The organism is Kitasatospora sp. NPDC094016 (assembly GCF_040304045.1).
Taxonomy (GTDB): Bacteria; Actinomycetota; Actinomycetes; order Streptomycetales; family Streptomycetaceae; genus Kitasatospora.
The window spans coordinates 170,126-224,491 of record NZ_JBEOUK010000008.1 but is presented as its reverse complement, the minus strand read 5'-3'; the positions used below and the strand labels follow the sequence as shown (position 1 = coordinate 224,491).

The window sequence follows — 54,366 nt, the reverse complement described above, 5'->3', positions numbered from 1 at the left end:
GGGGGGGGGGGGGGGGGGCCCGGGGGGGGGGGGGGGGGGGCCCCCCCCCCCGGGGGGCCCCCCCCCGGCGGCCGGGGCGGGGGGGGGGGGGGGGGGCCCCCCCCCCCCCCCGCCGCGCCGCTTCAGCGCGCCGGGACGGCCGTGCCGTAGAAGGCGTCCAGCGCGTACACGCAGCGGTCCTTGGAGCCGACGAAGACCCGGCCGCCGACCGCGACCGGCGAGCCGGTCAGCTCACCCTTGGTGCCGAGCTCCCAGCGCAGCTGACCGCTCGCCAGGTCCAGGGTGTGCAGCGAGTGGTCCCGGCTGCCCAGGTGCACCAGGCCGTCGGCCACCGCCGGGGAGCCGACGATCTCGCCGCGCGCCGTGTAGCGCCAGCGCTCCCGGCCGCTCGCCGCCTCGAAGGCGTACAGCACCCCGCCGCTGCCGACCAGCACCATGCCGTCCCCGACCACCACCGGCTCGGCGCCCTGGCGGTTGCCGGTGACCCCGCGCCAGCGGTCCCGGCCGGTGGCCGCGTCCAGCGCGTACACCGTCCCGAGGTAGTCGGCCACGTAGACCGCGTCGGCGTCCAGCGCGGGCGGGGTGAACAGCACCACCGGGGCCTCGAAGCGCCAGCGCTCGGCCCCGCTGGCCGCGTCCAGCGCGTACACCCGGGAGCCGGCCGTCACGTACAGCACGCCGCCGCGCTCGACCGGGTGCGAGGGCACGTCCTCGCCGACCGGGAAGGACCAGCGCAGGCCGGCGCCGTGCGGGTCGATGCAGCGCAGCCGCCCGGCCCCGTAGTAGTAGGCCGCGCCGGCCACCAGGACCGGCCCGGACTGCGGGTTCTCGTAGTCCTGCTGGGCGTCGTCGGCCCGCCACAGCTCGGCGCCGTTGGCGGCCGAGCGCAGCTGGACGCCGCCGCCGCGGACGCCGCAGCACAGCACCCCGTCGGCGGCGGAGAGCGAGTAGACCCAGCCGTCCAGCGAGGTGCGCCAGCGCTCGGTGCCGTCCGCGACGTCCACGGTGTACAGGTGCGGGCCGTCGGCCGCGTGCACCCGGCCGGCGTCCACCGCGAGCGCCCAGGCGACGTCCCGGGTCTTGTAGCGCCGCTCGCCGGAGGCGATGTCCAGCGCGTGCACCTCGAAGCTGGAGACGAAGAGCGTGCCGTCGGCGACCACGGGGGTGCCCCAGACGTCGTTGGACATCCGGAACCGCCAGGGGCGCCAGCGGGCGGCCGGCACCGGCGGCGGGGTGACCCGGCGGACCCAGTCGGTCTCGGCCGGGGCGGTGCCCGGGCCGGGCTGCTCGTGCTCGGCCCGCGGCCCGGGGCCTATCCGCACCGAGGCGCCGGACAGCCGCACCTCGACGGCCCCGCCGCCGCCCGGCGCGCGGTGCTTGTTGGGGGAGGCGATCTTCGCGGTCGGGATCTCGCCGTCGGACACCGGGCCCCGCCGCGGCCCCGTGTGCACCGGCCCGGACGGTGGCGGCGCGTGCCCCCCGCCCGGGTGGGTGCGCGGGTCGTCCAGGCCGGGGCGCTGCACCGGGACCGGCTGGTGGGGCTGCGGCGGCTGGTGGGGCTGGAGCGGGCCGGCCTGCGGCGGCCCGGCCGGGGGCGGCGGCGCGCCGCCCGGCAGCTGGACGGCCCGCGGCGGCGCGCTCGGGCGGCGGCCGCGCTTGCGCTCGATCAGCTCCAGCGCGTTCACCGGGAGCCAGTCGCCGACCTCGCCGGCGGCGTCGTCCCGGGAGAACAGGTGCGGGGCCAGTTCGGCCTGGATCTGCGCCGGGGTGGGCCGGTGCTCGGGCGAGGGCCGCATGCAGGCGCGGACCAGGTCCATCAGCTCGCGCGGCATCCCGGACAGGTCCGGCTCCTCGCGCAGCAGCTGGAACACCGTCTCGACCGGGTTGGAGCCACCGAAGGGCGGGTGCCCGGTCGCGCAGAACACCATCAGCGAGCCGAGCGAGAAGACGTCGCTGGCGCCCCGGACGTTACGGCTGTCCTTGGCCTGTTCGGGGGACATGTAGGCGGGGGTGCCGACCGCGACGTTGGTCATGGTGAGCCGGGTGCTGGAGACGCCGGAGGCGATGCCGAAGTCGATCACCTTCGGGCCGTCCTCGACCACCAGCACGTTGGAGGGCTTGAGGTCCCGGTGGATCAGCCCGGCCGCGTGGATGGACTGCAGCGCCTCGGCGATGCCCGCGATCAGCCAGCGGGTGGCGTCCACCGGCAGCGGACCGCACTCCTCGACCAGGTCCTCCAGCGAGGGGGCCGGGATGTACGCGGTGGCCAGCCAGGGCACCCGGGCGTCCGCGTCGGCGTCCACCACGGCCGCGGTGTAGAAACCGCCGACCGTCTTGGCCGCCTCGATCTCGCGGGCGAAGCGGACGCGGAACAGCTCGTCCTCGGCCAGTTCCGCCCGGACGGTCTTGATGGCCACCCGCCGGCCGGAGGCGGAGCGCGCCAGGTAGACCAGCCCCATCCCACCCGCGCCGAGCCGCCCCAGCACCTCGAAGGGCCCGATCCGCCTCGGATCGTGCGCCGTCAGCTGGTCCACTCCGCTGCCACCTCCCCGTTTTCCGCACCCGCCGCGTGGTGCCGGACCCGATTCTCCAATGCCGCCCCGCCCATCTCCAACCTCCCCCTCCCGGAGCCGATGGCCGCCCCGGGAGCGCCGCCGTCCGGCCGGTGATGACGGAACGGCCGGATTCTGACGCCCGTTCCGGCCGCGGTTTGCGTCCGGACGCCCGGACTCTCCACTTCGGCGTCGATCTTTCGGCGCCGCCCGTCGTCACGCTCTGTCACTCGATCACCCCTCAGCGGACTCGCCGTCACGCTGTGGGGTCAAAAGCACACGGGGGGGCTTCAACAGCGCTCGCGGAGCGCGGTGAATATCCGTCCGAAGTGGTTCATGCCCCTATAGCAACCCCCCGTGCGGAGTAATAGTCGCATCACCGAATCGCGCCAAGATCGTGCCACGGTAAGCTGACGGCATGACAGGACAAGTTCGCACCGTCGACGGTCGCGTCGCCGGGCGACGCGGACAGGAAACGCGGCAGAAGCTGCTCGACTGCCTCCGCGAGATGCTCAGCACGTCGCCGTACCGGGACGTCAAGGTCATCGACGTCGCCCGTATGGCGGGTACCTCCCCCGCGACCTTCTACCAGTACTTCCCGGATGTCGAGGGCGCTGTCCTCGAAATCGCCGAGGAAATGGCCAAGGACGCCGACACCCTCAAAGAGCTGGTGGCCGGAAAGTCCTGGGCAGGGAAGTCCGGTCCGACCACTTCGGAAGAACTGGTCGACGGATTCCTCGCCTTCTGGCGCAAGAACGACGCCATTCTCCGAGTGGTCACGCTCGGTGCCGCCGAAGGGGACAAGCGGTTCTTCAAGATCCGCATGACGGTCCTCAACGCGGTCGCCAAGCCGCTCGCGGAGGCCGTCAAGGAACTCCAGGCGAAGGGCCAGGCCGACAAATCGCTCGACCCGAACGCCGTCGCCGGGGCCCTGGTCTCGCTGCTCGCCTCGGCGGCCGAGCACCAGAAGGCCTTCACCTCCTGGGGCGTCAAGGTCAAGGACCTCAAGCCCAACCTCGCTCCCCTGGTGTACCTGGGCGTCACCGGCAAGAAGCCGCCCAAGTAGACCGTCCGCTCAACCGACCATCCGCTCCGCGCGCAGCCCCGGCCTCCTGTCCGGGGTACGACGGACGGCGGCCGTGTCCTCGGGGGAGGTCCGCCGACGTACCGCACGCGCGCCAGACATGCCGGTGGGCGGGCACCCCTCACACAGGGTGCCCGCCCACCGGCATGTTCGCGTTCCGGCCCCTCAGGGGCCCGCGGAAGCCCGGCTCCGCGCCGTCAGGGGCAGCGGACCACCTGGCCGGCGTAGGCGAGCCCGCCGCCGAAGCCGAAGAGCAGGACCGGGTCACCCGGGGACAGCTCGCCGCGTTCGACCAGCTTGGAGAAGGCCAGCGGGATCGAGGCGGCCGAGGTGTTGCCGGAGTCGACCACGTCCCGGGCCACCACCGCGTCGGTGAGGCCCAGCTTGGCGGCGATCGAGTCGATGATCCGCAGGTTGGCCTGGTGCGGCACGAAGCCCTTCAGCTCCGACGGGTCGATCCCGGCCTGCTCGCAGGCCCGGCGGGCCAGCGGGGCGAGCTGGGTGGTGGCCCAGCGGAACACCGACTGGCCCTGCTGGCTGATCACCGGGTCCCAGCCGGTGATCACCACGGCGTCGCCCTTCTCCGGCTCGGAGCCCCAGACCACCGGGCCGATGCCGGGCTCGGCACCGTCCTCCTGGGCCTCGACCACCGCGGCGCCGGCGCCGTCGCCGAAGATCACGCAGGTGGTGCGGTCGGTCCAGTCCAGCGTGTCGGACATCCGCTCGGCGCCGATCACCAGCGCGCGGCGGGCCGCGCCGGCCCGGATCGCGTGGTCGGCGGTGGCCAGGGCGTACGAGAAGCCGGAGCAGACCGTGTTGATGTCGTACGCGGCGGGCGCCCGGACGCCGAGCCGGGCGGCCACGGCGGCGGCGGTGTTGGGGCTGCGCTCGACCGCGGTGCAGGTGGCGACCACGACCAGGTCGATCTCGTCGGCCGTCCGGCCGCTCTTGGCGAGCGCCTTCTGCGCGGCCTCGGTGGCGAGGTCGACCAGGGTCTCGCCCTCGGCGATGTGCCGGGTTCTGACGCCCACCCGGCTACGGATCCACTCGTCGTTGGTGTCGACGAGCGCCTCCAGGTCGTCGTTGGAGAGGACCTTGGGGGGCTGGTAGTGGCCGAGTGCCACAATGCGCGAACCGCTCATAGTGCCATGGAACCGGGTTACCCACTGGTCAGCGGGGCGCGCCCGGCTACAGGATCCGCCCCCGTGATCTGTAGGAGCCCGACAAGGGGCGTTGCGGCGACTGGCCTCCGGGCGCGCCGGGATCGACGCCGAGGCGGACGAGGGGCCGGGCACCGCCGCCGGTGACGGGCCCGGCACCGCCCGGAACGCCGTACGGGCGCCGCCGGAACGCCCGTGTCGGGCCGGTGTCGGACCGGGGGCGGGCCAGGGTGGGGGCCGGGGTGGGGCCGGGGCCGGAACGCCGGGGTCAGGCGGACAGCGAGGTGGCGTCGCCCATCACGATCACCGGGTGGGCCGCCGGATCCAGGGTGCGGATCAGCTCGGCCATCTTGTCCTCGGGGATCGAGACGCAGCCGTGGGTGGGGCCGTCGTGGTCGACGTGGATCCAGATCCCGCCGCCCTTCTTCGCGCCCATCGGGCGGCGCGGGTCCAGCGGGGAGTTTCCGGGCACCCGGTTGTAGTCGATCGCGACCACGTAGTCGAAGGAGCCGGCCAGCTGGTCGCCGAAGAAGCCCGTCCCGGAGACCACGAAGCTCGGGTCCTTGTCGTACGGGAGCTTGCTGCCCGGGTCGGCCTTGCGGCCGCCCGCGTCGGTGAGCGAGAAGACGCCGATCGGGCTGCGCAGGTCGCCCTCGTTGTGGTCGGCGGTCCAGCCGTTGTTGCCGTTGTGGCCCTGCCAGGTCTCACCGGCCAGCCAGCGGCCCTCGGGGGTGCGGGTCCAGAGGGTGACGGTGTTCTTGTTGCCGTTCTTGTCCTGGCCGGAGGCGAGCACCACCTGGGTGGTCTCGGCGGGTATCTTCGCGACGAAGTCGGCGCCGAGGCCGGGTATCGCGGCGACCGAGCCGTCCGAGCGGGCCTGGCTGCGGTCTGCGGCCGGGGTCCGGGCCTGCCGGTCGGCGGCGGCCCGGGCGGCGGGAGCCGGCTGGTCGGGCGTGCTGACGCCCTCCGGGCCGGGGCCGTCGGCGGCCGCGGCGACGGGCTTGGCGTCGTCCTGGCCGACGGTGTACCAGCCGGTGGCGGCCGCGACCAGCAGCGCGGTGCCGGCCATCACCGCCTTGCCGTGGCGCTTCTTCTTCGCCTTCCGGCGGTGCCCCCGGGCGGCCGTCCTGGCGCCCACGGGGACCGCGGCGGGCGGGGGCGTGGGCTGCCGGACGGGCTCCGGCTCGAACGCGTACACCGGTTCGGCGTCGTACACCGGCTCAGGGGCGTACGACGGCTCGGGGGCGTACACCGGCTCCGCGTCGTACCCCGGCCCGGGGGCGTACCCCGGCTCGGGGGCGACGAGCGGGTCGGGCCCGGCGGCGTACGGCTGGGACGGCCGGAACGGCTGCTCGTACGCCTCGAAGTACCCGTCAGGGGCCTGCGGGAGCTGCCCGTACTCGCCGTAGTGGTCCTGCCGGACGGGCTGCCGGTACGGCTCACCCGCCCCGTACGGCTGCTGCGGCACCCCGTACACCGGCTCCGCTATCGGCTCGTACGACGGGTACGTGGTGGCGCGATGAGAACCGGACATACCGCCGATCCTGCCAAAAGGTGTACCGGTTGGTAAACCCGGGGCAGGTGCGGGGGCGGTGAAGAAACGACGCCGCCCGGGCCGGGGCCCGGGCGGCGGGGAGGTCGACGGTCAGAGGCGCATCGCCTGCGGGGCCTCGCGGCGCCCCAGGTCCGGGCCCTCGTACTCGCGGATGATCTCGTAGCGGGTGTTGCGCTCGACCGGGCGGAAGCCGGCGTCGCGGATCAGGTCGAGCAGGTCGTCGCGGCCCAGCTTGTTCGGGGTGCCGAAGTTGTCCGCGTCGTGGGTGATCTTGTACTCGACCACCGAGCCGTCCATGTCGTCCGCGCCGTGGCTGAGCGCCAGCTGGGCGGTGGTGACGCCGTGCATCACCCAGAAGACCTTGACGTGCGGGACGTTGTCGAGGAGCAGCCGGGAGACCGCGAAAGTCTTCAGCGCCTCGGCGCCGGTGGCCATCTCGGTGCGGGCCATCAGCTTGTTGCGCACGACGCCGTCCTTGGAGTCGTGGAAGTCGTGCTGGTAGCGCAGCGGGATGAAGACCTGGAAGCCGCCGGTCTCGTCCTGCAGCTCGCGCAGCCGCAGCACGTGGTCCACCCGGTGGCGGGGCTCCTCGATGTGGCCGTACAGCATGGTGGCCGGCGTCTTGAGGCCCTTGCTGTGGGCGAGGCGGTGGATCCGCGACCAGTCCTCCCAGTGGGTGTCGTGGTCGACGATGTGCTGGCGGACCTCCCAGTCGAAGATCTCCGCGCCGCCGCCGGTCAGCGACTCCAGGCCGGCGTCGATCAGCTCGTCCAGGATCTCGTCGGCGGGCAGGCCGCTGATCTTCTCGAACCAGTGGATCTCGGTGGCGGTGAAGGCCTTCAGCGAGACGTTCGGCAGGGCCGCCTTCAGCTCCCGCAGCGAGCGCGGGTAGTAGCGCCAGGGCAGGGTCGGGTGCAGGCCGTTGACGATGTGCAGCTCGGTGAGGGACTCGACCTCCATCGCCTTGGCGAGCCGGACGGCCTCCTCGATGCGCATCGTGTAGGCGTCCTTCTCGCCCGGCTTGCGCTGGAACGAGCAGTACGCGCAGGACGCGCTGCACACGTTGGTCATGTTGAGGTGGCGGTTGACGTTGAAGTGGACGACGTCGCCGTTCTTCCGCGTCCGCACGTGGTGGGCCAGACCGCCCAGCCAGGCCAGGTCGTCGCTCTCGTAGAGCGCGATCCCGTCCTCGCGGGTCAGCCGCTCACCCGCGTAGACCTTCGCCTCCAGCTCGCGCTTCAGCCCTGCGTCCATGCGGTGCCCCGCCTCCTCCGACTTCGATTCCTTGCCGGACCGAGACTACGTCACTCGTCCGCTCGCCTCCGGGCCGCTCCGACCCGGTGCCGACGCTCCTCGCTCCGGCGCTCCTGCGTCGCTAGTCGCTCGTCGCTTTCGGCACCGGCGCGCCCTTCGGCTCGGGACGGTCCGACAGCAGCTCAGCGAGCAGTGCGGGGTCGATGTTGCCACCACTGACCACGGCCGCGACCGTCCGGCCCCCGGTCTCGGCGGCGCGGTGGAAGTAGGCCGCCGGGGCGACCGCGCCGGAGGGCTCGGCGACCAGCCGGCCGCGACGGGCCAGCAGGGCGACGGTGGCGCGGATCTCGTCCTCGGTGACGGTGACGATGTCGTCCACGTACGCGGTCAGGTGCTCGAAGGGCAGCTCGCCGACCGACGGGGTGCGCAGGCCGTCCGCGATGGTCCGGTAGGTGTCGGCGACCGGCCAGGCCAGCCGGCGGCCGGCCCGGAAGCTGGCCTGCGCGTCGGCGGCCAGCTCCGGTTCCACGCCGATCACCCGGATGCCCGGGCAGGTGAGCTTGAGCGCGGCCGCCGTCCCGGAGATCAGGCCGCCGCCGCTGACCGGCACCAGGACGGTGTCCAGCCCGGCCGGGGCGTCCTCGGCGATCTCCAGGCCGACCGTGCCCTGGCCCGCGATGATGAACGGGTCGTCGTACGGCGGTACCCAGACGTAGCCGTGCCGCTCGGCCAGCTCGGCGGGCAGGGTGTCCCGCTCCTCCGGCGACACCAGGACCACCTCGGCGCCGAACCCCCGGGTGGACTCCACCTTCACCGCCGGAGAGGTGCCCGGCATCACGATGACGGCCTTGATGCCGAGCAGCGCCGCCGCGTACGCCACCGCCTGCGCGTGGTTGCCGCTCGACTGGGCGACCACGCCGCGGGCCCGCTCGGCCTCGGTGAGCGCGGCCAGCCGGTTGTACGCGCCGCGGGTCTTGAAGGCCCCGGTCGGCTGGAGGTTCTCGGGCTTCAGCCAGAGCCGGCGCTCCCCCTCGTCCGCCCACGGGGCGGGAACCAGCGGGGTGCGCACGGCCACCCCAGCGATCCGCTGCCGAGCGGCGCGCAGCTCCTCCAGACCGACCAGTGCCATCCGTCACTCTCCTTCGGGAGGGAGTTCGCTCACCCGGTTCTCCCACTTCGTGGAGAGTACGACGGTGGTACGGGTGCGGGCCACGCCTTTCGTGCCCGAGATCCGCTTGACCACCGACTCCAGGCCCGCCACGTCGGCCACCCGGACCTTGAGCATGTAGGAGTCGTCACCCGCGATGAACCAGCAGTCCTCGACCTCGTTGAGGTCCTTGAGCCGGTGCGCGACGTCCTCGTGATCGGCGGCGTCGGTCAGCTGAAGGCCGATCAGGGCCGTGACGCCGAAGCCGAGCGAGGCCGGATTGACCGTCGCGCGGTAACCGGTGATGACGCCGGCCTGCTCCAGTCGGTTGATCCGGTCCGTGACGCTCGGGCCGGAGAGTCCGACCAGCCGGCCCAGCTCGGCGTAGGACGCGCGGCCGTTCTCCCGGAGCGCCTGGATGAGCTGTCTGTCCACCGTGTCCATATACCGTCCGCGTCCTTCCGAACCTCACCAGACCCACAGATCATTATCCGGATTCCAAGGCGCCATGCGCGGAACAACCCGGATATCGCAGAGAAGATACTCTCCCGCCCACGGCCTCCTCACTCCCCCTCAGTCGACACGCTGCCGTTCTCGTCGGCCCGGCGGGCCGCCGCCCCCAACTCCCCTTCCCAGCGCAGGTACAGGGAATGCGGGACGCCGACCGCGTCCAGCACCCGGCCGGCCACGAAGTCGACGAGTTCCCGCACGGTCGAGCCGCCGGCGTAGAAACCGGGCGAGGCGGGGAGGACGACGGCGCCCTGCGCGTCGAGCTCCACCAGGTGCTTCAACGTCACCCCGTTGAGTGGCGTCTCACGCACGCACACGACCAGCGGGCGGCGCTCCTTGAGGGTGACGCTGGCCACCCGCTGCAGCAGGTCCTTGCTCAGACCGAGCGCGATCCCGGCGACCGCGCCGGTGGTCGCGGGCACCACCAGCATGCCCTTGGCCGGGTACGAGCCGCTGGACGGGCCGGCCGCGAAGTCCCCGGCGGGCCAGTAGCGGACGTCGTCCAGGCCCTCGTCGGAGCCCAGCCAGGCGGCCAGGTCGGCGCGCCAGTGGGCGTCCCGGAAGGAGATGCCGGTCTCGTCGAGGATGGTGAGCCGGGCGGCTCGGCTGACGATCAGGTCCACCGGCTCCCCGGCGGCGAGCAGCGCCCGGATCACCGAGGCGGCGTACGGCGTCCCCGACGCACCGGAGACTCCGACCACCCACGGCTGACGCTTGACTGTTCCCATGTCCCCATTTCTATCCGGACTCACCCGGCCGGGCCTCATCCGCGGGCTCCCCTGGAAGGATGGGGGGCATGGCAGCGACCCTCGTCGACCTCACCCATCAGGTGACCACCGCGATGCCGGTCTACCCCGGCGATCCGGCCGTCCTGTTGGAGCCCGCGCTCACCACCGCCACCGCCGGGGTGAACGTGCTGGCCCTGCACCTCGGCTCGCAGTCCGGGACGCACGTGGACGCGCCGTACCACGTGGACGTCACCTGGCCGACCCTGGACGGGCTGCCGCTGGAGCGGTTCACCGGCCCCGCGGTGCTCGCCGACCTGCGCGGGCTGGAGCCCCGGGCCGCCGTCACCCCCGAGCTGCTCGCACCCGCCCTGGAGCGCGTCGGCGAGGGGTCCGTCCTGCTGCTCGCCACCGGCTGGGCCCGGCACTGGGGCACCGACGCCTACCTCGCGCACCCCAGCCTGACCGCGGCCGCAGCCGAGGCGATCGTCGCCGCCGGGGTGCGGACCGTCGGGGTGGACGCGCTGAGCGTCGACCCCACCCCCGACCCGGGCCCGGGAGACCCGGCGGTCGCCGCGCTGCTCGCGGACCTCACCGACGAGCACGACCGGCCCGGCGCCGACGAGCCGACCCTCGCCGCGCACCGGGTGCTGCTGGGGGCGCCCGGCGGCGGGGTGATCGCGGAGAACCTGACCGATCTGCGGGCGCTGCTGGACGCCCAGGCGGCCGGACTGCCGGTCGAGGTGTCGCTGTTCCCGCTGCGGCTGGCGGCGGCGGACGGTGCGCCGGTCAGGGCGGTGGCTCGGCTGGGCTGAGGCGTGTCGTCGGCGTGCAGGCGGGCGTTCGAAGACACGCCCCGGGACGTTCCGGCCAGTCGCGGCACGGGACTTGGTCTAGACCATCCCCCGGCGCCGCCGCTACGCTGTCCGCCCATGGCAGAGATCATCGGAGTGATCGAGCGACTCTGGCGCTACCCCGTGAAGTCCACCGGCGGCGAGCGGCTCGACTCCGTCGAGGTGGACGAGCGCGGCCTGGCCGGCGACCGCCTCTACGCCGTCCGCGACGCGGACGGCAAGCTCGGCTCGGGCAAGAACACCCGCCGCTTCCGCCGGATGGACGGCCTGCTCCGCCTCTCCGCCCGCCTCGGCCACCGGATCGACGGCCCCGAACTGTTCGACCCGCTCGGCCGCCCGGTCGCCGCCCCGGCCGCGTTCCTGCGCGCCTACCTCCAGCGCGAGGACGTCGAACTCGCCCGCGAGGACGCCGTCTCCCACTTCGACCAGCTGCCGGTCAGCGTGCTCACCACCGCCACCCTGGACTGGGTCCGCGAGGCCGCCCCCTTCACGGTGGTCGACGAGCGCCGGTTCCGCCCCAACATCCTGCTGCGGACGCCCCCGGGCACCCCGCCCTTCGTCGAGGACGGCTGGTTCGGCCGGGAGGGCCACGGCGGCACCGGCGTCCGCCTCGCCTTCGTACGCTCCAGCGAGCGCTGCGCGATGACCGGCGCCCCGCAGCCGGGGCTGCCGCACGCCCCCGAGATCCTCAAGGCGATCGTGCACGCCCACGACGGCCGGCTCGACGCCCTCGCCGAGGTCGCCGCCCCGGGGCGACTGAGCGTGGGCGACGAGCTCGCGCTGTCCTGAGCCCGGCGGGAGCTGGGGAGAAGAACCGCAGGTCAGGGCGGTCTCGGAGATTTTCGAAAAAACTTCTGGATCAGCTGCAACCCCGGCGGCCGCCGCACGTCTATGTCAGTGAGAGGCGGGGAAGCCCGCCGAACCCGGACCGCGAGAGGCGCTGGGGGCGACGCCCTCGAACTTCGGGTCCGACATCAACCACCTGTACCGGCCGGCGGCTGAAATGCCGACGGTAGAACACCCTGGGGGGTATTTCCATGCCTGTTGTCCGCACCCGTCGTTCCCGCTCCACCGTCCTCACCGCCGCCACCCTCGGCGTGCTGCTCGCCACCGGCGCGGTGCTGTCCTCCCCGGCCGCGTACGCCGCCCAGGCCCCGGCCGCCGCCACCGCCCCGGCAGAGGGCACCGCGAAGGCCGCCGAGGCCACGGCCGACAAGCCGTCGCTGAAGGTCAACGCGCCGGCGACGGTCGGCCGCGGCGGACAGCCGGTCGAGTTCACCGAGACCATCACGAACCCCGGCACCACCGAGGCCTCGTTCACGCTGAGGATCGGCACGAGCGGCGCGGGCCCCATCTCGACCAACGCCATCAAGGTCGACTACCGCGACGCGGACGGCACCTGGAAGCCCGTCGCCGACAAGGTCCCCGGCCTGACCGTCGCCGCTGGTGCCACCAGGACCGTCCAGCTGCGCCTCACCACCGAGCTCGCCGCCTACTGGTCCAACCGGGACTCGACCGTCACGCTCAGCTCCGCCGTCCTCGATGCCGCCGGCGCCACCGTCCTCGCCGAGAGCACCGACCAGGTCGCGGCCAAGGCCATCAGCCTGCAGATCAAGAACGCTCCGACCACCGCCGTCGTCGGCGGCGCCCCGGTCGAGTTCGACGTCACCATCAACAACTCCAGCGCCTCCCGCTACACCAACGTCGACAAGATCGTGGAGGCGGACCAGCACAGCACGCTCCAGGTGCAGAGGGCCGACGGCAGCTGGGAGAACATCACCGGCACCCCCGGCACCCGGACGACCGCCGACCGGGTCACCTACCACCTCTCGGGCGACCAGAACATGGCGCCCAACGAGACCTTCACCAGGCACATCCGCCTCACCTACACCGCCGACGCCCCGATCCGCATGGACTACCTCCACGTGTGGGCGGTGCTCGACCTGGGCAGCCGGTACGTGCCCGAGACCGTCGGCCCCCAGTACGTCGAGATCAACCTCACCGCGGCCCCGGCCACCGCCAAGCCGGCCCTGACCATCCAGGAGCCGTCCCCGATCGGGTACGGCGGCGAGCCCGTCGAGTTCTCCGAGACCGTCACCAACCCGGGCACCGCCGAGGCGCCGTTCACCCTGAAGCTCAACGTGAGCAACGGGCACGCCCGGGTGCGCGACGCGTTCGCCATCGACTACCGCGACGCCGACGGCACCTGGAAGCCGGTCGAGCTGACCTTCAAGCAGAGCTACAGGACCTTCGACTTCAGTGGCAAGGTGACCGGCCTGACCGTCCCCGCCGGCGCCACCAAGACCGTCCAGCTGCGGCTCGCCGCCGTGGGCAACAACGACACGAGCGGCTACAACGAGCCGGCCAAGCTCTACTCCGCCGTCGTCGACCCGGCGGCCGAGGACACCGTGCTCGCCGAGGCCGCCAAGGACGTCGCGGTGAAGTCGCTGGCCGTCCAGCTCAAGAACGCGCCGACCACCGCCGTCGTCGGCGGCGCCCCGGTCGAGTTCGACGTCACCGTCGACAACCCCAGCACCTCCCGGTTCGGCAAGCTCGCCACCATCCTGTGGATCGACCCGCACAGCGTCCTGGAGGTGCAGAAGGCCGATGGCGCCTGGGAGACCGTGCCCGGCACCCCGGGGCCCCAGTCCGGCGGCTACGTCCGCTACCTCCTCAGCGGCGACGGCCTCGCGGCAGGCGCGACCATCACCAAGCACGTCCGCCTCGCCTACACCGCCGAGGCCAAGGTCGGCCAGACCTTCGTCATCCCGTCCGCCCTCATCAACGAGGGCACCGCCCACGTCTCCAGCGCGGGCCCGCAGGGCAGCGCGATCCAGCTCACCGCCGCGACCGCCGACACCTCCGGCGTCGACACCGGCCCCGTCATCCGGACCACCTACACCACCGGCACCGCCGACGAGACCGACACCGCCGGCACCACCGGCACCACCGGCACCGCCGCCCAGCTGGCGGGCGGCCAGCTCGCCCACACCGGGTCGGACGGCGTCATCAAGACCGCGGCGGGCGCCGCCGCCCTGCTCGTCAGCGGCATCGGCGCGCTCTTCGTCGCGCGCCGCCGCCGCAGCGCCTGACCACCCCCGTCCGAGCCCCGGCTCCCCGGCTCCGCCCGGCGAGCCGGGGCTCGGCGCTTTCCGGGAGACACGTCCCAGGCCCTGTCCGGGGAACGGATCAGGCAGTCTCCCGGCGCCGCTACGGCAGGGCGACCGCCCGCAGGTAGGCCTCGGCGAAGAGGTCGATGGACTCCTCCAGCGAGGGCAGTCCGGCGCCGAGCACCGGTTCGTGGACCGGCCGCAGCAGGATGTGGTTGATCAGCGGGCCGAACAGCAGCTGGCCCAGCACCGGGAGCGGCAGCGGCCGCAGCCGTCCGGCCTCGACGTGCGGCAGCAGCAGCCGGCCGAGGCCGTCGAACAGTCGCGGCAGGTGGGCCGCCATCATCCGGGAGGCGGGGCCGTCCGGCCGGGCGAACAGGTCGGCGAAGACCGCCGGCATGACCCGGGGCCGGCGGTCGAAGGCCGCGGCGAAGGCGCGGTGAAGCGCCCGGACGGTGTCCTCCAGGCACTCCGGCGGGTTCGCGGCGAGCGCTTCCAGGTCCGGCAGCGGGCCGTACTGGAGGAAGACGGCGGTGAGCAGGCCGTCCCGGCCCTCGAAGACGGTGTGCAGGCTGGGCAGCGAGCACTCGGCGCGGTCCGCCACGGCGTCCAGGGTGACCCCGCCCAGGCCGCGTTCGGCCACCAGCCCGGCCGCCGCCGCGATCGCGCGCTCCCGTACCGGCGGCCGTCCGCCCGGGTCGACGCCCGCCTGCCGGACCGCCTCGTCCAGCGGTGCCCGGCAGCCGCCGAGCCGGCGCAGCAGGGTACTGCGGGAGATTCCGGCCGTCGCGGCGATCGCCGTCAGCGGGACGTCCGCGACGTCCTGACCCCGGTCCTTCGCCGCCGCGAGGGCGGCCGCCACCAGATCCTTCATGTGAAGCAGCATACTACTTGACACCTGAGACGGTTCCAGAGACTCTATCAATGCAAGTTCCACACGGAAGGTGATCAACCGAGCACAGCAAGGGAGAGAGCCATGAGCGTCGTGATCTCCGGGGGCGGACCGGCCGGAATGATGTTGGGCCTGCTGCTGGCCCGGGCGGGTGTCGAGGTGACCGTGCTGGAGAAGCACGGGGACTTCCTGCGGGACTTCCGCGGCGACACCGTCCACGCCTCCACCGTGCGACTGATGGACGAACTCGGCCTCGGCCGGAAGTTCGCCGCGCTGCCGCAGAGCCGGCTCGGCAACCTGGTGGTGCCGGTGCCCGGCGTCGGCCAAGTCCCGCTGAGCGCCTACGACCGGCTGCCCGCGCCGTACAACTACATCGCGATGATGCCGCAGTGGGACCTGCTCAACTTCCTGGTCGAGGAAGCCCGGCAGGAGCCCACCTTCACCCTGCGGATGAACACCGAGGCCACCGGACTGATCCAGGAGGGCGGCCGGGTGGCCGGCGTGCGCTACCGCACCCGGGACGGCGAGCAGGGCGAGCTCCGCGCCGACCTCACCGTCGGCACCGACGGCCGGCACTCCACCCTGCGCAAGGCGGCCGGGCTGGTGGCCGAGGAGTACCCGGTGCCCTTCGACGTCTGGTGGTTCCGCCTGCCCCGGCACGCGGAGGAGCAGGCCGCGCCGCCCAGCCTCGTCGCCGGCTTCGGCGACGGCGAGGTGGCCCTCAGCATCGCCCGCGACGGCTACTTCCAGATCGCCTACTTCAAGCCCAAGGGCTCCGACCCGCAGCTGCGCGCCGAGGGCGTGGAGCGCTTCCGCGAGCGGATCGCCCGGCTGCTGCCCCAGTACGCCGACCGCGTCGACCAGTTGGCGGGCATGGACGACGTCCACATGCTCGACGCCCGGCTCAACCGGCTGGACCGCTGGTACACCGACGGGCTGCTGCTGATCGGCGACGCCGCCCACGCGATGTCCCCGGCCGGCGGGGTCGGCATCAACCTCGCCATCCAGGACGCCGTCGCGGCCGCCACCCTGCTCGCCGAGCCGCTGCTGCGCGGCCGCCCGACCACCGCCGCGCTCGCCCGGGTGCAACGGCGGCGCCAGATGCCGACGGTGGTCATCCAGCGGCTGCAGCGGATCCTGCACGGCGTGATGTTCGTCCCGGCACTCACCGGCCGGCGGTCCGGCCCGCCGATGGGATTCGCCGCGCTCGTCCGCCACGTCCCGGTGGTCCGACTGGGCATCTCCCGCCTGATCGCCTTCGGCCCCCGCCCCGAGCACGCCCCGGCCTTCGCCCGACGCCCCATGGCGTAGCCGCCCGCCGCACGGTCAGGGTCGGGCTGGACCGCACGGTCGACCAGTCGCTCCGGCTCTCCGCACCCGAGGCCTTCGGCGGGTACGCGCGGGACTGGACGACGGCCGACCTGGAACACCGCATCAGCTCGGCGGCAGCTCCACTACCCGATGTACGAGACGCCGGTGGCGCCGGCCACCGCGCTGGAGTCCTTCCCGCGCGACTGACACCCGCCTTCACCCGAGCGGGCGAGCTTCCCGTCGAGGGGTGGGGGCCTGTAGCAGGCTCCTCCGCATGACTGACGATCCGTCAGTGCAGTCACCTCGACCTCGCGGAGATCCCCATGACCGACGTCCCGAAAGACCTCAAGTACACCAAGAACCACGAGTGGGTGCGGACCACCGGAAAGGACAAGGCCCAGGTGGGCATCACCGATTTCGCGCAGAAGCAGCTCGGTGACATCGTCTTCATCGACATCCCCACCGTGGGAAGGAAGCTCGAAGCCGAGGAGGCCTTCGGCACGGTGGAGTCGGTCAAGGCCGTGAGCGACATCTTCATGCCGCTCACCGGAACGGTCACCGCGATGAACGAGGGCCTGAACGACGAACCCGAGCTGGCCAACACCGACCCGTACAGTGACGGCTGGATCGTCGAGCTCACCGTGGCCAAACCCGACGAGCTGAAGCAACTGCTCACGGCCGCCCAGTACGAGGCCTACATCTCCGACCGTTCGGAGTAGCCGCCCCGGCCCTTGTGTACGGGAAGTCGGAGCCGCCGACTTCCCGTACACAAGGGCCGCCCGGTCAGGTGGCGGGGGCCGGGCCCCGGGCCCCCGATCGACTGTCGCCAACCGAATTGACGATCAATCGGCGCGCGAAGCACTTGGGAGCGCACGCGAGTTGGCGCGCGCCCGGTAGACGCTGGCACATGGACCCGAGACCCGTGCGCATTGGGCGTCTCATACTTCTCGCCTACGTTCGAGGCATGACAGAGAAGCGAGTTGATGAAGCATCACCTGTGCTGGTGGTCGGCGCCTCCGGAACGGTCGGGCGACACGTCGGGCTGCAGCTCGCCGCCGCCGGGGTGCGGGTGAGGACGCTGACACAGCAGGCCCTGCTCGACCCGTCGACACTGGAGGCGGCGGTCCAGGGGGCGGGCGCGGTGCTGCTGGGATGGCCGTTCGCGGAGGCGGACGGGGCGGCGGACGTGGTGGGGGTGCTGGCCCGGGACGTCGGGCGGGTGGTGTTCCTGTCGTCGTCGGCCGTCCGGGCCGAGGGCGAGGTGGAAGCGCTGCTCGCCGGGAGCGGGGTACCGCACACGGTGCTGCGGGCGCACGGGTTCGCCGCCGCGCTCCAGTGGGCGGAGGAGATCCGCTCCGGGGGCGCCGTGCACGGCTACGGCGGCGCGGCCGGACTGAACCCGGTGGACGAGCGGGACATCGCGGCGGTCGCCGTACGGGCGCTGCTTGAGGCTGGCCACGACGGCGCGCACTACCTGCTCACCGGCCCGGAGTGCCCCACCCAGGCGGAACAGGTGGGCATCATCGGCGAGGCCGCCGGCCGCCCGGTGACGTGGCGGGAGATCCCCCGCGAGGCGGCCAGGCACCGGATGCTCGCCAACCGCCAGCCCCAGGGCGCCGTCGACGGCGCCCTGGACTTCATCCACGCCCGCATCACCACCCCGAACCCGGCCACCACGACGGTCCGGGACCTCACCGGCCACCCGCCCCGCAACTTCCGCACCTGGGCCACGGATCACGCCGCCCTGTTCCGCTGACCCGGCTAGGCTCGGACGAGACGAGAGGAGCGCCCTGTGAGTCAGCCGGTGTCGAATGGAGCCGAACTCATCCCTCGACCTGAGAAGACCCCTGCGGCGATCAAGGCCGCGCTCGCCGTGGTGGCTGCCGACCGACTTCCGGAGATGGTGGAAGGGCGGACCAGAGCCATGGCGGCAGCCATCGAGGCAGGCAGCGTCAACCCGATCCGCGCGTTCGTCGCCCACTGGGCCGCCGTGGTGGAGATCGAACGGGTTCCGGCCACGGCACTGGCCTACCACCGGGCTAACTACCTGGCCAACCACGCGGCGACCGCTGAGGAGTGCCGCCGACACGCCACGGAGGTCGCCGTGCTGTACCGGTCCGCCTTCTCGGCGGTGAACGGGTGAGCTGGAGCTGGGAGTACCTGCCCAGCGAGGAGCATGTCACCGGCGGGGCACCGGCTGGTTTCCTCGCGGCAGTCGAGCAGAAGGCCGCCGAACTGGTTCGGGCAGCCGAGGCGCTCCACCTGGATGGCACCACGTACGAGGGCAGCGGCGAGCCCATGCTCCAGGTCTCCCAAGGCGACGGGGTCCACGCAAGTGGCTCCGCGGGACTCAGACCCCGATCCCTCGGATGACGAGGTCCAGCAGGGCGAAGACGAACAGCGAGATGCCCACGAACCCGTTGGTCTGGAAGAACGCCCGGTTGAGCTTCGACAGGTCGTTCGGCTTGACGATGGTGTGCTCGTAGACGAACGCCCCCGCGACGACGGCCAGGCCGACCCAGAACGCCGCGCCGGCGTGCGTCAGGAGCGCGAACCACCCCAGCAGGAGCGTCGTGATGACGTGGCACACCCGCGCGCCCCAGATGGCCGCCGGGATGCCGAAGCGGGCCGGCACCGACCGCACCTTGCCGTGCCGGTCGGACTCGACGTCCTGGCAGGCGTAGATGAGGTCGAAGCCGCCGATCCACACGCCGACCGCGACGCCCAGCACGAGGGCGTCCCACGACCAGGTGCCGGTCACCGCGAGCCAGGCGCCGACCGGGCCCATGGCCTGGGCGAGGCCCAGGATGGCCTGCGGGAAGTCGGTGAAGCGCTTGCCGTACGGGTAGACCACCATCGGCACGACGGCGACCGGCGCGAGCGCCAGGCAGAGCGGGTTGAGCATCGCCGCCGCGCCGAGGAAGACGATCAGCGCCACGGCCGATCCGGCGTACGCCGTCTTCAGCGACACCGCACCCGTGACGAGTTCGCGCGAGGCCGTGCGCGGGTTCCGGGCGTCGATCTCGCGGTCGATGATCCGGTTGGCGGCCATGGCGAAGGTGCGCAGGCCGACCATGCAGACGGTGACGATGAACAGCTCGCCCCAGTGCACCCGCTTGTCGGCGAGGAACATGGCCGTCAGCGCGGCGGTGTAGGCGAAGGGCAGGGCGAAGACCGAGTGCTCGATCATCACCAGGCGCAGGAAGGCCTTCGTGCGCCCGGGCGTCTCGACAGCGGCCGTGCTCACAGTCCGTATTCCTTCCAGCGGCGGGACACCAGGGCGGCGGTGGCCGGGTCCGACTCGACCATCTCGGGCCACCCGCCGTTCCGGGTGTACCCCTCCTCGGGGAGCTTGCGGGTCGCGTCGATGCCCGCCTTGCCGCCCCAGAACTGCTGGTAGGAGGCGTGGTCGAGGTGGTCGACCGGGCCCTCGACGACGGTGAGGTCGCGGCTGTAGTCGACGTTGCCGAAGGCCCGCCAGGCGACCTCCTGGTAGTCGTGCACGTCGCAGTCGGAGTCCACCACGATGATCAGCTTGGTCAGCGACATCATGTGGGCGCCCCAGATGGCGTGCATCGTCTTCTGGGCGTGCTTGGGGTACTTCTTGTCGATCGAGACGATCACGCAGTTGTGGAAGCCGCCGGCCTCGGGCAGGTCGTAGTCGACGATGTCCGGGATGATGATCTTCAGCAGCGGCAGGAAGAACCGCTCGGTGAACTTGCCCAGCGGGCCGTCCTCGGTCGGCGGGCGGCCGACCACGATGGACTGGAGGATCGGGCGGCGGCGCATCGTCACGCAGTCGATCTTCAGCGCCGGGAACGGCTCCTGCGGGGTGTAGAAGCCGGTGTGGTCGCCGAACGGGCCCTCGGGGAGCATCTCGCCGGGCTCCAGCCAGCCCTCCAGCACCACCTCGGCGTCGGCCGGGACCTGGAGCGGGACGGTCTTGCAGTCGACCATCTTCACCCGCTCCCCGGCGACGAAGCCGGCGAACAGGTACTCGTCGATGTCGCCGGGCAGCGGCGCGGTGGCCGCGTAGGTCACGGCGGGCGGGCAGCCGAAGGCGATCGCGACCGGCAGCCGCTCGCCGCGCTTCGCGGCCACCGCGTAATGGTTGCGGCTGTCCTTGTGGATCTGCCAGTGCATGCCGATGGTGCGGCGGTCGTGCCGCTGGAGCCGGTAGAGCCCGAGGTTGCGGATGCCGCTGTCCGGGTCCTTGGTGTGGGTGAGGCCCAGGTTGAAGAAGGAGCCGCCGTCCATCGGCCAGGTGAACAGGGCGGGCAGCTCGTCCAGGTTGACGTCGTCGCCGGTGAGCACGACCTCCTGGACCGGCGCGTCACCGGACTTCACGTGCCGGGGCGGCACGTGCGCCATCGAGGCGAGCTTGCCGAAGGCGTCCCGGAAGCCGGTGAAGCCCTGCGGCAGCTCGGGCTTGAGCAGGCCGGCGATCTTCTCCGCGATGTCGTCCGGGCCCTTGAGGCCGAGTGCCTTGGCGAGGCGCCGCTCGGTGCCGAAGACGTTCATCGCGAGCGGCATCGTCGAGCCCTTGACGTTCTCGAAGAGCAGCGCGGGGCCCTTGGCCTTCTGGACCCGGTCGACGATCTCGCCGATCTCCAGGTGCGGGTCCACCTCTGCCTTGATGCGCTTGAGGTCGCCCTCACGGTCGAGTGCCCGCAGGAACGAGCGGAGATCGTCGTATGCCATGTCTGTCAGTATCCGCCACCGGATAGCCTGGCTCCGTCAAGGGCCCCGGGAAGGCACCCGCCCCGACCGCCCCGCAGGGAGATCGCCGCCGTGCTGAGAATTCTTCTGACCATCGTCCTTCCGCTCGCGCTCTGGGTGTGGGCGTTCATCGACTGCCTGACCACGCCCGAGGACCAGGTGAAGCACCTGCCCAAGCCGGTGTGGGTGCTCATCGTGCTGCTGTTCCCGCCGGTGGGCCCGATCGCCTGGCTGGTGGCCGGCAAGCAGCGCGGCCTCCTGCGGACCGGCGCTCCCGACGACGCCGACGGCCGTCCGGGGCAGCCGGTCCGGCGCGACGGCCGCCCGCTCGCACCGGACGACGACCCCGAATTCCTCGCCTCGTTGAAGAAGAGCGACAAGGATCACGAGGACATGCTGAAGCAGTGGGAGGCCGATCTGCGCCGCCGCGAACAGGAGCTGCGGGGCGAGGACGAGCCCGAGGACGGCCGAAAGAGCTGATCGGAGCCACTGGGGGGATCCCCCGGACAGCCCACCCGGACGGCACCGGGTGGGCTGCGGTGTTTTTGGCGCTTCCCTACGACTCGGCGCCCTCTAGCACGGATCCGCACCGGTGCCCGACCGGACTTGAGCGGGGCTTGAGCAAAGCGCTAGAGAGCCGCCCTACATTACTGAACGACGGCCCTGACCTGCACTTTTCTTCATGTTCAGATCATCGGACCATCACCTGACCGACAGCCCCCGGTATGCGAACGGACACCCAGTGCTCCGGCTTCGACACCACCGCTTCTGTGCAGGCCTGACATCTAAACGGACCTGACCTTGTACGGAATCGACGCCGAAACCAACGCACGGCCCCTCGTACAGTCATAAGTGAAGAAAGTGATTCGCAGCCGGGGGCACAGCAGACGTTGGCTGTCGGACAGTTCCCTCACCCTTGGAGTGGTTCGAGATGACGGTTGTGCATGAGGCGCCAGTCGACGGCGAGGTCCCCGAGGTCGCGGCCGACGCCCGCGGGCGGGTCGCCGAGCTGCACGAACTGCGCGAGAAGGTGCGGCGCGGCCCCAGCGAGAAGGCCACCGAGGCCCAGCACGCGAAGGGCAAGCTGACCGCCCGCGAGCGCATCGACCTGCTGCTGGACGAGGGCTCCTTCCGCGAGGTCGAGCCGCTGCGCCGGCACCGCGCCCAGGGCTTCGGCCTGGAGGCGAAGAAGCCGCACACCGACGGCGTGATCGTCGGCTGGGGCACCGTGCACGGGCGGACCGTCTTCACCTACGCGCACGACTTCCGGATCTTCGGCGGCGCGCTGGGCGAGGCCCACGCGCAGAAGATCCACAAGATCATGGACATGGCCATCGCGGCCGGAGCACCCCTGGTCTCCCTCAACGACGGCGCCGGCGCCCGCATCCAGGAGGGCGTCACCGCCCTCGCCGGCTACGGCGGCATCTTCCAGCGCAACACCAAGGCCTCCGGCGTCATCCCGCAGATCTCCGTCATGCTCGGCCCCTGCGCCGGCGGCGCCGCCTACTCCCCCGCGCTGACCGACTTCGTCTTCATGGTCCGCGAGACCTCCCAGATGTTCATCACCGGACCCGACGTCGTCCAGGCCGTCACCGGCGAGAAGATCACCCAGAACGGCCTCGGCGGCGCCGACGTCCACGCCGGCGTCTCCGGCGTCTCCCACTTCGTCTACGACGACGAGCAGTCCTGCATCGAGGAAGTCCGCTACCTCCTCTCCCTGCTCCCCCAGAACAACCGCGAGATGCCGCCCCCCGCCGTCAACGACGACCCCGTCGAGCGCCGCAACGACACCCTCCTCGACCTCGTCCCCGCCGACGGCAACCGCCCCTACGACATGCGCAAGGTCATCGAGGAGATCGTCGACCACGGCGAATACCTCGAAGTCCACGAACGCTGGGCCACCAACGTCCTGTGCGTCCTGGCCCGCATCGACGGCCACGTCACCGGCATCATCGCCAACCAGCCCCAGTCCCTCGCCGGCGTCCTCGACATCAACGCCAGCGAGAAGGCCGCCCGCTTCGTCCAGATGTGCGACGCCTTCAACATCCCCCTCGTCACCATGCTCGACGTCCCCGGCTTCCTGCCCGGCGTCGACCAGGAGCACGACGGCATCATCCGCCACGGCGCCAAGCTCCTCTACGCCTACTGCAACGCCACCGTGCCCCGCATCCAGCTCATCCTGCGCAAGGCCTACGGCGGCGCCTACATCGTCATGGACTCCCGCTCCATCGGCGCCGACCTCTCCTACGCCTGGCCCACCAACGAGATCGCCGTCATGGGCGCCGAAGGCGCCGCCAACGTCATCTTCCGCCGCGACATCAACGCCGCCGAAGACCCCGACGCCATGCGCGCCCAGAAGATCAAGGAATACAAGAACGAACTGATGCACCCGTACTACGCGGCCGAACGCGGCCTCGTCGACGACGTCATCGACCCCGCCGAGACCCGCCAGGTGATCGCCTCCGCCCTGGCCATGCTCCGCACCAAGCACGCCGACCTGCCCAGCCGCAAGCACGGCAACCCGCCGATGTGACGCCCGCGCCCACGCGCGGCCCGCAGCACGCAGTTCCGAGCGACCACCACACACCACAAGCCACCGGGGGAGAAAACCAGACCATGACTGCTTCCGCCGAACCCCTCGTCCGTATCGTCCGCGGCTCGCTCTCCGACGAGGAGCTGGCCGCCCTCACCGCCGTGCTGATGGCCCGGGCGGCCGTCGCGCAGCAGGCCGCCGCGACCGCGCAGGTCGAGCCGATCGCCAACTGGCAGCGCCTGGAGCGCCGCCCGGCCTACTACTCGCCGGTCAGCTGGCAGCAGGCCGCCTGACGGCCCGGATCCTCCCGCGACGGCCGGTCACCCCACCCGGGTGGCCGGCCTTCCGGCCTTCCGGCCTTCCCGGCGGCCGGAGCCACCGGGCCAGGCCGGTCCGACCACCGGGTGTCCGTTCCGCCCCGGCGCGGCTCGGTAGAATACCTACTGGACGGTATGCGGCCCGCCGCCCCGTCGGCCCCCATAGGATCGGCCGCTGCCGATGGACCAGAACTATCCAGGGAGGCTGCGATGGCCAGGCAGGCCCGCGCGCTGGCGACCCGCCAGACGGTACTCCTCGCGGCGGCCGAGGTGTTCGACGAGCGGGGCTACGCCGCCGCCACGATGTCCGAGATCCTGGACCGGGCCGGTGTCACCAAGGGCGCGCTGTACTTCCACTTCCGCTCCAAGGAGGAGCTGGCGCTCGCCGTCATCGAGGGGCAGGGCGCCTGGCTGGGCACCTGGCAGCCGTCCTCGGACAGCCCGGTCCAGACCCTGATCGACCTCGGGTACGCCTTCGCCCACGCCCTCCAGGACGACCCGCTGGTGCGCGGCAGCATCCGGCTGACGATCGAGCACGGCAGCTTCACCCAGCCGCAGATCGCCGCCTACCAGGGCTGGTCCGACGTGGCCCGCGGGCTGCTGGAACGCGCCCGGGACGCCGGGGACCTCCACCCGGGGATCGACCTGGCGGCCGCCGCCGGGGTGATCACCGGGGCCGTCACCGGGATCCAGCTGAGCTCCCAGGTACTGACCGACCGGCGGGACCTCATCCAGCGGATGTCCGACCTGTGGACGCTGGTGCTGCCCGGCCTGGTCCAGCCGCACGCGCTCGCCCGGCTGAGCGTCGCCGAACGCGTGCCCTCCTAGGGGCTCCGGGGGCTTTCCGCCCAGGGCCGCCCGGGGCCGCTCAGAGCCGGTAGCCGGCGCAGTGCTCCACCGCCACCAGGGCCGGCAGCGCGGCCGCCCAGAGCCGGGCGACGGCCTCCGGCCCGGGCCGGTCGGCCTCCTCGGCGGCGAGCAGTACCTGGCCGGCCGCCATCGTCGTCAGCAGTTCGGCGGCGGCCCGGCGGTCCAGCCCGGGGCGCAGCTCGCCGGCCTCGGCGGCGCGGTCGAGCAGCCGGTGGACGACGGCGGTGAGGCTGCGCCAGGCGGCGTCCGCGCCGGGCGGGCCGTCCGGGGTGTCGGCCCGGGGCGGGCCCTGGCGGCCGAGCCGGACGCCGGCCCGGACCATCACGTCCTCGCGCAGCAGCCGGGCGAGTTCGTGCGAGAAGTCGATCAGTCCCTGGAGGGCCGGTCCGCCAGAGCGCAGGGCGCGCAGCGCGGCCGAGCCGACCTCGCGCCCGGCGGCGGCGCGCACGCCGTCGGCGAGGGCCTGCTTGGAGACGAAGTGGAAGTAGAGGGCGCCCTTGCTCACCCCGGCCCGGCGGCTGATGTCGACCAGGCTGGCGGCCTCGAAGCCCACGCCGGCGAACGTGTCCGCCGCGGCGAGCAGCACGGCACGCCTGGTCCGCCCCGCACGTTCCTGCTTGACCACTGGCCCCCTCCGGACTCGGCCGGACGCGTTTCCCCCCGCCCGCCCCGCTGCTGTCGGCGCGCCGCCGTTGGGGGCGACGCCTCGCATGCGGACGGCGCCGACCGAAACCGCATGGTTGGTATCTAATCTAGCTCCTTCGCGGACCCCGCCGTCCAGTGGGGAGCACCCCCACCCCGGGCCTGCCGCCCCCCGGGCGGCCATTACCCCAGTCCAGGGGAGGGGTAGCGTGGTCGCGTCGGGCTGCGCGGCAGGGGCCACCCCAGACGCAGAAGAGAAACCGGGTGGTCTGTATGTTTTATCTCAGGCGACCGTACCGGCCGCTCGACCGTCACCCTGGAGTGGGGCCCGTCATGCCATTGATCGTAGAGCCGGACGCCCACGGTCCGTACGCCCACCCCGGTCCCGGCTACGACTTCCACGAGCGGACCGTCTCCCGCCACCTGGTGCACCGCACCTCGGTGTCCGAGGTGTTCCTCACCGGCTGGCAGGCCACCGGTCCGTACGACTTCCTGCTCGGCGCCCAGTGGCCCCGGCTGCACGCCTTCTACCGCCTGCCCGGGGACCGCTTCCACGACCCGGTGCTGATGGCCGAGACCATCCGGCAGGCCGGACTGCTGATCGGCCACGCCGGCTTCGGGGTGCCGCGCGGCCACCACTTCGTCATGGAGGACCTCTCCTACGCGCTCGGCCCGGACGGGCTACGCGGCCTGGCCGTCACCACCGGACCGGCCTCGCTGATGCTCGCGGTCGGCTGCGAGGACGTCCGGATGCGGCACGGCCGGCTGGTCTCGCTGCGGGTGCACATCGACATATCCCGGGACGGCCACCCGATCGGCCGCGGCTCCGGCCAGTTGCGGGTCGTCTCCCCCGCCTCCTACGCCCGGCTGCGCGGCCCCGAGCGGCAGACCGCCGCCCTGCCCCGGCCGCCCGCGCCCACCGCGCCCGAACTGGTCGGCCGCGCACAGCCCACGGACGTCGTGCTCAGCCCCACCCTGCGGCCCGACACCTGGCTGCTGCGCACCGACGCCGGGCACCCGGTGCTGTTCGACCACGAGCTGGACCATGTGCCCGGGATGCTGGTGCTGGAGGCCGCCCGGCAGGCCGCCCAGCGGCTGCGCCACCCCGAACCGGTGGTGCCGGTCGAGCTGGTGACGTCCTTCGACCACTACATCGAGCTGGACCGGCCCTGCCTCGTCCAGGCGGTCCACGAGCAGGCGCCGGACGGCCGCCGGCTGCCCGTCCGGGTGCTGCTGGTCCAGGACGGGCGGACGGCGGCCGACTGCCGGCTGCTCACCGAACCCATCGACGGGCCCGCCGACGGATCGGCGGACAGGCCGGCCGACAGACGGGGTGACAGACCGGGTGACAGACCGGGCGAGCCGCCGACGGTACCCGCCCGGCGGGAGGCCTTCGACGACCACCCCGCCGGCCAGGGCATCGGCAGCCCCCGGCTGCCGCTGGCCAGTTGAACCGGCCTCCCCTGAGCGCCCCCTGGGCCCCCTGGGCCGCCCGCTAGGCGGCGACCAGCGCCGACGGCCGACCCGCGTGCATCACGCTGAGGTTGGTGGCCAGCCGGACCGGGTCCTGGGCCAGCCAGAGCCGCAGCGCCGCGCCCAGCATCGCGCTGGCCGACTCGATCCGGACCTCGGTGACCTGCGCGATCCGCGCCGCGCCGGGCACCAACAGGTCGGCCAGCGGGGTCGGCAGCCAGACCGTCAGCGCGCACGGCGCCGGCGCCGCCAGGGCGCCCAGCAGACGGTAGGCGTCCCCCGGCGAGCTGAGCGTGGGGATGATGTCCAGCAGGCCGTCGGCCACCACCTCGGACACGTCGCTGCGGTGTCCCTGGGCGAGCCGGCGGAGCAACGTGCGCTCGGCGGCGGTGATTCGGACGGTCAGCATGACCTCGTCGCACTCCATTGCGCGATTTCCTCCTCGTTCCTCCCCGTGCCGGCCGGCGGCCGGCACGAACTACCCCTGTCGCACCTCGGCCCGGCTACCTTCTGCGGAGAGCCGGGCCGGTGGGTGACTGTGTGCCCCGGTCAGATCCCCGCGTAGGAGTGCTTGCCGGTGACGAAGATGTTCACGCCGTAGTAGTTGAAGAGCCAGCAGGCGAAGGCCGCCAGCGCCAGGTAGGCCGCCTTGCGGCCCTTCCAGCCGGCCGTCGCGCGGGCGTGCAGGTAGCAGGCGTAGGCGACCCAGGTGATGAACGACCAGGTCTCCTTCGGATCCCACTCCCAGTACTTGCCCCAGGCCGCCTCGGCCCAGATCGCGCCCGCGATGATGGTGAAGGTCCAGAGCGGGAAGACCAGGGCGTTGATCCGGTAGGACAGCTTGTCGAAGGTGGACGTGGCGGGCAGCCGGCGCCAGATCGACGCCGGGGTGCCCAGCGGGCCGGTGGTCAGGCCGGCCGCGATCCGCTTGTCGAAGGAGTCCTTGCCGAGGTACAGCAGCGTGGCGATGAACGCCGCGTAGAAGGCGCCACCGCAGAAGATCGCGGTCGAGACGTGGATCGCCAGCCACGGCGAGTGCAGCGCCGGGACGAGCTGCTCGGAGTCGGTGTAGAGCACCGTGGTGGCGATGCCGAGGGTCAGCAGCCCCGCGAGCACGACCGGCAGGCCGAGCCAGCGGACGTTCTTCTTCGAGGCCAGCAGCACCAGGTACGCCGCCGTCATGGCGAAGGCGAAGGCGCAGGAGAACTCGTACATGTTGCCCCACGGCCAGCGGGAGACCGAGAGGCCGCGGGTGACGATGCCGCCGGCGTGCAGCAGGGCGCCCAGCACGGTGAGCGAGACCGCGATCCGGCCGGCCAGGTCGGCGCGGGTGCTGTTGCCGGCCGCGCCCGGACCGTCCTCCTCGTCCGCGCCGCGCCCGCTGGTGACCACCGTCGCGCCCTCGCCCGCCAGGGCGGTGCGGGTGAGCGTGGTGGTGCCGCCACCGGCCCCCGCCACGGTGACGGTGACCTTCTTCGCGCCCTTGGTCCCGGCGACGGTCTCGGACAGACTGCCCGACTGCTCCGTCGAGCGGACGGCGACGGCGCCCTTGCTGCCGAAGGTCCACTCGATCATGTGGGCGAACATGGCGAGCGTGTAGACCACCATCGCCGAATAGATCAGCTTGTTGGAGAGGTCGGCCAGCTGTGGGTCGACCCCCGAGGCGAGATGCACCGTCTACTCCTTGGAGTTCTGGTCGGCAGGGACTGCGGGTTCTGCGGGTGCGTCCGAAGCCGCGGGGCCTTCGGCTGTGGGGCCTTCGGGCGCGGGGCCTTCGGGTGCGGCGTCGTCCTCGTCCTCCGACGCCGGGGCGTCGTCCTGGAGGTCCACCGCGAGTTCGGCCAGCTCCTCGGCGATCTTCGCCGACTCACTGCGGGCCAGACCGGCCAGCTCCACCTGGGTGCCGCCGCCCGGCAGGGCGACCGCGCGCACCCAGATCCGGCGGCGCTGCACGAACAGCGAGCCGATCAGGCCGAGGATCGCCAGCACCGCACCGGTCAGGGCGATCGTGTTGCCCGGGCGGTGCGAGACGTTGAAGCTGGCCCACTGCTTGTAGCCCTCGAAGGTGACACTGCCGTAGCCGTCCGGCAGGTCCCAGGCCTGGCCGGGCTTGAGCCGGGCCTTGGCGGGCTGGCCGTCCTGGGTCAGCTGGGTCAGCTTGCGGGTGTTGAGCTGGTAGATGTTCTGCGGCAGGCCGGAGTCGGTGCCCAGGTCGCCCGCGAAGGCGTTCAGCACCAGCTCGGGGGCGGCGTCGCCGGGGAAGAGCGAGACCGGGCCGGTGCCCTCGAAGCTCAGCGGCGCCGTCGGCAGGAAGAAGCCGGAGAAGCCCATCTGGGTCGAGCTGCCGTCCGGTCCGACGCCGTAGTCGGAGACCTTCACGACACCGGTCGAGGTCAGGTTGCCGTCCTGCGGCAGGAACGGCACGGCGCCCCGGTAGACGACGTCGCCCTTGCCGTTCTTGACGGTGATGACCGGGGCGTAGCCGTGGCCGATCAGGAAGACCTTGCTGCCGCCGATCTCCAGCGGGTGGTTGACCTCGATCGTGCCCTGCTTGAGCTTCGAGGTGTCCTCGCCCGCCGTGTACTCGACGTTCGCGGTGAACTGCCGGGCGGCGCCGATCTGGTCGCCCTTGTCCTGGAACTTGGCGGTGAAGCCGTTCAGCTTCAGGTAGAAGGGGTCGAGGTCCTCGGTGCCGTAGAACCGCGTGCCGTTGAAGTCGTCGAGCTGGGTGATGGTGTTGGAGTAGCCCTCGCCCTCGACCATCAGCTTGCCGCCGGTGCCGGACGCCAGGCTGGCCCAGGCGAAGCCGCCGAGCAGCGCGAACAGCGACATGTGGAAGAGCAGGTTGCCGACCTCGCGCAGGTAGCCCTTCTCGGCGGCCACCGAGCCGCCGGCCAGGTTGGCGCGGAACCGGCGCTTGCGCAGCAGCCGGTGGGAGGCGGCGTTCACCGCGTCGGCGTCCGCCTCGGTGCGCCAGGCCGCGTAGACCGGCATCCGGGTCAGGTTGCGCGGCGCGGTGGGCGGCTGGGCCCGCAGCACGCCGACGAACTGCCAGGTGCGCGGGACGATGCAGCCGGCCAGCGAGACGAACAGCAGGATGTAGATCGCGGAGAACCAGACCGAGCTGTAGACGTCGAACAGCTGGAGCTTCTCGTAGATCGGCGCGACCGTGGTGTGGTGCGTCTTCCACGCCTCGACCTTGAGCAGGCCCTGGCCGTTCTGGTACTGCGGGATCAGCGAGCCCGGGATGGCGGCCAGCGACAGCAGGAAGAGCAGGATCAGCGCGACCCGCATCGAGGTCAGCTGGCGCCACATCCAGCGCGCCCAGCCCAGCACCCCTATGCCGGTCGGGCCCTCGGACTCGACCGGCGCGGTGCTGAGCCGCTCGGCGGCCGCGTCGTCCGGCGCCTGGGGCAGCTCGGCCTCGGTCGTGGTCTTGCTCACGGTCAGATTCCGATCGAGAAGTCGGCGGTCCAGGACTGCAGTTCGCTCATCGTGGAGTCCCAGACCCCGGTGACGAGCAGCAGACCGACCGCGACGAGCATGCCGCCGCCGATCCGCATGACGAGCGGGTAGTGCCGCTTGACCCAGCCGAAGGCACCCAGTGCCCGGCGGAAGGCGAGCGCGGCCACGATGAACGGTACGCCCAGACCGAGGCAGTAGAAGGTCATCAGCAGGGCGCCGCGCTGCGCGTCGGCCTGGTTCAGGGCCAGGTTCTGGACGGTCGCCAGGGTCGGGCCGATGCAGGGCGTCCAGCCGACGCCGAACACCACGCCGAGCAGCGGGGCGCCCCACAGGCCGACCGCCGGGCGGCGGTGGGAGCGCACCTCGCGCATGCTCAGGCCGGGGACGAGGCCCATGAAGGCGAGGCCCATCACGATGGTCAGCGCGCCGAGCACGATCGAGATGACCCGCTGGTGCTCCTTGAGGGTGTCGCCGAACTGGCCGAACAGCGCCCCGCCCGAGACGAACACCGCGGTGAAGCCGAGGATGAACAGCGTCGCCCCGAGCAGCATCCGGCCGCGCCGCGCACCGCGGGCGTCCGCGAGGTCGGCGGCGGAGAAGCCGGTCACGTACGACAGGTAGCCGGGGACGAGCGGCAGCACGCAGGGCGAGAAGAACGAGACCAGCCCGGCCGCCAGCGCGATCGGCGCGGCCACCAGCAGTGCCCCGCTCTGGAGGGTCCCGGTGTTGTCGGCGAGCTGTAGCGGCAGGCTCACTGCTTCGGCTCCGCGACCACCGGCTGGAGGATCGACTCCAGCGCGTCCTGGGTCGTGCCGCCGACGGCGCGGGCGGCCAGCTTGCCGTCGCGGTCGACGATCAGGGTGGTCGGGAGCGACTGCAGGCTGAGGCTGCCCTTGGGGAACTTGAGCAGCTGGGTGCCCGCCGGGTCGAAGATGCTCGGGTAGGTGACGCCCTGCTCCTGCTCGAAGCGGACGGCGTTGGTCTTGTCGCTGTCCCGGGTGTTGACGCCGAGGAACTGGACGCCCTGGTCCTTGTACTTCTCCGAGACGGCCTGGAGGCTCTTCGCCTCGGCCCGGCACGGCCCGCACCAAGAGCCCCAGACGTTCAGCACCACGACCTTGCCCTGGTAGTCCGAGAGCTTGGTCTGGCCGCCGTCCAGGGTCTGCCCGGAGATGTCCGGCGCGCTCCCGCGCTTGCCGATGTCCACCTTGGACAGGTTGGTCCCCTTGACGGTGACGAAGCCGACCTGGCCTTCGCCGCTGCCCGACGAGCCCGAGGAGGAACAGCCGGTGAGGACGAGCGCAGCGGCGGCGACAGTGGCGGCGGCTGCGGCGACACGGGGACGGGGGCGCGCCATGGCAGACATGTGAAAAGTTTCGCATGGAGTTCCGGGCAGGTTCGCCGGGGTCCTCCCTAGCGCGTCGCACCCCCTCTGACCTGTGACGGAGTCGGGCCGCCCGGTTCTCGCCGGGCGGCCCGATCCCATACTTACGCGGGGTTTACCAACGGCCCCGCGGGCTCACGCGCCGAAGCTCTTGCCCACCGGCTTGTCCTTGCCGCCCTTGCCGATCAGGTGCGCGGGCAGCAGGTCGCGGGCCGGCTCGCGGTAGCCGACCGAGACGATCTTGTCGCCCTCGAAGGTGAAGCTGGTCAGCGAGGCCAGCGAGCACTGCCGGCGGCGCGGGTCGTGCCAGAGCCGGCGGCGCTCGACGAAGGAGCGGACGATCCAGATCGGCAGCTGGTGGCTGACGCAGACCGCCTCGTGCCCGCGCGCGGCGTCCCGGGCGGCGCCGAGCGCGCCCATCATCCGCACCACCTGGTCGAGGTAGGGCTCGCCCCAGGAGGGCTTGAACGGGTTGGTGAGGTACTTCCAGTAGCCCGGGTTCCGCAGCGAGCCGTCGCCGACGCCGAAGGTCTTGCCCTCGAAGATGTTGTCCGCCTCGATCAGCCGCTCGTCCGCCGCGACGTCCAGGCCGTGCGCCTTGGCGATCGGCCCGGCGGTCTCCTGGGCCCGCTCCAGCGGGGACGCCACCACGTGGGTGATGTCCCGGCCGGCCAGGTCCTCGGCGACCCGCTCGGCCATCTCCCGGCCCAGCTCGGACAGCCGGTAGCCCGGCAGGCGCCCGTACAGGATGCCCTCCGGGTTGTGCACCTCACCGTGCCGCATCAGATGGACGACGGTGATCTCTTTGGCGCTCACTTCTCAGTACTCCTGGGGCTCGCAGGGATGGATCGGGGCCTAGACCGTGGCCGCGGCGGCCGCGCGGGCGGCGGCCGGAAGGGCGGCGGCGATCCGCTCGATCGCCCGCTCGTCGTGGGACGCCGAGACGAACCAGGACTCGAAGGCGGACGGCGGCAGGTAGACGCCCTCGGCGAGCATCGCGTGGAAGAAGGCGGTGAAACGGTACGCCTCCTGGGTCTTGGCCTCGTCGTAGTTGGTGACGGCGGCCTCGGTGAAGAACACCGAGAACATGTTCCCGGCGGTCTGCAGCCGGTGCGCCACGCCCTCCTTGGTGAGCGCCTGCGACACCAGGCCGGAGATCTCGGCGGCGACCTTGTCCACGGTCGCGTACACCTCGTCGGTGCAGCCGCGCAGCTGGGCCAGGCCGGCCGCGGTGGCGATCGGGTTACCGGACAGGGTGCCCGCCTGGTAGACCGGGCCGGCCGGTGCCAGGTGGGCCATCACGTCGGCGCGCCCGCCGAAGGCCGCGGCCGGGAAGCCGCCGCCCATGACCTTGCCGAAGGTCAGCAGGTCCGGCGCCCAGCCCTCGTTCGCCGCCTCCAGGCCGTACCAGCCGGCCTTGGAGACGCGGAAGCCGGTCATCACCTCGTCCGAGACGAACAGCGCGCCGTTCGTCCGGCAGAGCCGGGCCAGGCCCGCGTTGAAGCCGGGCAGCGGCGGGACGACGCCCATGTTGCCGGGCGAGGCCTCGGTGATCACGCAGGCGATCTCGCCCGGGTGGGCGGCGAAGGCCTGCTCGACGGCGGCCAGGTCGTTGTAGGGCAGCACGATGGTGTCGCCGGCCTGGGCGCCGGTGACGCCCGGGGTGTCCGGCAGGCCGAAGGTGGCCACGCCCGAACCGGCGGCGGCCAGCAGGGCGTCCACGTGGCCGTGGTAGCAGCCGGCGAACTTCACCACCTTCGCGCGCCCGGTGAAGCCGCGGGCCAGCCGGATCGCGGACATGGTGGCCTCGGTGCCGGAGGAGACCAGGCGGACCTGCTCGACCGGGGCGACCCGGCCGACGATCTCCTCGGCCAGCTCGACCTCGCCCTGGCCGGGCGTGCCGAAGGAGGTGCCGCGGGTGACCGCCTGCTGGACGGCGTCGATCACCGCGGGGTGCGCGTGACCGAGGATCATCGGGCCCCACGAGCACACCAGGTCGACGTACTCGCGGCCGTCGGCGTCGGTGAGGTAGGGGCCGGTGCCGGACACCATGAAGCGCGGCGTGCCGCCGACCGCGCGGAAGGCGCGCACCGGGGAGTTGACGCCGCCGGGCGTCACGACGGAGGCGCGGTCGAACAGCGACTGGGACTGGGGGGCTTCGTAGGGGTAGCTCACGGGAGACATGGTCTCAAATCGTGTCCTTGAGCTCTGCATGTCGGACCCGATCATCTGGAACGATGATCCGGGCACCGTTGTCTGTACGGTTGTCCGTACAGACGGGGCCGCTGACTGCTCCGGAGCACGGACCAGTCAGACTATGCACTCAGAGTGCGCAAGTGTTCCGGTTGTGTGCAGGGGTGTGGAGAGGACTGCCGCGTACCGCGAGTGGGTACGGCGGCGCATGACGGGTAAGGAGCACGTCCGGAGGGACGCCGGACGTGCGGGGGTCTGTCGATTCCGGCGAATTCCGGTGAGGATGGTCCGAGTGTCCGAGGCGCAGGACGGCTACGACGAGGCTGCGGGGGGCTCCCGCAGGCCCGCCGAAACCGCACGCGGGGGTAAGGGAGCGGGCACGGGTCGTGGCCGCCGCGGCGGCGAGAGGCGGGGTGAGGGACGCGTGGGGGTGACGTACAAGTACTTCGGCGCACCGGACCGCGCCACCGCCGCCAGAGTCCCCACCGCCCTCGGGCCCGGCGGGCTCGGCCTGGACGCCGGCGAACTCGGCTCGCTCGGGCGGCTCGGCGACCTGATGGAGACCAGCGGCTCCCCCAACGGCCACCTCTCCACCAAGATCAAGCCGGAGACCATGAGCGCCATGGTCCTCACCGGCATCCAGGGCGTCCCGCTGCACCAGGTCCCGCCGCTGGAACTCGTCGTGCTGCACCCCGACTACGCCGTCGTCCAACTCCCGCAGAACGTCGTCGAACCGCTCCGCAAGGCCGACGAGACCGAGCTCGGCGCCGCCGCCTTCATCTGGTCCACCGTCCCCGACCGGCGCGGACCGCGCGACGCCTTCGTGATCTACAGCATGCTGCACGAGTGGCAGGACTTCGCCAACCGCCTGCACGAGGCCGGGCACCAGCTGTACTGCCTGGTCTGGCCGTAGGACTTCCCGGAATCCTTCGCCCCGCCCGCCGAACGGCGGCCAGGGCGAGCGGATGTGACCTCGCGTCAGTTCGTCCGGGCGCGGCGCGCCCGCCGTACCGCCCGTTCGCTCTCCACCGGCTCCGCCAGCGGCCCGTCCACCAGGCGCGTCAGCGCCGACACGAACACGTCCCGCTCCGGGCCGGGCAGCGACTCCAACACCTCCCGGTGCACCCGGTCGGCGATCGCGGTGCCCCGCTCGACGACGCGCTCGCCCGCCTCGGTGACGGAGATGATCCTGGCCCGGCGGTCGGTCGCGGACGGGCGGCGCTCGGCCAGGCCCGCCTTCTCCAGCTCGTCCACGGTGACCACCATGGTGGTCTTGTCCAGGTCCGACAGCTCGGCCAGCTGGATCTGGGTGCGCTCGGTCTCCTGCGCGTGGAACAGCACGGAGTACGCGCGGGGGGTGATCCCGAGCTCGGTGAAGGCGGCCGCCATCCGGGTCGCCAGCACGTGGCTCGCGTGGTCCAGCAGGCCGGAGATGTCACGGATCTGGCGCACGGGCGGGGTCGTCGTCATACGTCCGAGATTAGCAACGGCCCGTCCGCTGCCGGATGATCCCGTTGGCAACCAACCCCGGGTCTTACGGGATGCCCAACTCGAACAGCGCATACCCCGCGTACCAGCCCGCCGCCAGCACCGGCATCGCGAGCAGGCCGACCAGCGAGGACGTCCGCACCCGGCGCAGCGCCACCGCCAGACCGATGAACAGCGGGAAGGCCGGCAGCAGGTAGCGCGAGATGTTGCCGAAGATCTGGTTGCTGCTCAGCGCGGTGGCGATGGTGAGCACCGTGTAGACCACCAGCACCAGCGGCGGCCGGGTGCGCCACAGCAGCACCAGCAGTCCGGGCAGGGCCATCAGCAGGGCGATCGCGATCAGGTCCGGGGTGGGGTTGGACTGCCAGAAGTTCCAGTGCCCGGTGATCACGTCCATGATCGTGCGGACCGTGGAGGCGCCGCCGTCGAAGTAGCGGTTCCAGGCGCCCCGCTGGAGCTTGAAGTAGCCGCCCCAGTCGCCCATCCGGTAGCCGACCCAGACGACGTACCCGATCAGGCCCCACGGGGTGATCAGCATCGCGGTCAGCGGCCGGGCCACCCCGTCGGTGCGCCGGATCAGCGCCACCAGCGCGGCGATCGACACCGCGGCGATCAGCGCGGCGGCGGTCGGCCGGTTGAGGCCCGCCACCAGCGCCAGCACGCCGGCCGCCAGCCAGTGGCGGGTCATCACGCAGTAGCAGGCCCAGGCGGACAGCGCGACGAACAGCGAGTCCGAGTAGACCGCCCACTCCACCCCCGAACCCGGGAACAGGCCCCAGATCACCGCGGCGATCACGCCCGCCCGGAAGCCGCCGAGCCGCTCCGCGATCGCGAAGATCCCCGCCGCCGCGACGAGCGAGGCGATCACCGAGACGGCGATCCCGGAGCCGTACGGGCCGAGCCCGGTGACCGCGCCGACCAGCCGCATCAGCCACGGGTAGAGCGGGAAGAAGGCGGCCGAGTTCTCGTAGTAGGAAGCCAGCGGCCAGCCGTGCATCGGGAGCAGCTGCGGGTCGTAGCCGTTCTCGGCGATCCGCTGGTACCAGACGCCGTCCCAGGTGCCCAGCACGTCCCACGGCTGGGCGCCGCCACCGCGGCCCGGGTTCTTCTTGAGGTAGTCCCCGGTGTGCGACAGCAGCAGCATGAAGACCGTGAGGCCGATGGCCTTGACCACCGCGTACGCCCCGAGCGCGGGCGCGAAGCGCTCCACCAGGGCGCCGAACCGCCCGGGCCGCCGGCCCGCCCGCTCCTCGGAGCGCTCTGCGGGCCGCTCCGCCGCCGGCGCCGCGGGCGCGCCGGGCTCGGTGCTGGACGACTCGGTGCTCGATGCCGTGCTCATCTGCTCTGGGTACTCCCCGCCACGCTGGTGGTCCGCGCGGCTACGGCGCAGCGATTTCAGGTGAGCCTACGGCACGTCCCCAGCTGCCCCGCGAACGCCCGCCCGCCCCGAAAACCCCGTGGCGCCGCCCCCACGCGATCGGTGGGGGCGGCGCCGCGGAGGGCCGGGGATCAGCCGTGGAGGTAGACGATGCCGAGTTTGGTGAGCTGCCAGAGCTGACCGGCGGCGCCGGTGTCGGTGGCGAGTTCGACGGCGGGGTTGCCCTTGGCGTCGAGGGTGGCGCCGGGGGCGATCACCTTGGTCGGGTCCTGGGAGTCGGCGATCTTGTAGCGGCCGCCGCCGGCCGGCTTGAGGACCCAGTGCTGGTTGCCGCCGCCGTTGCAGCGCCACTGCTGGATGCGGGTGCCGGCGGCGGTGGAGGCGGCGTTGGCGTCCAGGCACATGTCCCGGTTGCCGCTGAAGTCGAGCTCGTAGCTGCCACCGGCCTTGGCCTCCAGGACGAAGGACTGGTTGAGCCCGCCGGTGGCCGGATAGGTGATGGCGGCCCGGCCGTTGGTGGAGTCGCCGTAGGTGCCGCCGCCGGTGAGGTCGAGCGCGTTGCCGCTGGCCGCGTTGGTGAGCTGGTACCAGGAGCCGTCCTCGGGGACGTCCGCGAACGGCTGCCCGGGGGTGAGCGGCTGGATGGAGGTGGTGTTCTGCTGGTTGAGCGTGCAGTAGGCCTGCGCCAGTTCGGGCTTGGCGAAGAACTGGCCGAGGCAGACGCCCTCGCCGCGGTAGCCGGCCACCCTCAGGTGGTACGACTGGCGGACCATGTTCATGCACAGCCCGGGGATGCCGATCTGCGAGTCGCAGCCGTTGCGGACCCACTCGGAGAGGTTGATGACGTCCCCGTTGCTGTACTCGTACGGGGAACTGGTCCACTCCGCGCAGACCTCGTGGCCGAAGGCGACCCGCCGCTGGTCGAGGTAGCGCACGCCGGGCACCTGCTCGGCGGCGCCGCGCAGCGCGTCGCTGAAGGTCGGCACCACCCAGTTGTGGCCCCAGGCCAGGTCCTCGGGGAAGGCCGGGCAGCCGTCGGCGACCTTGCCGAGGTAGTCGTTGCGCCGGATGTCCGGGGTGATCGGATTGAAGTACGACTGGTAGACCAGCTGGTAGGAGGAGTCGGCGTAGCCCGCCTTCCGCATGGTCTGCCGGATGTTCTGGAGCGCGGCGACGACCTTGGGCTGGACCCGCTTGGCGCGCTGGACGATCTCGTCGCTGCCGATGGTGTCGCGGCAGCCCTGGTCCTTGGGGATCGGGAAGTACTGCGCGAGGCAGTGCATCATGATCCCGCTGAAGTCGAAGTCGTCGTTGGCGCCGATCGTGACGACGACCATCTTCACGTCGTACCTGCCCGCCGCGTCGGCGAGTTTGACGTCCTGTTTGGGCTCGCCGAAGTCGCCGCTGCCGGAGCCGGTGACCTTGGCGAGTTCGGGGTCGCTGACCAGGTCGCCGGTCTGGGCGCCGGAGCAGGCGAGGTCGATCGGGGTGACCCCGGGGATGTCGGTGACGAAGATCTCCGACTTGGGGTGCCGGTGGCAGTAGTTGGTGGGGCTGTCGGTCTCCGGGAAGTAGCCGTCGTTGGTGTCGGTGCCGGCGCCCTCCCCGGAGATGGCGCTGTCGCCCAGGGCGACGATGGCGGCCGGGCGGGTGGCACCGGCCGCGGGAGCCGGGTCGGCGAGGGCGGCGGGGGCGCCGGCCAGGCCGAGGGCGGCGACGAGGGCGCCGGTGGCGAGCAGTGCGCCGTACGGGGAGCGGCGCGCCACCGTCCGGGGCCGCCGCGCCGCTGTCAGTCGGGACCTGATCACACGCGACTCCTTGCGGGGGGTGGGGGGCCGCCCGGCCGGGCGCCGAGCGGCGCGGAGCAAGAAAGGTGAGCAGGTCTCATATTCTAGGTACTGACAAGTAACGCAACAAGGCTTGTGACACCACCGGAACCTGACGCCCCGACATGCGTCCGAACATGCACCCGGACATGCGGAGAGCCGCCGCCCCGCGCCCCAGGAGGGAAGCGCGGAACGGCGGCTCGTACCGGCCGAACCGGGAGCAGGATCAGCCCACGTTGGCGCAGTGGTTGCCGAACGCCGGGTTCAGCAGACCGATGATGTCGATGGTGTTGCCGCACAGGTTGACCGGAACGTGAACCGGAACCTGAACCTGGTTGCCCGAGATGACACCGGGGGAACCCGCGGCGACACCCTCGGCGCCGGAGCTGGCCATCGCGGTGCCGGCGCCGGCGGCCACGATGCCCACCACGGCCGCGCCGACGGCGGCGGTCTTCTTGATGCTCATACGAGCCTCCTGACTGTTCATACAGAGATGCACGGGGAGTGCGACATCAAGAACGACACCCACCCGGGCCGGTTGCGACAGTGGACGCACTGTCACCCATCCGGCCCAACGGGGACGGCGACCGGCATTCGGGTGATCAGCGGACCGGACCGTTTCCCCTCGCGCGGTGCCTCGTTCTCTCTGGCGGAACACGATCCACCCGGCCCCCTCCACACGAATCGAGTACCTCCCATGCGCAAGCTCGCCCACGGTGTCGTCGGCACCGCGGCCGGCGCCGCCCTGCTCGCCGCCGGCGCCGGCGTCGCGTCCGCCCACCACCTGCACGGCGCGTCCGCCGAGGGTGTCGCGGCCGGCTCGGCCGGCGTGGTCTCGGGCAACTCGGTGGAGGTGCCCGTGCACATTCCGCTCAACGTGTGCGGCAACTCGATCGACGTGGTGGGCCTCCTGAACCCGGCGTTCGGCAACAACTGCCTCAGCGCCTGACCGGGAATTCCCCTGGTCGCACCTCCGCCCGAACCGCTCCCGGCCGTGCGGGAATTGTTCGCGAGGTGCTGGAAGAACGCGGCGGCCGCGTCGACGCCCGAGCCATGGGCGAAACACGCCGGTGTGCGCCGCCGGAGTGACAATCACGGCAATCCCCAGAAGCCAGCGGGTGAGTATTCGTGCTCGCCCGGCTCCCGACATTTCCCATCCGTCGGGCAGAAAACGGAGGAAAGAGATGCGCAACTTCAAGAAGGCCGCCGTCCTGTCCCTGGCCGCCACCGGTCTGGTCCTCGGTGCCGCCGGCGGTGCGTTCGCCAGCTCCGGCGCCGAGGGCGTGGCCGCCGGCTCCCCCGGTGTGCTCTCCGGCAACCAGCTCCAGATCCCGGTGCACATCCCGGTCAACCTGTGCGGCAACTCCATCAACATCATCGGCCTGCTCAACCCGGCGTTCGGCAACACCTGCGTCAACGCCGGCTGAACCGGCCGTCGCCGCACCGGCGACAGCTGATTCACCGAGTGCCGCGCCCCGCGACGCCGGGGCGCGGCACGCTCCACCCGTGTGTGATCGAGGAGATCAACCCCCATGCAGAACGTGAAGAAGGCCGCCGTCCTGTCCGCCGCCGCTGCCGGCCTGGTGCTCGGCGCGGCCGGGTCCGCCGCCGCCAGCTCCGGCGCCGAGGGCGTGGCCGCCGGCTCCCCCGGTGTCGTCTCCGGCAACCAGGTCCAGATCCCGGTGCACATCCCGGTCAACCTGTGCGGCAACTCCATCAACGTCGTCGGCCTGCTGAACCCGGCCTTCGGCAACAGCTGCGCCAACGTGGAGCTCCCCCCGCCGCCCGCGGACGACTGCTGATCCCCGATCGGCACCCGTTCCGGCCGTACTGCCCCCCGACCAGCCGGCCGGGGGGCAGTTCGGCATCCCCGGGCGGCCGGTGGCCGTCCGGCCCCCGATCCACCGAAGGGTGATCCGCATGGTTTCGAAGAAGAGCGGGGCCTGCCTGGTCGTCGCCGTCGGCGCCACGATGCTGCTCGGCGCGGGCTCGGCGCAGGCCGCCACCACGACCGGTTCGGCCCCCGCCTCGGGCCCGGCCAAGCTGGCGAAGACCGACGTCGGTCAGGCGCTGAACGGGACGACCTCCGGCCTCGGCTACGGGCTCGCGCCGGTCAAGGACCTGCGCCTGGACCCGTGGGCGAACTCCTCCGCCGACGTGCTCAACAACGGCGCGACCGTCAAGCCCGACCAGGGCCTGGCCCCGGTCGGCACCGGCGGGCTGACCGGCCCGCTGAGCGCCGGCGGCGGTATCCGGGACCTCCCGCTGGTCGGCGGGCTGACCGGCGTGCTGCCGGGCTGAGCCGCCCGGCGCAGGCGGGAGCCCGGCACCCCGGTCGCGTCCGGGGTGCCGGGCTCCACCGTGCCCGGAGCCGCTCGGCTCAGAGCTGGGTCAGGTCGGTCAGGCCGGTCTGCTGCACCACGCCGGTGGTGGTCGCGGTGGTGGTCGCGGCCAGGTCGCCCACCTTGTCGGTGACCGAGATCGGGTGGTCGTCGTCGCCGAGGCTGGCGGTGGCCCCGGGGACGGCCTGCACCGTGCCGGTGACCAGCCGCGGGTCCACCTCGTCCACCTTGAGCCGGCCGTCGGCCAGTTGGCCGGTGCCGTCCTGGACGAGGGCGAGCGGCTTGCCGACGGCGAGGCCGGGAACGTCGGCGTGCAGCGGCGAGGCCGGGGCCTCCAGCAGCACCTGGCCGAGGTCGGCACCCCGGTCGACCAGCGGGAGCGGCAGCTGGGCCTTGGCGCTCGGGCCGACCTTCCCGGTCTGCAGTTCGGGGACCAGCCGGTCCGGGATGAGCTCGGTGCTGGTGGTGCGGCCGGGCGCCGGCGGCAGGAGCAGCGAGGTCGGGATGCCGGCCGTGACGCGGCTGCCGAGCGGGGTGAGCGGCACGTCCGCCGGGACCTGCTGGGTGGCCAGCTTGTCCTCCAGGGCACCGACCTGGTCGGGGCTGACCGGGGCGGCACTGGCCGCTCCCTGGGAGGCGAGCATGCCCGCACCGACCGCCAACAGCATCGCGCCGGCCCGCTTGGAGAACTTCATGCTTTTCACCGTTCTGCCTGTCCGTACTGGAGATCCCTGAAGGGAGGGGCTGCGGGGCGCAGCCGGAAAGCAATCTGCCTCAACGAGTGACCGTGAGTGCGGATTGCGGCGGTTAACCGGTTCGGCGTAATAATCCGACCGGAAACCACTCTTCGACGCGCCTCCCGGACTCTTTTCAAAAATCCCCGTAACCTTCCGTGCCGTCATTCTTTGATCTGGACGTCAGTGACTGCAGACCGGGTCTGAGCGTTCTACGCGTTGTACGCACGGAAACCAAGAGCATTTCAGAGAGGGATCTCCCCATGATCCAGAAGTCCTTCGCCGCCGCCGGCCTGGCCGTCGCCGCGCTGGCCGCCGCCGCCGCGCCCGCCTCGGCGATCGGTGACGCGGACGGCGCCGCTGCCTCCATCGAGGGCAACGGCGGCACCAACTTCACCGGCACGGTCGGGAACAACAGCCCGAACTTCCACTTCCTGGACAACGCGAACGTCTGCCTCCCCGAGATCCACAACATCGCGGTGGGCGTGCTCGGCGTGGCCGTCCCGGTCGAGGTCCCGATCGCCAACAGCGGTGGCAAGCAGTACTGCACCCAGGGCCAGGGCACCCAGAGCCACGGCGACGCGGGCGTGTCCCACCTGATCGGCTGACCGTTCCCCCAGCTGCACTCCCCCTGAACCACCCTTCGAATCGCTCCCCGATTCACCCCTCGAGAGGAAAACCGGAAATGATCAAGAAGTCCCTCGCCGCCGCCGGCCTGGCCGCCGCCGCCATCGCGATGTCCGCCGGCTCGGCCTCCGCCATCGTCGACGCGGACGGCGCCGCCACCTCCGTCCAGGGCAACGGTGGCACCAACCAGACCGGCACCCACGGCAACGGCAGCCCGAACTTCCACACCCTGGACAACGCGAACATCTGCCTGCCGGAGGTCCACAACATCGCCGTCGCCGTGATCGGCGTCGCGGTTCCGGTCGAGGTGCCCGTCCTGAACAGCACCCCGAAGCAGATCTGCAACGTCGGCCAGAACACCCAGTCCTCGGGCGACGCGGGCGTTTCGCACCTGATCGGCTGATCAAGGGGCACGGCACGGACGGAGGGCCCGGGGAGGTACGTCTCCCCGGGCCCTCCGGGCGCTACGGGCGCTGGGCGCCACGGGCGAGGTGTCCGGCCGGCCGCCGCCGAACAGGCGCGGACCGGCCGGGTGAGCGGGCGTTCGGGCCAGCGCGTGGGGCGCCGACCCGAACGGCCGGATGTGATCACGTGTCAGAGGCAGCGCCCGCCGGGGCGCTCCGAAAGAGAGGGCATTTCCATGAAGAGCAAGCTGGCCAAGGCCGCGCTGACCGCCACCGCCGCGCTGGCGCTCGCGGGTGCCGCCACCCCGGCGTTCGCGCACGTCGGTTTCGCGGGCGGCGGCGAGTTCGTCGCCTCGGGCGACCACCCGTTCGCGGCCGGTGCGGGCTTCGGCGTCGGCCACACCAGCGACGTCGTCGCCGGCGGCTTCGGCGGCGGCGCCGCCACCTCCACCGACCTGATCGGCGGCGGCGAGGGCTTCGCGCACATCAACGGCTGGAAGTAGAACCCGGAAGGCCGGGTCGCCCCCACGGGGAGCGGCCCGGCCTTCTCGTTGCCCTGGTTCTGCCTTGCGGCACCGGCTACTTGAGCATCGCGGCGGCCTCGACCGCCCAGTAGGTGAGGATCTGCTCGGCGCCGGCCCGGCGGATCGAGGTGAGCGTCTCCATGATCATCCGCTCTCGGTCGATCCAGCCGTTCGCCGCGGCCGCCTCGACCATCGCGTACTCGCCGGACACCTGGTACGCGGCGACCGGCACCGGGGAGGCGTCGGCGACCTGGCGCAGGATGTCCAGGTAGGCCATGGCCGGCTTGACCATCACCAGGTCGGCGCCCTCGGTGAGGTCCTGCTCCAGCTCGCGCAGCGCCTCGCGGGCGTTGGCCGGGTCCTGCTGGTAGCTCTTGCGGTCGCCCTTGAGTGAGGAGCCGACCGCCTCGCGGAACGGCCCGAAGAACGCCGAGGCGTACTTGGCGGTGTAGGCGAGGATGCCCACGTCCTGGTGCCCGGCCTCGTCCAACGCCCGCCGGATCACGCCGATCTGGCCGTCCATCATGCCGGACGGGCCGACCAGGTGGACGCCCGCGTCCGCCTGCACCCGGGCCATCTCGGCGTAGCGCTCCAGGGTGGCGTCGTTGTCCACGCTGCCGTCGGCGGCCAGCACGCCGCAGTGGCCGTGGTCGGTGTACTCGTCCAGGCAGAGGTCGGACATGACCACCAGGGCGTCGCCGACCTCGGCGACCACGTCGCGGATCGCCTGCTGGAGGATGCCGTCCGGGTTGGTGCCCTCGCTGCCGGTGGCGTCCTGCACGGCCGGCACGCCGAACAGCATCAGGCCGCCCAGGCCCGCCTCGGCCGCCTCCACCGCGGCCTTGCGCAGGGTGTCCCGGGTGTGCTGGACCACGCCCGGCATGGAGCTGACCGGGACGGGCTCGCTGACGCCCTCGCGGACGAACAGCGGCAGGATCAGCTCCGCCGGGTGCAGCCGGGTCTCGGCGACCAGGCGGCGCATCGCCGGGCTCTGGCGCAGCCGGCGCGGGCGTACGTACGGGAATTCAGCGGACACGGCTTCTCTCTCCGAACGGTTGTGCAGTGCCGGGGGCGACGGATCGCCGCCCCCGGTCCCGAGGGTGTCAGCGGGCCTTGCGGCGCGAACCCGGACGGCGCTCGCTGGGCCGGTAGACCGGCTCGCCGGCGGCCGTCGCGGTGTCGCGGCGCTTGGCCCCGAAGTCTGCCAGCGCCTGGGCCAGCGCGGCCGCCGACGGCGCCGGGGCCATCACGTCGACCCGCAGGCCGTGCTCCTCAGCGGTCTTGGCGGTGGCCGGGCCGATGCAGGCGATGACCGTGACGTTGTGCGGCTTGCCCGCGATGCCGACCAGGTTCCGCACGGTCGAGGACGAGGTGAAGAGCACCGCGTCGAAGCCGCCGCCCTTGATCGCCTCGCGGGTCTCGGCCGGCGGCGGCGAGGCGCGCACCGTCCGGTACGCCGTCACGTCGTCGACCTCCCAGCCCAGCTCGACCAGGCCGGCCACCAGGGTCTCGGTGGCGATGTCGGCGCGCGGCAGCAGCACCCGGTCGATCGGGTCGAACACCGGGTCGTACGGCGGCCAGTCCTCCAGCAGGCCGGCCGCGGACTGCTCGCCGGAGGGCACCAGGTCCGGCTTCACGCCGAAGTCCACCAGGGCCTGCGCGGTGGTCTCGCCGACCGCCGCGACCTTGATCCCGGCGAACGCGCGGGCGTCCAGGCCGTACTCCTCGAACTTCTCCCGGACCGCCCGGACCGCGTTCACCGAGGTGAAGGCGATCCACTCGTAGCGGCCGGTGACCAGGCCCTTGATGGCCCGCTCCATCTGCTGCGGGGTGCGCGGCGGCTCGACCGCGATGGTCGGCACCTCCTGCGGCACCGCGCCGTACGAGCGCAGCTGCTCGGACAGGCCGGTGGCCTGCTCCTTGGTGCGCGGCACGAGCACGTTCCAGCCGAACAGCGGCTTGGTCTCGAACCACGAGTGCGAGGACCGGTGGGCGACCTGCTCGCCCACCACGGCTATCACCGAGGTCGCCGGGTCCACCGGGGCGGAGACCGGCGAGGGCAGCACCCGGGCGGCCTTCAGGTCGGCGGCGATGCCGGACAGGGTGGAGGTGAAGGTCCGCTGGCGGGTGGTGGTGCCGGAGAGCGTGGCGCTCAGCGCCGACTCCGGCTTGCGGCCGTTGGCGACCAGGGCGCCGGCGGTGGCCGGCAGCTGGCCCAGGGTGGTCCGGACCACCAGGGTGGTCTCCGGCGCGCCCAGGTCCACCGGGCTGCCGGCCAGCAGCGCGGTGCCGTCCACGAAGCGCACGTCGGTGCCGGCCGCGCCGCGCAGCGGGACGCCCGCGTAGGCCGGGACGCCGACCGACTGGGCGACGCCCGGGATCACCTCGAAGGGGATGCCGTCGCCGGCGCAGCTGAGCATCTCCTCGGCGGCGCAGCCGTCCAGGCCCGGGTCGCCGTCGACGGTGCGGACCACGTGCTTGCCGGCCCGCACGGCCTCGGCGACGAGCCGGGCCAGGTTGAAGTCCGCGCCCTCGGCGGCCGGGGTGTGCACCTGCACGCCGGCCGGGCAGTGGGTGCGCACGGCCACCGCGGTCAGCGGGTCGGCGACCAGGATGTCGGCCGAGGACAGCACCTCGACCGCGCGCAGGGTCAGCAGCCCCGGGTCCCCGGGGCCCGCGCCCAGGAAGGTGCACCGTCCGGTGGCGGACTGGCCGCCCGGGAACGGGGTTTCGGTGGCGGCGGTGGGGCTCATCGGGCTCGCTCCCCCATCAGGGTGGCCGCGCCCGCGTCGAGCAGCCGGGCGGCCAGCGCGCGGCCGAGGGCCGTCGCGTGCTGCTCGGCGGTCTCGTCGAGGACGATCGGACCGTTGGCGGACATCTTCAGCAGGGCGGCGCCGTCGGGGTCGCCGACCACGCCCTCCAGCCGCAGTTCGTTCGGCCGGACCCAGGTGGCCAGCGCGGCCACCGGAGCCGAGCAGCCGGCCTCCAGGGTGGCCAGCAGGGCCCGCTCGGCGACCACGGCGACCCTCGTGGGGGTGTGGTCCAGGGCGGCGAGCGCGGCGGTCAGGTCGGTGTCGGCGCCGGCACACTCGATCGCGAGCGCGCCCTGGCCTGGGGCCGGGACCATCAGCTCCGGGTCGAGGTGCTGGGAGATCTCGGCGCTGCGGCCGAGCCGGTTGAGGCCGGCCGTGGCGAGCACCACCGCGTCCAGCTCGCCGCTGGTCACGAAGCCGATCCGGGTGTCCACGTTGCCGCGGATCGCGACGGTCTCCAGCGCGGCGCCGCGGGCGGTGGCCCAGGCGTTCAGCTGGGCCATCCGGCGCGGCGAGCCGGTGCCGATCCGGGCCGGGCGGCCGGCGCCGGCCAGCTTCTCCACCAGCTCGTCCAGGGTCAGGCCCTCGGCGGCGACCAGGGCGTCCCGGGCGTCCTCGCGCTCGGGGACGGCGGCCAGCGCCAGGCCCTCGGGGGCGGCGGTGGGCAGGTCCTTGAGCGAGTGCACGGCGAAGTCGATCCGGCCCTCCAGCAGCGCGTCCCGCAGGGCGGAGACGAACACGCCGGTGCCGCCGATCTGCGCCAGCGCCTCCCGGGAGGTGTCGCCGTAGGTGGTGATCTCGACCAGCTCGACGGGGCGCCCGGTGACCCGGGTGACCTCGCGGGCCACCATGCCCGACTGGGCCATGGCGAGCGCGCTGCGCCGGGTGCCGAGCCGCAGGGTCGCGGTGGCGGCCGGAGTCTGCTCCGTGATCGGTTGACCATTCATGAGGTGATCGTCCCGGTGGTACTCGTGGGATGGCTGACGGTTCATCTGGCGCCCCCGCCCGAGGGCTGGGGGCCGCCGACGGGTGTGCCCGACACGGCGTGCACGGCCGCCGGGTCGAGGTCGAACAGCTCGCGCAGCGCGTCCGCGTAGGAGGCGCCGCCGGGCTCGGCGGCCAGCTGCTTCACCCGGACGGTCGGGGCGTGCAGCAGCTTGTCGACGACGCGGCGGACGGTCTGGGTGATCTCCGCGCGGGAGCGCTCGTCCAGGTCGGGCAGCCGGGAGTCCAGCCGGCCCAGCTCGGCGGAGACCACGCCGGAGGCCATCGCCCGCAGCGCGACCACGGTCGGCGCGATCCGGGCGGCCCGCTGGGCGGCGCCGAAGGCGGCCACCTCGTCGGCGACGATCCGGCCGACCTGGTCCACGTCACCGGCGCCGGGGGTGGCGGCGTGCGCGTGGGAGAGGCTCTCCAGGTCCACCAGCAGGGCGCCGGGCAGCTCGTGCACGGCGTGGTCGACGTCGCGCGGCATGGCCAGGTCGAGCAGGGCGAGCGGCTGGTCGGCGGTGCGGGCGGCGACCGCGGCGGCCACGTCCCCGGCCTTGACCACCACACCGGCCGCGCCGGTGCAGGAGATCACCAGGTCGACGTCGGCCAGCGCCTCCGGCACCTTGGCCAGGTCCAGGGTGCGGGCCACGCCGGAGCCGAGGATCTCGACCAGCCGCTCGGCGCGGGCCGGCGTCCGGTTGGCGATCAGCACGTCGGTGACGCCGGAGCGGACCAGGGTGGCGGCGGCCAGCGAGCTCATCGAGCCCGCGCCGACCACCAGCGCCCGCTTGCCGGCGATCTCGCCCGCGCCGGCCGCGACCTGCTCCAGGCCGAAGGTCACCAGCGACTGGCCGGCCTTGTCGATGCCGGTCTCGCTGTGCGCCCGCTTGCCGACCCGCAGCGCCTGCTGGAACAGCTCGTTCAGGCCGCGCCCGGCGGTGTGCTCCTCCTGCGCGGTGGCCAGCGCGTCACGCAGCTGGCCGAGGATCTGGCCCTCGCCGACCACCATCGAGTCCAGGCCGCAGGCCACCGAGAACAGGTGGTGGACGGCGCGGTCCTCGTAGTGGACGTAGAGGTGGGAGGTCAGCTCCTCCAGGTCCACCCCGCTGTGGTGGGCGAGCAGCAGCGACAGCTCGGCGACGCCGGCGTGGAACTTGTCCACGTCCGCGTACAGCTCGATCCGGTTGCAGGTGTTGAGCAGCGCGGCCTCGGCGACGGTCGCGGTGGCGGCCGCGTCGTGCAGCAGCCGGGTCGGCACCTCACCGGTCAGCGCGGCGCGCTCCAGCACGCCGACCGGCGCCGTGCGATGGCTCAGTCCAACGACGAGAAGACTCACGCCCGCCCCCAGGTCCCACGGTTGTCCGTACTCGTGCCGCCCCGCACCGCTCGCCGGGCGCTTCGCACGACCTGCGTCCTGCGGCTGACTCGCTCGCTCATGCGGGCATCACCGCGGGGAGATCGCCCTCCCCGCCCTTGCCGGACTGGCCCTGCTCGGCCTGGTCCTTGGCCGCGGTCTCGGCGGTGCCGCGGCCCTTGCCGCTGCCGCCCGCCGCGCGGCGCAGCTTGGCGGCCGCCGCCCGGACCGGGCCCGGGGCGCGGTCCAGCACCGACTCGGCGCGGTCCGGCTCCTCGCCGGCCTTGCGCTGCTCGTGGAAGGCCAGGATCTGCAGCTCGATGGAGAGGTCGACCTTGCGCACGTCCACGCCGTCCGGGACGGTCAGCACGGTCGGGGCGAAGTTGAGGATGCTGGTGACGCCGGCCTCCACCAGCCGGTCGCAGACCTGCTGGGCGGCGCCGGGCGGGGTGGTGATCACACCGATCGAGACGTGCTGGCTCTCGACGATCGACTCCAGCTCGTCCATGTGCCGCACCGGCAGGCCGGCCGCGCTGCCGCCGACCACGTTCGGGTCGGCGTCCAGCAGGGCGGCCACCCGGAAACCGCGGGAGGCGAAGCCGCCGTAGTTGGCGAGGGCGTGGCCGAGGTTCCCGATGCCGACGATCACGACCGGCCAGTCCTGGGTCAGGCCCAGCTCGCGGGAGATCTGGTAGACGAGGTACTCGACGTCGTAGCCGACGCCGCGGGTGCCGTAGGAGCCCAGGTAGGAGAAGTCCTTGCGCAGCTTCGCCGAGTTCACGCCGGCGGCGGCGGCCAGCTCCTCGGAGGAGACCGTCGGCACCGAACGCTCGGAGAGCGCGGTGAGCGCGCGCAGGTAGAGGGGGAGGCGGGCGACGGTCGCCTCCGGGATGCCCCGGGCACGCGAGGGTCGGCGCGCGGCGCCCTGGTCGGGCGTCTGCGAACTGCTCTGTGGTGATCGGCCGATTGCCACGGTGCTCCTGTGGGTGAAGCTGGGCTTTGGCGTCCAGGCTATGCGTTTGTGAACGTGTGCACAAAGATGGTGTCCGTTTTGTCCCCGCACAGTGATGCGCATCACGCCGTGGAGCCCATAGCACCGCGCCCTGTCAGGAGGACGGCCGGGGCGGGCACCCCGGGCAGCCACGGGCCGTACGGCGCCTCCCGGCGCACCAGCGGGACGGGCGTGCCGGACGGGCGGGAGCGGGCCCGGCCCAGCCGCGGCCAGGGCACCCGGGCCGCCTCGCGCAGCGGGCCCGCCCAGTCGTCCGGCGGGCAGGACGGGACGCCGACGCAGTGCCGCAGCAGCTCGGCGGTCACCCGGGCGTCGCCCAGCGCGGTGTGCGCCGGGTACCAGCCCAGGCCCGCCGCCTCCACGCAGGCCGCCAGGCCGTGGCCGCGGGCCTGCGGCAGGTGAGCGCGGGCCAGCCGCATCGTGCACAACAGCGGCACGGGCGGCAGCGCGACCCCGATCCGGGCGAACTCGCGATCCAGGAATCCGTGGTCGCAGCTGACGTGGTGACCCACCAGCACCCGGCCGGCCAGCAGCTCCAGCAGCCGCGGGGCGATCTCCCGGAAGCGCGGGGCGCCCTCGACGTCCGCCTGGTGTATCCGGTGCACGTGGGTCGGGCCGACCGGGCCCAGCGGATCGAGCAGGGTGGCGAACTCCGTCTCCGGGCGCAGCCGCTCGTCCAGCAGGACCACCGCGATCTCGACCACCCGGTGCCGCCACGGGCTGCGGCCGGTCGCCTCCACGTCCACCACGGCGAAGCCCCGGGCGCCCGGCGGGGCTTCGGGCGTCCCAGGGGTCGGGCCGGGAAGCATGGCGGCACTCCTCGCGTGCTCAGCCCCCCTCGGGCGCAAACGCGTTCGATCGTAAGCCGACCAACCGGCCCCGGCCCAAGCCGGACCGGGGTGTCTTCGACAACGATTCGGCGAACCGCCCCCGCCGAGTGGCGGGGCGGCAAGCGCGGCGCGCGGGAGCGGTCAGCCGCCGAGGGCGGCGCGCAGGCGGCGCTCGTCGACCCGCCAGAAGTCGTGCTGGCGGCCGTCGATCAGGGTCACCGGGATCTGCTCCCAGTAGCGCCGGTACAACTCCTCGTCCTGGGTGATGTCCTTCTCCTCGAAGGTCGCGCCCAGCTCGCCCGTCACCCGGACGATCACCTCCCGGGCGTCGTCGCACAGGTGGCACCCGGGCTTGCCGACCAGGGTCACGGTGCGGTCGGCCGGCGCGGGCTTCGGGCTCTTGTCACGTCGCAGCAGTGGGCTCACCCGGCCATTGTCCGCCCGCCCGGCGACCGCCCCGGCGGGGCCCGGGACCGCCCGGTGTTCACCGCGCGGGCACGCCGCCGTCACGGCCGCCGCGCGCCCGGCTGGATATGCTCGATGACATGGCCGTGCTCCGAAGGCTCACCCAGGCGAAGCGTTCCACCACCGAGCGGAGCGCCCTGGCGGGCGAGGCTGCCGCCGAGGCGGCGGCAGCCGCGCTGCAGGCCGAGCCGGAGCCGGCCACCGCCCCCACCCCCATGGAGAGCGCCGCGCCCGCCGAGCGCACCGACAGCGCCGCGCCCGCCGCGGGCAGGCCCGGCAAGGCGCCCAAGGCCCCGTCCGAGAACCACACCCCCGAGCCGGGCGACCCGCGCGCCGCCGCGTTCTTCGACTGCGACAACACCATCCTGCGCGGGGCCGCGATCTTCTACCTCGGGGTCGGCCTCTACCGGCGCGGCTTCCTCACCCGCCGCGACATCGCCCGGTTCGCCTGGCAGCAGGCCTGGTTCCGGCTGAACGGCGCCGAGGATCCGGAGCACATCTCGGACGCCCAGCACACCGCGCTCGGCCTGGTCGCCGGGAAGCGCACCGCCGACCTGGAGGCGATCTGCGAGGAGGTCTTCGAGCAGGTCGTGGCCGACAAGATCTGGCCCGGCACCCGCGCCCTGGTCCAGATGCACCTGGACGCCGGCCAGCGGGTCTGGCTGGTCACCGCCGCCCCGCTGGAGGTGGCCCGGGTGATCGCCCGCCGGCTCGGCATGACCGGCGCCCTGGGCACCGTCGCCGAGGCCGACGGCGGCCGGTACACCGGCCGGCTGGTCGGCGAGCTGCTGCACGGCCCGGCCAAGGCGGCCGCGGTGCACGCGCTGGCCCGGCACGAGCGGCTGGACCTCGACCGCTGCGCCGCGTACAGCGACTCGGCCAACGACATCCCGATGCTCTCGCTGGTCGGCCACCCGTACGTGGTGAACCCGGACGGCGCGCTGCGCCGCCACGCCCGGGCCCAGGGCTGGCGGGTGCGGGACTTCCGGACCGGCCGGAAGGCGGCCCGGGTGGGGCTGCCGGCCGCGGCCGCGCTCGGGGTGCTCGCGGGTGCGGCGGCCGCCGGGGTGGCCCTGAACCGCCGCCGCCGCTGCGCCTGACGGGCTCCCGCCGCCCCGGTCACGCCTCCTCCGGTCGCGCCCCCTCCGGCGGGCCCGCCCGCAGCCTCCGCACGGCCTCCGCACGGCCTCCCTGCGGTCTCCCCGCGCGGGTGACCGACCGTCAACCAGGCCTCTGACCTGGCCCCTCGTACGGGCGAACTCCCTTTTCCGGTACGGCTTTCCGGTCCAATGAACGAACCTGTCAGCCGGTGACCGGTTCTGATCGTTCGCCAGACCGGGAAAGTCGGGGGTTGCCGAGCCTCAAGACTGGGAAACCACCGGTCCGACCGCCGAATTGGTCACCCTGGGCGCCCGAACGGTCACGTTGGGCCGGATGAACGATGACAGGTCCGGTCAGTGTCAGCCGAATATGCGCGATAAATGGATCCCAAACGACCACTTCGACCACACGGTGTAGCTGTCATTGCACAAAGCGTTATTCTCTCCTGGATGCACGTCACCCACGCGCCCCGCTCGAACGGGCGGCGCGGGAGTGCTCTCCGCGCAGGCGGAGGTGATCCGTCCACAGTTCTGCCTCTGGGAGTCCCGTGTACCCACCCGTCCGGAACGACGCGCCTGCACCCTCCCGCCCGTCGTCCGCGCCCCTGCGCCCCCGCACCGGCCTCCGCGGCCGCCCCGTCGCCGACCGGCAGATCTCCACCGGCCTGGACCTGCTGCGCAACCTGCTCCGCAGCCAGCTCGCCGCCTCGCCCCAACTCGTGCCCGCCGGGGCCCCGTTCGGCCACCCGCACGGCTCCGGCCTGGCGCTGCGCACCACCGCCGCCGGCTCCACCGGCACCGGCTCGCGCGGCCGCACCGGCAGCACCGGCGTCGGCCGCGGCCGCGCCCGGACCGCGCCGAGCCCCGGCTACGAGACCGAGCACAACCCGATCATGGAGCTGGTCGAGCGGGCCCAGGCCGGCGAGAGCGAGGCCTTCGGGCGGCTCTACGACCACTACGCGGACACCGTCTACCGCTACATCTACTACCGGGTCGGCAGCCGGGCCACCGCCGAGGACCTCACCAGCGAGACGTTCCTGCGCGCGCTGCGCCGGATCGGCACCTTCACCTGGCAGGGCCGGGACTTCGGCGCCTGGCTGGTGACCATCGCCCGCAACCTGGTCGCCGACCACTTCAAGTCCAGCCGCTTCCGGCTGGAGGTGACGACCGGCGAGATGCTCGACTCCAACGAGTGCGAGCGCAGCCCGGAGGAGTCGGTGCTGGAGTCGCTCTCCAACGCCGCCCTGCTGGACGCGGTGCACCGGCTCAACCCGCAGCAGCAGGAGTGCGTGACGCTCCGCTTCCTCCAGGGGCTCTCGGTGGCCGAGACCGCGCGGATCATGGGCAAGAACGAGGGTGCCATCAAGACCCTCCAGTACCGCGCCGTCCGCACCCTGGCCCGGCTGCTGCCGCCGGACGCCCGGTGAGGCCGCGGTGACCGGAAGCGGCATAGCCGGCGGGCGGCCGGACGGGTCGTCACCATCCGCACCCGACCGACACGTCCGGGTGAACGGTCGATCCGATGATCAGCCGTGCGTAACCCACCGCCCGCACCACTCGTTGGCCAGCGTGCAAGTCCCCACCAGGCGTACGGTCAAGCCGAATTGCGACCTGTCACCCGATGGAGTGGCTTTGGCCCGCCGAGGCAACCGTCCGGCAGGCCGGGGTGTCGACAACGACGAAGGGAGGTGTGGCCCGTGACGGCAAACGTGCTGGAGCACCGACGGGCGAAGGCCTTCGCCGAAGCGCTGGAGGCCCACCGGGCGGAGCAGCGCGGCGCAGCGGACGCCGAATCGGCCAACACCGCTGCCACCGGCGCCGGTTCGGTCGCGATGGCCCAACTGGTCGGCCTGACCGACGCACTGGGCGCGATGCCCGGACCGGCGCTGGACCCGGAGGTACGGACCGTCCAACGCGCCCAGCTGATGGCCGCGTTCGAGCAGGCCTTCGCCGGCGGACCGGGCGCCACAGTGCCCCGCCAACGCCGGCACCGGGCCATCCGGATGGCGCCACGCGGCCGCTGGAGCCGCCGGTTCGCGATCGGCGGGCTGGTCGCCGGACTGGCCGTCGGCAGCCTCGCCGGCGCCGCCGCCGCCAGCTCCAACGCCCTCCCCGGGGACACGCTCTACGGTATGAAGCGCGGCCTCGAAGGGCTCAGGCTCGACCTGGCGGACACCGACTCCGAGCGCGGCGAACTGCTGCTCGACAACGCCGCCACCAGGCTCGGCGAGGCCAAGACCCTGGTCGGCCACCCCGGCCCGGCCACCGGGCTCAGCCCGGGCACCGTCGAACGGGTCCGCCGCGCGCTGGACGACATGCACGCCGACGCCATCAAGGGCCGCGAGCTGCTCCGCTCGGTCTACCGCAGCAACGGCTCGCTCGGCCCGATGCGCGCCCTGGCCGGCTTCGCCCAGGGCGAGGACGGCCGCTGGACCGAACTGGCGGGCCACCTGCCCGTCCAGCTCACCCAGCAGGCCCACCTGGTCGACCAGCTCTTCGACGACATAAGCGAGGACGTCGCGCCCCTGCGCCTGGCCCAGCCCACCGCCAAGAGCGGTGGCCCGGCCGGCACCGGAGCGGGCGGCGACACGGCCGGCCCGGCCACCGGCGGCGCCCCCGCCGACACCCCGGCGAACGGCTCCGGCACCGCGCCCGGCGACGGCCCGGCCCAGGGCGGCGCCACCGGCGCGACCAGCGGCGGCAACAACCGCCCCGGCGGCACCGAGCGG

General features: G+C 72.7%; 54 protein-coding genes (1 of these 54 running past the window's edge). 24 read left to right on the top strand and 30 right to left on the bottom strand.

The window, feature by feature from the left end; genetic code table 11:
• Positions 1-122 precede the first annotated feature (122 nt).
• A complete protein-coding gene (locus ABT015_RS11330; RefSeq protein WP_350878487.1) occupies positions 123-2,534 on the bottom strand; it encodes an outer membrane protein assembly factor BamB family protein in 2,412 nt (803 codons plus the stop codon).
• Between the two features lie 436 nt (positions 2,535-2,970).
• Here ABT015_RS11330 and ABT015_RS11325 point away from each other — a divergent pair, with 436 nt between their 5' ends.
• Positions 2,971-3,618, top strand: a complete 648-nt coding sequence (locus tag ABT015_RS11325) for a TetR family transcriptional regulator (protein WP_030055725.1) — start codon at positions 2,971-2,973, stop codon at positions 3,616-3,618.
• Positions 3,619-3,833: 215 nt separating this feature from the next.
• On the opposite strand, the gene ABT015_RS11320 is transcribed toward ABT015_RS11325, so the two are convergent.
• The 6 genes from ABT015_RS11320 to ABT015_RS11295 all read right to left on the bottom strand — a co-directional run bounded on the left by ABT015_RS11320 (position 3,834) and on the right by ABT015_RS11295 (position 9,990).
• Positions 3,834-4,778, bottom strand: a complete 945-nt coding sequence (locus ABT015_RS11320) for a beta-ketoacyl-ACP synthase III (RefSeq protein ID WP_350878485.1) — start codon at positions 4,776-4,778, stop codon at positions 3,834-3,836.
• 286 nt (positions 4,779-5,064) lie between these two features.
• Positions 5,065-6,330 carry a L,D-transpeptidase family protein gene (locus tag ABT015_RS11315; RefSeq protein WP_350878483.1) on the bottom strand — a complete coding sequence of 422 codons (1,266 nt, stop codon included), beginning with the start codon at positions 6,328-6,330 and terminating at the stop codon, positions 5,065-5,067.
• 111 nt (positions 6,331-6,441) lie between these two features.
• Complete coding sequence (mqnE, locus tag ABT015_RS11310; RefSeq protein ID WP_350878481.1) at positions 6,442-7,605, bottom strand: aminofutalosine synthase MqnE; 1,164 nt, start codon at positions 7,603-7,605, stop codon at positions 6,442-6,444.
• 121 nt (positions 7,606-7,726) lie between these two features.
• Positions 7,727-8,734, bottom strand: a complete 1,008-nt coding sequence (locus ABT015_RS11305; protein ID WP_350878479.1) for a threonine ammonia-lyase — start codon at positions 8,732-8,734, stop codon at positions 7,727-7,729.
• Between the two features lie 3 nt (positions 8,735-8,737).
• The gene (locus tag ABT015_RS11300) at positions 8,738-9,196 is read right to left on the bottom strand and encodes an Lrp/AsnC family transcriptional regulator (protein ID WP_063348891.1); all 459 of its coding nucleotides are present in this window, start codon (positions 9,194-9,196) and stop codon (positions 8,738-8,740) included.
• Between the two features lie 119 nt (positions 9,197-9,315).
• Positions 9,316-9,990 (bottom strand): UbiX family flavin prenyltransferase, encoded by a 675-nt coding sequence (locus tag ABT015_RS11295; protein ID WP_350878478.1) that lies wholly within the window; start codon positions 9,988-9,990, stop codon positions 9,316-9,318.
• Positions 9,991-10,058: 68 nt separating this feature from the next.
• Here ABT015_RS11295 and ABT015_RS11290 point away from each other — a divergent pair, with 68 nt between their 5' ends.
• From ABT015_RS11290 to ABT015_RS11280, 3 genes are all read left to right on the top strand, one after another.
• Positions 10,059-10,802, top strand: coding sequence for a cyclase family protein (locus ABT015_RS11290; protein ID WP_350878477.1), 744 nt, complete (start codon positions 10,059-10,061; stop codon positions 10,800-10,802).
• A gap of 117 nt (positions 10,803-10,919) precedes the next feature.
• A complete protein-coding gene (locus ABT015_RS11285) occupies positions 10,920-11,630 on the top strand; it encodes an MOSC domain-containing protein (protein ID WP_350878476.1) in 711 nt (236 codons plus the stop codon).
• A 248-nt stretch (positions 11,631-11,878) separates the two neighbouring features.
• On the top strand, positions 11,879-13,933 hold the full coding sequence (locus ABT015_RS11280; RefSeq protein ID WP_350878475.1) for a hypothetical protein: 2,055 nt from the start codon (positions 11,879-11,881) through the stop codon (positions 13,931-13,933).
• 118 nt (positions 13,934-14,051) lie between these two features.
• On the opposite strand, the gene ABT015_RS11275 is transcribed toward ABT015_RS11280, so the two are convergent.
• On the bottom strand, positions 14,052-14,825 hold the full coding sequence (locus ABT015_RS11275; RefSeq protein WP_350878474.1) for a TetR/AcrR family transcriptional regulator: 774 nt from the start codon (positions 14,823-14,825) through the stop codon (positions 14,052-14,054).
• Positions 14,826-14,927: 102 nt separating this feature from the next.
• Here ABT015_RS11275 and ABT015_RS11270 point away from each other — a divergent pair, with 102 nt between their 5' ends.
• The 4 genes from ABT015_RS11270 (at position 14,928) to ABT015_RS11255 (ending at position 18,297) form a co-directional block, all read left to right on the top strand.
• Complete coding sequence (locus tag ABT015_RS11270; RefSeq protein ID WP_350878472.1) at positions 14,928-16,154, top strand: FAD-dependent oxidoreductase; 1,227 nt, start codon at positions 14,928-14,930, stop codon at positions 16,152-16,154.
• Positions 16,155-16,477: 323 nt separating this feature from the next.
• Positions 16,478-16,873, top strand: a complete 396-nt coding sequence (gcvH, locus tag ABT015_RS11265) for a glycine cleavage system protein GcvH (RefSeq protein ID WP_350878471.1) — start codon at positions 16,478-16,480, stop codon at positions 16,871-16,873.
• 245 nt (positions 16,874-17,118) lie between these two features.
• On the top strand, positions 17,119-17,910 hold the full coding sequence (locus ABT015_RS11260) for a Rossmann-fold NAD(P)-binding domain-containing protein (RefSeq protein WP_350878469.1): 792 nt from the start codon (positions 17,119-17,121) through the stop codon (positions 17,908-17,910).
• 36 nt (positions 17,911-17,946) lie between these two features.
• Positions 17,947-18,297, top strand: a complete 351-nt coding sequence (locus tag ABT015_RS11255; protein ID WP_350878468.1) for a hypothetical protein — start codon at positions 17,947-17,949, stop codon at positions 18,295-18,297.
• A gap of 207 nt (positions 18,298-18,504) precedes the next feature.
• Here the strand turns inward: ABT015_RS11255 and mqnP are convergent, their stop codons facing one another.
• Together mqnP and ABT015_RS11245 are read right to left on the bottom strand one after the other, a co-directional pair.
• Positions 18,505-19,410, bottom strand: a complete 906-nt coding sequence (mqnP, locus tag ABT015_RS11250) for a menaquinone biosynthesis prenyltransferase MqnP (protein WP_350878508.1) — start codon at positions 19,408-19,410, stop codon at positions 18,505-18,507.
• On the bottom strand, positions 19,398-20,855 hold the full coding sequence (locus ABT015_RS11245) for a menaquinone biosynthesis decarboxylase (protein ID WP_350878467.1): 1,458 nt from the start codon (positions 20,853-20,855) through the stop codon (positions 19,398-19,400). Before ABT015_RS11245 ends, mqnP begins: the two co-directional genes overlap by 13 nt.
• A gap of 90 nt (positions 20,856-20,945) precedes the next feature.
• Here ABT015_RS11245 and ABT015_RS11240 point away from each other — a divergent pair, with 90 nt between their 5' ends.
• The 4 genes from ABT015_RS11240 (at position 20,946) to ABT015_RS11225 (ending at position 24,551) form a co-directional block, all read left to right on the top strand.
• Positions 20,946-21,353, top strand: coding sequence for a PLD nuclease N-terminal domain-containing protein (locus tag ABT015_RS11240; RefSeq protein WP_350878466.1), 408 nt, complete (start codon positions 20,946-20,948; stop codon positions 21,351-21,353).
• 451 nt (positions 21,354-21,804) lie between these two features.
• A complete protein-coding gene (locus ABT015_RS11235) occupies positions 21,805-23,406 on the top strand; it encodes an acyl-CoA carboxylase subunit beta (protein WP_063348880.1) in 1,602 nt (533 codons plus the stop codon).
• Positions 23,407-23,489: 83 nt separating this feature from the next.
• A complete protein-coding gene (locus tag ABT015_RS11230) occupies positions 23,490-23,699 on the top strand; it encodes an acyl-CoA carboxylase subunit epsilon (RefSeq protein WP_063348879.1) in 210 nt (69 codons plus the stop codon).
• Positions 23,700-23,933: 234 nt separating this feature from the next.
• Positions 23,934-24,551, top strand: a complete 618-nt coding sequence (locus ABT015_RS11225; RefSeq protein ID WP_350878465.1) for a ScbR family autoregulator-binding transcription factor — start codon at positions 23,934-23,936, stop codon at positions 24,549-24,551.
• A gap of 40 nt (positions 24,552-24,591) precedes the next feature.
• On the opposite strand, the gene ABT015_RS11220 is transcribed toward ABT015_RS11225, so the two are convergent.
• Positions 24,592-25,218 carry a ScbR family autoregulator-binding transcription factor gene (locus tag ABT015_RS11220; RefSeq protein ID WP_350878464.1) on the bottom strand — a complete coding sequence of 209 codons (627 nt, stop codon included), beginning with the start codon at positions 25,216-25,218 and terminating at the stop codon, positions 24,592-24,594.
• A 350-nt stretch (positions 25,219-25,568) separates the two neighbouring features.
• On the opposite strand from ABT015_RS11220, the gene ABT015_RS11215 reads away from it, so the two are divergent.
• Positions 25,569-26,687 (top strand): ScbA/BarX family gamma-butyrolactone biosynthesis protein, encoded by a 1,119-nt coding sequence (locus ABT015_RS11215; protein WP_350878462.1) that lies wholly within the window; start codon positions 25,569-25,571, stop codon positions 26,685-26,687.
• A 43-nt stretch (positions 26,688-26,730) separates the two neighbouring features.
• Here ABT015_RS11215 and ABT015_RS11210 read toward each other — a convergent pair whose 3' ends face one another.
• The 7 genes from ABT015_RS11210 to hemL form a co-directional block, all read right to left on the bottom strand.
• Positions 26,731-27,117, bottom strand: coding sequence for a hypothetical protein (locus tag ABT015_RS11210; RefSeq protein WP_350878460.1), 387 nt, complete (start codon positions 27,115-27,117; stop codon positions 26,731-26,733).
• Between the two features lie 140 nt (positions 27,118-27,257).
• Positions 27,258-28,382, bottom strand: a complete 1,125-nt coding sequence (gene ccsB / locus ABT015_RS11205) for a c-type cytochrome biogenesis protein CcsB (protein ID WP_350878458.1) — start codon at positions 28,380-28,382, stop codon at positions 27,258-27,260.
• Positions 28,383-28,385: 3 nt separating this feature from the next.
• On the bottom strand, positions 28,386-30,152 hold the full coding sequence (resB, locus tag ABT015_RS11200) for a cytochrome c biogenesis protein ResB (protein ID WP_350878457.1): 1,767 nt from the start codon (positions 30,150-30,152) through the stop codon (positions 28,386-28,388).
• A 2-nt stretch (positions 30,153-30,154) separates the two neighbouring features.
• Positions 30,155-30,928: a cytochrome c biogenesis CcdA family protein gene (locus ABT015_RS11195; RefSeq protein ID WP_350878456.1), complete on the bottom strand. Its 774-nt coding sequence runs from the start codon at positions 30,926-30,928 to the stop codon at positions 30,155-30,157.
• On the bottom strand, positions 30,925-31,530 hold the full coding sequence (locus tag ABT015_RS11190; protein WP_350878455.1) for a TlpA family protein disulfide reductase: 606 nt from the start codon (positions 31,528-31,530) through the stop codon (positions 30,925-30,927). The genes ABT015_RS11195 and ABT015_RS11190 overlap by 4 nt, the downstream gene beginning before the upstream one ends.
• A 162-nt stretch (positions 31,531-31,692) precedes the next feature.
• Entirely contained in the window at positions 31,693-32,340 is a 648-nt protein-coding gene (locus ABT015_RS11185) for a histidine phosphatase family protein (RefSeq protein ID WP_079136296.1), read from the bottom strand.
• Positions 32,341-32,412: 72 nt separating this feature from the next.
• Complete coding sequence (gene hemL / locus ABT015_RS11180; RefSeq protein ID WP_350878454.1) at positions 32,413-33,741, bottom strand: glutamate-1-semialdehyde 2,1-aminomutase; 1,329 nt, start codon at positions 33,739-33,741, stop codon at positions 32,413-32,415.
• A 292-nt stretch (positions 33,742-34,033) separates the two neighbouring features.
• Between hemL and ABT015_RS11175 the strand changes: the two genes are divergently transcribed.
• Complete coding sequence (locus ABT015_RS11175) at positions 34,034-34,663, top strand: hypothetical protein (protein WP_371518320.1); 630 nt, start codon at positions 34,034-34,036, stop codon at positions 34,661-34,663.
• A gap of 65 nt (positions 34,664-34,728) precedes the next feature.
• On the opposite strand, the gene ABT015_RS11170 is transcribed toward ABT015_RS11175, so the two are convergent.
• The 4 genes from ABT015_RS11170 to ABT015_RS11155 form a co-directional block, all read right to left on the bottom strand.
• A complete protein-coding gene (locus tag ABT015_RS11170) occupies positions 34,729-35,220 on the bottom strand; it encodes a MarR family winged helix-turn-helix transcriptional regulator (protein WP_350878453.1) in 492 nt (163 codons plus the stop codon).
• A gap of 64 nt (positions 35,221-35,284) precedes the next feature.
• On the bottom strand, positions 35,285-36,577 hold the full coding sequence (locus ABT015_RS11165) for a glycosyltransferase family 39 protein (protein WP_350878452.1): 1,293 nt from the start codon (positions 36,575-36,577) through the stop codon (positions 35,285-35,287).
• A gap of 170 nt (positions 36,578-36,747) precedes the next feature.
• Positions 36,748-38,424: an RICIN domain-containing protein gene (locus ABT015_RS11160; RefSeq protein ID WP_350878451.1), complete on the bottom strand. Its 1,677-nt coding sequence runs from the start codon at positions 38,422-38,424 to the stop codon at positions 36,748-36,750.
• Between the two features lie 244 nt (positions 38,425-38,668).
• Complete coding sequence (locus ABT015_RS11155) at positions 38,669-38,908, bottom strand: chaplin (RefSeq protein ID WP_350878450.1); 240 nt, start codon at positions 38,906-38,908, stop codon at positions 38,669-38,671.
• Between the two features lie 231 nt (positions 38,909-39,139).
• On the opposite strand from ABT015_RS11155, the gene ABT015_RS11150 reads away from it, so the two are divergent.
• The 4 genes from ABT015_RS11150 (at position 39,140) to ABT015_RS11135 (ending at position 40,743) form a co-directional block, all read left to right on the top strand.
• Complete coding sequence (locus ABT015_RS11150; protein ID WP_350878448.1) at positions 39,140-39,391, top strand: chaplin; 252 nt, start codon at positions 39,140-39,142, stop codon at positions 39,389-39,391.
• Between the two features lie 235 nt (positions 39,392-39,626).
• Complete coding sequence (locus ABT015_RS11145; protein ID WP_350878447.1) at positions 39,627-39,869, top strand: chaplin; 243 nt, start codon at positions 39,627-39,629, stop codon at positions 39,867-39,869.
• A gap of 105 nt (positions 39,870-39,974) precedes the next feature.
• Positions 39,975-40,244, top strand: a complete 270-nt coding sequence (locus ABT015_RS11140; protein WP_350878445.1) for a chaplin — start codon at positions 39,975-39,977, stop codon at positions 40,242-40,244.
• Between the two features lie 118 nt (positions 40,245-40,362).
• Positions 40,363-40,743, top strand: coding sequence for a hypothetical protein (locus ABT015_RS11135; RefSeq protein WP_350878444.1), 381 nt, complete (start codon positions 40,363-40,365; stop codon positions 40,741-40,743).
• 79 nt (positions 40,744-40,822) lie between these two features.
• On the opposite strand, the gene ABT015_RS11130 is transcribed toward ABT015_RS11135, so the two are convergent.
• Positions 40,823-41,479 (bottom strand): hypothetical protein, encoded by a 657-nt coding sequence (locus tag ABT015_RS11130; protein WP_350878443.1) that lies wholly within the window; start codon positions 41,477-41,479, stop codon positions 40,823-40,825.
• Between the two features lie 302 nt (positions 41,480-41,781).
• Here ABT015_RS11130 and ABT015_RS11125 point away from each other — a divergent pair, with 302 nt between their 5' ends.
• The 3 genes from ABT015_RS11125 to ABT015_RS11115 all read left to right on the top strand — a co-directional run bounded on the left by ABT015_RS11125 (position 41,782) and on the right by ABT015_RS11115 (position 43,052).
• Complete coding sequence (locus ABT015_RS11125) at positions 41,782-42,126, top strand: hypothetical protein (RefSeq protein WP_030232098.1); 345 nt, start codon at positions 41,782-41,784, stop codon at positions 42,124-42,126.
• A gap of 77 nt (positions 42,127-42,203) precedes the next feature.
• Positions 42,204-42,548, top strand: a complete 345-nt coding sequence (locus tag ABT015_RS11120; RefSeq protein WP_063348860.1) for a hypothetical protein — start codon at positions 42,204-42,206, stop codon at positions 42,546-42,548.
• A gap of 237 nt (positions 42,549-42,785) precedes the next feature.
• Entirely contained in the window at positions 42,786-43,052 is a 267-nt protein-coding gene (locus tag ABT015_RS11115; protein ID WP_350878442.1) for a hypothetical protein, read from the top strand.
• 76 nt (positions 43,053-43,128) lie between these two features.
• On the opposite strand, the gene hemB is transcribed toward ABT015_RS11115, so the two are convergent.
• The 7 genes from hemB to ABT015_RS11080 all read right to left on the bottom strand — a co-directional run bounded on the left by hemB (position 43,129) and on the right by ABT015_RS11080 (position 50,498).
• A complete protein-coding gene (hemB, locus tag ABT015_RS11110) occupies positions 43,129-44,109 on the bottom strand; it encodes a porphobilinogen synthase (protein WP_350878441.1) in 981 nt (326 codons plus the stop codon).
• 67 nt (positions 44,110-44,176) lie between these two features.
• Entirely contained in the window at positions 44,177-45,826 is a 1,650-nt protein-coding gene (locus ABT015_RS11105) for a bifunctional uroporphyrinogen-III C-methyltransferase/uroporphyrinogen-III synthase (RefSeq protein WP_350878440.1), read from the bottom strand.
• Positions 45,823-46,833, bottom strand: a complete 1,011-nt coding sequence (gene hemC / locus ABT015_RS11100; protein ID WP_350878438.1) for a hydroxymethylbilane synthase — start codon at positions 46,831-46,833, stop codon at positions 45,823-45,825. Before hemC ends, ABT015_RS11105 begins: the two co-directional genes overlap by 4 nt.
• Positions 46,834-46,874: 41 nt before the next feature.
• The gene (locus ABT015_RS11095; protein WP_063348855.1) at positions 46,875-48,212 is read right to left on the bottom strand and encodes a glutamyl-tRNA reductase; all 1,338 of its coding nucleotides are present in this window, start codon (positions 48,210-48,212) and stop codon (positions 46,875-46,877) included.
• 97 nt (positions 48,213-48,309) lie between these two features.
• Positions 48,310-49,197 carry a redox-sensing transcriptional repressor Rex gene (locus ABT015_RS11090; protein ID WP_350878505.1) on the bottom strand — a complete coding sequence of 296 codons (888 nt, stop codon included), beginning with the start codon at positions 49,195-49,197 and terminating at the stop codon, positions 48,310-48,312.
• 107 nt (positions 49,198-49,304) lie between these two features.
• Positions 49,305-50,051: a 3'-5' exonuclease gene (locus ABT015_RS11085; protein WP_350878437.1), complete on the bottom strand. Its 747-nt coding sequence runs from the start codon at positions 50,049-50,051 to the stop codon at positions 49,305-49,307.
• Between the two features lie 162 nt (positions 50,052-50,213).
• Positions 50,214-50,498: a glutaredoxin family protein gene (locus ABT015_RS11080; protein WP_350878435.1), complete on the bottom strand. Its 285-nt coding sequence runs from the start codon at positions 50,496-50,498 to the stop codon at positions 50,214-50,216.
• A gap of 119 nt (positions 50,499-50,617) precedes the next feature.
• Between ABT015_RS11080 and ABT015_RS11075 the strand changes: the two genes are divergently transcribed.
• The 3 genes from ABT015_RS11075 to ABT015_RS11065 form a co-directional block, all read left to right on the top strand.
• Entirely contained in the window at positions 50,618-51,637 is a 1,020-nt protein-coding gene (locus ABT015_RS11075) for an HAD family hydrolase (protein ID WP_350878434.1), read from the top strand.
• Positions 51,638-52,242: 605 nt separating this feature from the next.
• Positions 52,243-53,064 (top strand): ECF subfamily RNA polymerase sigma factor, BldN family, encoded by an 822-nt coding sequence (locus ABT015_RS11070; RefSeq protein WP_063351307.1) that lies wholly within the window; start codon positions 52,243-52,245, stop codon positions 53,062-53,064.
• A 270-nt stretch (positions 53,065-53,334) separates the two neighbouring features.
• A protein-coding gene (locus ABT015_RS11065; RefSeq protein ID WP_350878433.1) for a DUF5667 domain-containing protein crosses the window boundary here: on the top strand, positions 53,335-54,366 show its 5' portion. 288 nt of this gene lie beyond the right edge of the window; 1,032 of the gene's 1,320 nt are visible here — the first part of the coding sequence; it begins with the start codon at positions 53,335-53,337; the stop codon falls past the right edge of the window.

What these genes read in the sequence shown, in the direction of transcription:
- ABT015_RS11325 (WP_030055725.1), top strand. Translation starts at nt 2,971, where the DNA reads ATGACAGGACAAGTTCGCACCGTCGACGGTCGCGTCGCCGGGCGACGC.
- ABT015_RS11320 (WP_350878485.1), bottom strand. Translation starts at nt 4,778, where the DNA reads ATGAGCGGTTCGCGCATTGTGGCACTCGGCCACTACCAGCCCCCCAAG.
- ABT015_RS11315 (WP_350878483.1), bottom strand. Translation starts at nt 6,330, where the DNA reads ATGTCCGGTTCTCATCGCGCCACCACGTACCCGTCGTACGAGCCGATA.
- mqnE (WP_350878481.1), bottom strand. Translation starts at nt 7,605, where the DNA reads ATGGACGCAGGGCTGAAGCGCGAGCTGGAGGCGAAGGTCTACGCGGGT.
- ABT015_RS11305 (WP_350878479.1), bottom strand. Translation starts at nt 8,734, where the DNA reads ATGGCACTGGTCGGTCTGGAGGAGCTGCGCGCCGCTCGGCAGCGGATC.
- ABT015_RS11300 (WP_063348891.1), bottom strand. Translation starts at nt 9,196, where the DNA reads ATGGACACGGTGGACAGACAGCTCATCCAGGCGCTCCGGGAGAACGGC.
- ABT015_RS11295 (WP_350878478.1), bottom strand. Translation starts at nt 9,990, where the DNA reads ATGGGAACAGTCAAGCGTCAGCCGTGGGTGGTCGGAGTCTCCGGTGCG.
- ABT015_RS11290 (WP_350878477.1), top strand. Translation starts at nt 10,059, where the DNA reads ATGGCAGCGACCCTCGTCGACCTCACCCATCAGGTGACCACCGCGATG.
- ABT015_RS11285 (WP_350878476.1), top strand. Translation starts at nt 10,920, where the DNA reads ATGGCAGAGATCATCGGAGTGATCGAGCGACTCTGGCGCTACCCCGTG.
- ABT015_RS11280 (WP_350878475.1), top strand. Translation starts at nt 11,879, where the DNA reads ATGCCTGTTGTCCGCACCCGTCGTTCCCGCTCCACCGTCCTCACCGCC.
- ABT015_RS11275 (WP_350878474.1), bottom strand. Translation starts at nt 14,825, where the DNA reads ATGAAGGATCTGGTGGCGGCCGCCCTCGCGGCGGCGAAGGACCGGGGT.
- ABT015_RS11270 (WP_350878472.1), top strand. Translation starts at nt 14,928, where the DNA reads ATGAGCGTCGTGATCTCCGGGGGCGGACCGGCCGGAATGATGTTGGGC.
- gcvH (WP_350878471.1), top strand. Translation starts at nt 16,478, where the DNA reads ATGACCGACGTCCCGAAAGACCTCAAGTACACCAAGAACCACGAGTGG.
- ABT015_RS11260 (WP_350878469.1), top strand. Translation starts at nt 17,119, where the DNA reads ATGACAGAGAAGCGAGTTGATGAAGCATCACCTGTGCTGGTGGTCGGC.
- ABT015_RS11245 (WP_350878467.1), bottom strand. Translation starts at nt 20,855, where the DNA reads ATGGCATACGACGATCTCCGCTCGTTCCTGCGGGCACTCGACCGTGAG.
- ABT015_RS11235 (WP_063348880.1), top strand. Translation starts at nt 21,805, where the DNA reads ATGACGGTTGTGCATGAGGCGCCAGTCGACGGCGAGGTCCCCGAGGTC.
- ABT015_RS11230 (WP_063348879.1), top strand. Translation starts at nt 23,490, where the DNA reads ATGACTGCTTCCGCCGAACCCCTCGTCCGTATCGTCCGCGGCTCGCTC.
- ABT015_RS11225 (WP_350878465.1), top strand. Translation starts at nt 23,934, where the DNA reads ATGGCCAGGCAGGCCCGCGCGCTGGCGACCCGCCAGACGGTACTCCTC.
- ABT015_RS11215 (WP_350878462.1), top strand. Translation starts at nt 25,569, where the DNA reads ATGCCATTGATCGTAGAGCCGGACGCCCACGGTCCGTACGCCCACCCC.
- ABT015_RS11210 (WP_350878460.1), bottom strand. Translation starts at nt 27,117, where the DNA reads ATGCTGACCGTCCGAATCACCGCCGCCGAGCGCACGTTGCTCCGCCGG.
- ABT015_RS11190 (WP_350878455.1), bottom strand. Translation starts at nt 31,530, where the DNA reads ATGGCGCGCCCCCGTCCCCGTGTCGCCGCAGCCGCCGCCACTGTCGCC.
- ABT015_RS11185 (WP_079136296.1), bottom strand. Translation starts at nt 32,340, where the DNA reads ATGCGGCACGGTGAGGTGCACAACCCGGAGGGCATCCTGTACGGGCGC.
- hemL (WP_350878454.1), bottom strand. Translation starts at nt 33,741, where the DNA reads ATGTCTCCCGTGAGCTACCCCTACGAAGCCCCCCAGTCCCAGTCGCTG.
- ABT015_RS11175 (WP_371518320.1), top strand. Translation starts at nt 34,034, where the DNA reads ATGGTCCGAGTGTCCGAGGCGCAGGACGGCTACGACGAGGCTGCGGGG.
- ABT015_RS11170 (WP_350878453.1), bottom strand. Translation starts at nt 35,220, where the DNA reads ATGACGACGACCCCGCCCGTGCGCCAGATCCGTGACATCTCCGGCCTG.
- ABT015_RS11165 (WP_350878452.1), bottom strand. Translation starts at nt 36,577, where the DNA reads ATGAGCACGGCATCGAGCACCGAGTCGTCCAGCACCGAGCCCGGCGCG.
- ABT015_RS11155 (WP_350878450.1), bottom strand. Translation starts at nt 38,908, where the DNA reads ATGAGCATCAAGAAGACCGCCGCCGTCGGCGCGGCCGTGGTGGGCATC.
- ABT015_RS11150 (WP_350878448.1), top strand. Translation starts at nt 39,140, where the DNA reads ATGCGCAAGCTCGCCCACGGTGTCGTCGGCACCGCGGCCGGCGCCGCC.
- ABT015_RS11145 (WP_350878447.1), top strand. Translation starts at nt 39,627, where the DNA reads ATGCGCAACTTCAAGAAGGCCGCCGTCCTGTCCCTGGCCGCCACCGGT.
- ABT015_RS11140 (WP_350878445.1), top strand. Translation starts at nt 39,975, where the DNA reads ATGCAGAACGTGAAGAAGGCCGCCGTCCTGTCCGCCGCCGCTGCCGGC.
- ABT015_RS11135 (WP_350878444.1), top strand. Translation starts at nt 40,363, where the DNA reads ATGGTTTCGAAGAAGAGCGGGGCCTGCCTGGTCGTCGCCGTCGGCGCC.
- ABT015_RS11130 (WP_350878443.1), bottom strand. Translation starts at nt 41,479, where the DNA reads ATGAAGTTCTCCAAGCGGGCCGGCGCGATGCTGTTGGCGGTCGGTGCG.
- ABT015_RS11125 (WP_030232098.1), top strand. Translation starts at nt 41,782, where the DNA reads ATGATCCAGAAGTCCTTCGCCGCCGCCGGCCTGGCCGTCGCCGCGCTG.
- ABT015_RS11120 (WP_063348860.1), top strand. Translation starts at nt 42,204, where the DNA reads ATGATCAAGAAGTCCCTCGCCGCCGCCGGCCTGGCCGCCGCCGCCATC.
- ABT015_RS11115 (WP_350878442.1), top strand. Translation starts at nt 42,786, where the DNA reads ATGAAGAGCAAGCTGGCCAAGGCCGCGCTGACCGCCACCGCCGCGCTG.
- ABT015_RS11105 (WP_350878440.1), bottom strand. Translation starts at nt 45,826, where the DNA reads ATGAGCCCCACCGCCGCCACCGAAACCCCGTTCCCGGGCGGCCAGTCC.
- hemC (WP_350878438.1), bottom strand. Translation starts at nt 46,833, where the DNA reads ATGAATGGTCAACCGATCACGGAGCAGACTCCGGCCGCCACCGCGACC.
- ABT015_RS11085 (WP_350878437.1), bottom strand. Translation starts at nt 50,051, where the DNA reads ATGCTTCCCGGCCCGACCCCTGGGACGCCCGAAGCCCCGCCGGGCGCC.
- ABT015_RS11075 (WP_350878434.1), top strand. Translation starts at nt 50,618, where the DNA reads ATGGCCGTGCTCCGAAGGCTCACCCAGGCGAAGCGTTCCACCACCGAG.